The sequence below is a fragment of the Micromonospora sp. NPDC053740 genome (assembly GCF_040677775.1).
In the GTDB taxonomy this organism is placed as follows: Bacteria; Actinomycetota; Actinomycetes; order Mycobacteriales; family Micromonosporaceae; genus Micromonospora; species Micromonospora alfalfae.
Genome location: NZ_JBFASO010000003.1, coordinates 192,135 through 249,805, shown reverse-complemented (window position 1 = coordinate 249,805; position 57,671 = coordinate 192,135). Strand labels below are relative to the sequence as shown.

The 57,671-nt window shown below is 70.4% G+C and carries 47 protein-coding genes and 1 pseudogene (2 of these 48 cut by a window edge); 21 read left to right on the top strand and 27 right to left on the bottom strand.

The window, feature by feature from the left end:
• Nucleotides 1-173, top strand: the 3' portion of a protein-coding gene (locus AB0K35_RS09985; protein WP_363884761.1) for a GNAT family N-acetyltransferase. Its footprint begins 493 nt before the window's first position; only the last 173 of its 666 coding nucleotides appear in the window; the start codon falls outside the window, past its left edge; its stop codon occupies nucleotides 171-173.
• A 14-nt stretch (nucleotides 174-187) separates the two neighbouring features.
• On the opposite strand, the gene AB0K35_RS09980 is transcribed toward AB0K35_RS09985, so the two are convergent.
• From AB0K35_RS09980 to murJ, 7 genes are all read right to left on the bottom strand, one after another.
• A complete protein-coding gene (locus tag AB0K35_RS09980) occupies nucleotides 188-1,351 on the bottom strand; it encodes an N-acetylmuramoyl-L-alanine amidase (RefSeq protein WP_238669626.1) in 1,164 nt (387 codons plus the stop codon).
• Nucleotides 1,352-1,522: 171 nt separating this feature from the next.
• The gene (gene trxA / locus AB0K35_RS09975) at nucleotides 1,523-1,846 is read right to left on the bottom strand and encodes a thioredoxin (protein ID WP_030331849.1); all 324 of its coding nucleotides are present in this window, start codon (nucleotides 1,844-1,846) and stop codon (nucleotides 1,523-1,525) included.
• Between the two features lie 31 nt (nucleotides 1,847-1,877).
• Nucleotides 1,878-2,828: a thioredoxin-disulfide reductase gene (trxB, locus tag AB0K35_RS09970; protein ID WP_091396582.1), complete on the bottom strand. Its 951-nt coding sequence runs from the start codon at nucleotides 2,826-2,828 to the stop codon at nucleotides 1,878-1,880.
• Between the two features lie 183 nt (nucleotides 2,829-3,011).
• On the bottom strand, nucleotides 3,012-4,034 hold the full coding sequence (locus AB0K35_RS09965; protein WP_238669625.1) for a hypothetical protein: 1,023 nt from the start codon (nucleotides 4,032-4,034) through the stop codon (nucleotides 3,012-3,014).
• Nucleotides 4,031-4,747, bottom strand: a complete 717-nt coding sequence (sigM, locus tag AB0K35_RS09960) for an RNA polymerase sigma factor SigM (RefSeq protein WP_363884759.1) — start codon at nucleotides 4,745-4,747, stop codon at nucleotides 4,031-4,033. Before sigM ends, AB0K35_RS09965 begins: the two co-directional genes overlap by 4 nt.
• 43 nt (nucleotides 4,748-4,790) lie before the next feature.
• Nucleotides 4,791-6,398 (bottom strand): protein kinase family protein, encoded by a 1,608-nt coding sequence (locus tag AB0K35_RS09955; RefSeq protein ID WP_238669623.1) that lies wholly within the window; start codon nucleotides 6,396-6,398, stop codon nucleotides 4,791-4,793.
• A gap of 446 nt (nucleotides 6,399-6,844) precedes the next feature.
• Nucleotides 6,845-8,596, bottom strand: a complete 1,752-nt coding sequence (gene murJ / locus AB0K35_RS09950) for a murein biosynthesis integral membrane protein MurJ (RefSeq protein ID WP_363884756.1) — start codon at nucleotides 8,594-8,596, stop codon at nucleotides 6,845-6,847.
• A gap of 126 nt (nucleotides 8,597-8,722) precedes the next feature.
• On the opposite strand from murJ, the gene AB0K35_RS09945 reads away from it, so the two are divergent.
• Both AB0K35_RS09945 and AB0K35_RS09940 read left to right on the top strand, forming a co-directional pair.
• Nucleotides 8,723-10,183 carry a CCA tRNA nucleotidyltransferase gene (locus AB0K35_RS09945; RefSeq protein WP_112700307.1) on the top strand — a complete coding sequence of 487 codons (1,461 nt, stop codon included), beginning with the start codon at nucleotides 8,723-8,725 and terminating at the stop codon, nucleotides 10,181-10,183.
• 302 nt (nucleotides 10,184-10,485) lie between these two features.
• Entirely contained in the window at nucleotides 10,486-12,564 is a 2,079-nt protein-coding gene (locus AB0K35_RS09940) for a S8 family serine peptidase (protein ID WP_238669620.1), read from the top strand.
• Between the two features lie 129 nt (nucleotides 12,565-12,693).
• Here AB0K35_RS09940 and AB0K35_RS09935 read toward each other — a convergent pair whose 3' ends face one another.
• On the bottom strand, nucleotides 12,694-14,217 hold the full coding sequence (locus AB0K35_RS09935) for an SPFH domain-containing protein (protein ID WP_238669619.1): 1,524 nt from the start codon (nucleotides 14,215-14,217) through the stop codon (nucleotides 12,694-12,696).
• Nucleotides 14,218-14,245: 28 nt separating this feature from the next.
• The gene (locus AB0K35_RS09930; RefSeq protein WP_238669618.1) at nucleotides 14,246-14,785 is read right to left on the bottom strand and encodes a hypothetical protein; all 540 of its coding nucleotides are present in this window, start codon (nucleotides 14,783-14,785) and stop codon (nucleotides 14,246-14,248) included.
• 117 nt (nucleotides 14,786-14,902) lie between these two features.
• Here AB0K35_RS09930 and AB0K35_RS09925 point away from each other — a divergent pair, with 117 nt between their 5' ends.
• Nucleotides 14,903-15,382, top strand: coding sequence for a methylated-DNA--[protein]-cysteine S-methyltransferase (locus AB0K35_RS09925; RefSeq protein WP_363884754.1), 480 nt, complete (start codon nucleotides 14,903-14,905; stop codon nucleotides 15,380-15,382).
• Between the two features lie 34 nt (nucleotides 15,383-15,416).
• Here AB0K35_RS09925 and AB0K35_RS09920 read toward each other — a convergent pair whose 3' ends face one another.
• From AB0K35_RS09920 to AB0K35_RS09910, 3 genes are all read right to left on the bottom strand, one after another.
• Nucleotides 15,417-16,052: a hypothetical protein gene (locus tag AB0K35_RS09920; RefSeq protein WP_363884752.1), complete on the bottom strand. Its 636-nt coding sequence runs from the start codon at nucleotides 16,050-16,052 to the stop codon at nucleotides 15,417-15,419.
• Nucleotides 16,053-16,203: 151 nt separating this feature from the next.
• Nucleotides 16,204-17,283 (bottom strand): inositol-3-phosphate synthase, encoded by a 1,080-nt coding sequence (locus AB0K35_RS09915; protein WP_238669615.1) that lies wholly within the window; start codon nucleotides 17,281-17,283, stop codon nucleotides 16,204-16,206.
• 23 nt (nucleotides 17,284-17,306) lie between these two features.
• Nucleotides 17,307-17,948 (bottom strand): PadR family transcriptional regulator, encoded by a 642-nt coding sequence (locus AB0K35_RS09910; RefSeq protein ID WP_238669614.1) that lies wholly within the window; start codon nucleotides 17,946-17,948, stop codon nucleotides 17,307-17,309.
• A 175-nt stretch (nucleotides 17,949-18,123) separates the two neighbouring features.
• On the opposite strand from AB0K35_RS09910, the gene AB0K35_RS09905 reads away from it, so the two are divergent.
• The 3 genes from AB0K35_RS09905 to AB0K35_RS09895 all read left to right on the top strand — a co-directional run bounded on the left by AB0K35_RS09905 (nucleotide 18,124) and on the right by AB0K35_RS09895 (nucleotide 23,334).
• Nucleotides 18,124-18,573 carry a DUF5318 domain-containing protein gene (locus AB0K35_RS09905; RefSeq protein ID WP_238669613.1) on the top strand — a complete coding sequence of 150 codons (450 nt, stop codon included), beginning with the start codon at nucleotides 18,124-18,126 and terminating at the stop codon, nucleotides 18,571-18,573.
• A 197-nt stretch (nucleotides 18,574-18,770) separates the two neighbouring features.
• Entirely contained in the window at nucleotides 18,771-21,698 is a 2,928-nt protein-coding gene (locus AB0K35_RS09900; protein WP_363884750.1) for a transglycosylase domain-containing protein, read from the top strand.
• Nucleotides 21,699-21,825: 127 nt separating this feature from the next.
• The gene (locus tag AB0K35_RS09895; protein WP_238669609.1) at nucleotides 21,826-23,334 is read left to right on the top strand and encodes a glycosyltransferase 87 family protein; all 1,509 of its coding nucleotides are present in this window, start codon (nucleotides 21,826-21,828) and stop codon (nucleotides 23,332-23,334) included.
• A 138-nt stretch (nucleotides 23,335-23,472) separates the two neighbouring features.
• Here AB0K35_RS09895 and AB0K35_RS09890 read toward each other — a convergent pair whose 3' ends face one another.
• The gene (locus tag AB0K35_RS09890; RefSeq protein ID WP_363884748.1) at nucleotides 23,473-25,863 is read right to left on the bottom strand and encodes a hypothetical protein; all 2,391 of its coding nucleotides are present in this window, start codon (nucleotides 25,861-25,863) and stop codon (nucleotides 23,473-23,475) included.
• A complete protein-coding gene (locus AB0K35_RS09885) occupies nucleotides 25,860-26,651 on the bottom strand; it encodes a deoxyribonuclease IV (protein WP_363884746.1) in 792 nt (263 codons plus the stop codon). The genes AB0K35_RS09890 and AB0K35_RS09885 overlap by 4 nt, the downstream gene beginning before the upstream one ends.
• A gap of 628 nt (nucleotides 26,652-27,279) precedes the next feature.
• On the opposite strand from AB0K35_RS09885, the gene rpsF reads away from it, so the two are divergent.
• The 4 genes from rpsF (at nucleotide 27,280) to rplI (ending at nucleotide 28,929) form a co-directional block, all read left to right on the top strand.
• On the top strand, nucleotides 27,280-27,570 hold the full coding sequence (gene rpsF, locus AB0K35_RS09880) for a 30S ribosomal protein S6 (protein ID WP_036391391.1): 291 nt from the start codon (nucleotides 27,280-27,282) through the stop codon (nucleotides 27,568-27,570).
• A gap of 80 nt (nucleotides 27,571-27,650) precedes the next feature.
• A complete protein-coding gene (locus AB0K35_RS09875) occupies nucleotides 27,651-28,187 on the top strand; it encodes a single-stranded DNA-binding protein (RefSeq protein ID WP_181518404.1) in 537 nt (178 codons plus the stop codon).
• Nucleotides 28,187-28,468, top strand: coding sequence for a 30S ribosomal protein S18 (gene rpsR / locus AB0K35_RS09870; protein ID WP_051723758.1), 282 nt, complete (start codon nucleotides 28,187-28,189; stop codon nucleotides 28,466-28,468). Before AB0K35_RS09875 ends, rpsR begins: the two co-directional genes overlap by 1 nt.
• Before the next feature lie 14 nt (nucleotides 28,469-28,482).
• Nucleotides 28,483-28,929, top strand: coding sequence for a 50S ribosomal protein L9 (rplI, locus tag AB0K35_RS09865; protein ID WP_030487689.1), 447 nt, complete (start codon nucleotides 28,483-28,485; stop codon nucleotides 28,927-28,929).
• Nucleotides 28,930-29,081: 152 nt separating this feature from the next.
• Here the strand turns inward: rplI and AB0K35_RS09860 are convergent, their stop codons facing one another.
• On the bottom strand, nucleotides 29,082-30,635 hold the full coding sequence (locus tag AB0K35_RS09860) for a hypothetical protein (protein ID WP_238670052.1): 1,554 nt from the start codon (nucleotides 30,633-30,635) through the stop codon (nucleotides 29,082-29,084).
• Between the two features lie 381 nt (nucleotides 30,636-31,016).
• Between AB0K35_RS09860 and dnaB the strand changes: the two genes are divergently transcribed.
• Entirely contained in the window at nucleotides 31,017-33,854 is a 2,838-nt protein-coding gene (dnaB, locus tag AB0K35_RS09855) for a replicative DNA helicase (protein ID WP_363884743.1), read from the top strand.
• 23 nt (nucleotides 33,855-33,877) lie between these two features.
• On the opposite strand, the gene AB0K35_RS09850 is transcribed toward dnaB, so the two are convergent.
• From AB0K35_RS09850 to AB0K35_RS09830, 5 genes are all read right to left on the bottom strand, one after another.
• Nucleotides 33,878-34,555 carry a maleylpyruvate isomerase N-terminal domain-containing protein gene (locus AB0K35_RS09850; protein WP_363884741.1) on the bottom strand — a complete coding sequence of 226 codons (678 nt, stop codon included), beginning with the start codon at nucleotides 34,553-34,555 and terminating at the stop codon, nucleotides 33,878-33,880.
• 103 nt (nucleotides 34,556-34,658) lie between these two features.
• The gene (locus tag AB0K35_RS09845) at nucleotides 34,659-35,039 is read right to left on the bottom strand and encodes a zf-TFIIB domain-containing protein (protein WP_238670049.1); all 381 of its coding nucleotides are present in this window, start codon (nucleotides 35,037-35,039) and stop codon (nucleotides 34,659-34,661) included.
• A gap of 22 nt (nucleotides 35,040-35,061) precedes the next feature.
• The gene (locus tag AB0K35_RS09840; RefSeq protein ID WP_363884739.1) at nucleotides 35,062-35,694 is read right to left on the bottom strand and encodes a phosphoribosyltransferase; all 633 of its coding nucleotides are present in this window, start codon (nucleotides 35,692-35,694) and stop codon (nucleotides 35,062-35,064) included.
• A gap of 41 nt (nucleotides 35,695-35,735) precedes the next feature.
• Nucleotides 35,736-37,085 carry a glycosyltransferase family 87 protein gene (locus AB0K35_RS09835; protein WP_363884737.1) on the bottom strand — a complete coding sequence of 450 codons (1,350 nt, stop codon included), beginning with the start codon at nucleotides 37,083-37,085 and terminating at the stop codon, nucleotides 35,736-35,738.
• Between the two features lie 50 nt (nucleotides 37,086-37,135).
• Nucleotides 37,136-39,658, bottom strand: a complete 2,523-nt coding sequence (locus tag AB0K35_RS09830) for a bifunctional diguanylate cyclase/phosphodiesterase (protein ID WP_238670046.1) — start codon at nucleotides 39,656-39,658, stop codon at nucleotides 37,136-37,138.
• Between the two features lie 647 nt (nucleotides 39,659-40,305).
• Here AB0K35_RS09830 and AB0K35_RS09825 point away from each other — a divergent pair.
• From AB0K35_RS09825 to AB0K35_RS09800, 6 genes are all read left to right on the top strand, one after another.
• Nucleotides 40,306-42,483, top strand: coding sequence for a transcriptional regulator (locus AB0K35_RS09825; protein WP_363884735.1), 2,178 nt, complete (start codon nucleotides 40,306-40,308; stop codon nucleotides 42,481-42,483).
• 143 nt (nucleotides 42,484-42,626) lie between these two features.
• Nucleotides 42,627-43,409: a tetratricopeptide repeat protein gene (locus tag AB0K35_RS09820; RefSeq protein WP_363884733.1), complete on the top strand. Its 783-nt coding sequence runs from the start codon at nucleotides 42,627-42,629 to the stop codon at nucleotides 43,407-43,409.
• Nucleotides 43,410-43,671: 262 nt separating this feature from the next.
• On the top strand, nucleotides 43,672-44,163 hold the full coding sequence (gene moaC, locus AB0K35_RS09815) for a cyclic pyranopterin monophosphate synthase MoaC (RefSeq protein WP_238670044.1): 492 nt from the start codon (nucleotides 43,672-43,674) through the stop codon (nucleotides 44,161-44,163).
• The gene (locus AB0K35_RS09810; protein ID WP_238670043.1) at nucleotides 44,160-44,630 is read left to right on the top strand and encodes a MogA/MoaB family molybdenum cofactor biosynthesis protein; all 471 of its coding nucleotides are present in this window, start codon (nucleotides 44,160-44,162) and stop codon (nucleotides 44,628-44,630) included. Before moaC ends, AB0K35_RS09810 begins: the two co-directional genes overlap by 4 nt.
• 77 nt (nucleotides 44,631-44,707) lie before the next feature.
• Nucleotides 44,708-45,964: a molybdopterin molybdotransferase MoeA gene (locus AB0K35_RS09805; protein ID WP_238670042.1), complete on the top strand. Its 1,257-nt coding sequence runs from the start codon at nucleotides 44,708-44,710 to the stop codon at nucleotides 45,962-45,964.
• Nucleotides 45,961-46,389 (top strand): molybdenum cofactor biosynthesis protein MoaE, encoded by a 429-nt coding sequence (locus AB0K35_RS09800; protein ID WP_091396665.1) that lies wholly within the window; start codon nucleotides 45,961-45,963, stop codon nucleotides 46,387-46,389. The genes AB0K35_RS09805 and AB0K35_RS09800 overlap by 4 nt, the downstream gene beginning before the upstream one ends.
• Nucleotides 46,390-46,393: 4 nt before the next feature.
• Here AB0K35_RS09800 and AB0K35_RS09795 read toward each other — a convergent pair whose 3' ends face one another.
• On the bottom strand, nucleotides 46,394-47,860 hold the full coding sequence (locus AB0K35_RS09795) for a glycosyltransferase 87 family protein (RefSeq protein ID WP_238670041.1): 1,467 nt from the start codon (nucleotides 47,858-47,860) through the stop codon (nucleotides 46,394-46,396).
• A 215-nt stretch (nucleotides 47,861-48,075) separates the two neighbouring features.
• Nucleotides 48,076-48,621, bottom strand: coding sequence for a DoxX family protein (locus AB0K35_RS09790; protein ID WP_112583895.1), 546 nt, complete (start codon nucleotides 48,619-48,621; stop codon nucleotides 48,076-48,078).
• A gap of 133 nt (nucleotides 48,622-48,754) precedes the next feature.
• On the opposite strand from AB0K35_RS09790, the gene AB0K35_RS09785 reads away from it, so the two are divergent.
• A complete protein-coding gene (locus AB0K35_RS09785; RefSeq protein ID WP_091396674.1) occupies nucleotides 48,755-49,303 on the top strand; it encodes an N-acetyltransferase in 549 nt (182 codons plus the stop codon).
• A gap of 23 nt (nucleotides 49,304-49,326) precedes the next feature.
• Here AB0K35_RS09785 and AB0K35_RS09780 read toward each other — a convergent pair whose 3' ends face one another.
• From AB0K35_RS09780 to AB0K35_RS09770, 3 genes and pseudogenes are all read right to left on the bottom strand, one after another.
• Nucleotides 49,327-50,565, bottom strand: a complete 1,239-nt coding sequence (locus tag AB0K35_RS09780; RefSeq protein WP_238670040.1) for an ATP-binding protein — start codon at nucleotides 50,563-50,565, stop codon at nucleotides 49,327-49,329.
• Nucleotides 50,566-50,721: 156 nt separating this feature from the next.
• Nucleotides 50,722-51,171, bottom strand: coding sequence for a hypothetical protein (locus AB0K35_RS09775; protein WP_308193519.1), 450 nt, complete (start codon nucleotides 51,169-51,171; stop codon nucleotides 50,722-50,724).
• Between the two features lie 422 nt (nucleotides 51,172-51,593).
• Nucleotides 51,594-52,061 (bottom strand): annotated as a pseudogene (locus AB0K35_RS09770) (hypothetical protein); the annotation flags it as partial.
• 408 nt (nucleotides 52,062-52,469) lie between these two features.
• Here AB0K35_RS09770 and AB0K35_RS09765 point away from each other — a divergent pair.
• On the top strand, nucleotides 52,470-53,474 hold the full coding sequence (locus AB0K35_RS09765; RefSeq protein WP_363884729.1) for an EamA family transporter: 1,005 nt from the start codon (nucleotides 52,470-52,472) through the stop codon (nucleotides 53,472-53,474).
• A gap of 10 nt (nucleotides 53,475-53,484) precedes the next feature.
• Entirely contained in the window at nucleotides 53,485-54,138 is a 654-nt protein-coding gene (locus tag AB0K35_RS09760; protein WP_363884727.1) for a prepilin peptidase, read from the top strand.
• Nucleotides 54,139-54,269: 131 nt separating this feature from the next.
• Here AB0K35_RS09760 and AB0K35_RS09755 read toward each other — a convergent pair whose 3' ends face one another.
• Complete coding sequence (locus AB0K35_RS09755; protein WP_363884725.1) at nucleotides 54,270-57,449, bottom strand: UvrD-helicase domain-containing protein; 3,180 nt, start codon at nucleotides 57,447-57,449, stop codon at nucleotides 54,270-54,272.
• A 61-nt stretch (nucleotides 57,450-57,510) separates the two neighbouring features.
• Nucleotides 57,511-57,671: the 3' end of a metallophosphoesterase gene (locus AB0K35_RS09750; protein WP_238670035.1), read on the bottom strand. The gene runs 1,087 nt beyond the window's last position; 161 of the gene's 1,248 nt are visible here — the last part of the coding sequence; its start codon lies beyond the right edge, outside the window — the gene reads right to left on this strand; it ends in the stop codon at nucleotides 57,511-57,513.

The following is a 57,671-nucleotide window of genomic DNA, read 5'->3' as shown; positions in this document are numbered from 1 at the left end:
AGACGGTACGTCCGCATCCGCGCTTCCCTCGGTTGCGTCTTGAGCTGCGCACGGCGCTGAGCTGGAAGTCCGACGTCGAGTACGCGCTGGAGAAGCTGCTCGGGTCGATGAGCCCGGAAACCCTGCTCCGGCCGGTCCGTCCGGCCCCGGCCACCCGCTCCACCAACGGCTGACGCCCGGCGGTGAATCAGTCCACCACAGTGCCGGCGGTCACCACGGCACGCAGTTCGCTGACGTCGAGCGATCCGGTCGGGACGTCTCGTTCGATCGGGTAGTACATCCGCTGCACCGCGGCCACGATCGCCTCCACCACCCGGTCCCGGAACCGGGGGTCGACAAGGTGGGCGCGGTCCGTCGGCGAGGTGAGGTAGCCGACCTCGACCCGGACGGCGGGCATACGCGTCAGTCGCAGCAACTCCCACGTCTTGGCGTGGGTACGGCAGTCCCGCAGCCCGGTGCGGGCGACGATTTCCCGCTGCACCAGCCCGGCCAGGCGTTCACCGGTCGCCGAGGTGACCCCGTTGTCGGTGCCGTAGTGGTAGGTCGCGACGCCCTCCGCATCCGGGTTGGCGTGGCCGTCAAGGTGCAGCGAGATGAAAACGTCGGCGCCGAGCGAGTTGGCGAGCAGGGCCCGGTCGGAGTCCGGCAGGCAACTGTCGGGCGACGGGCCCCGGGTGAGCTGCACCCGCACCCCGGAGGCGGCGAGCCGCCCCTCCAGTCGGCTGGCCAGGTCGTGCACCAGGTCCGCCTCGGTCCAGCGCAGCGAGCCGTCGGGCACCACCATTCCGGGGTCGGTGCCGCCGTGCCCCGGGTCGATGACGACGGTCTTGCCGACCAACGCCGGCCCGGACTGCCGGATCGCGTCGGATTCGCGGAGCCACTGCGGGCGGCCACCGACCACCTTGCGGCCGATGCGGCGGAGCGCGTTCATCGTGTGTGGGCCGCAGGAGCCGTCCGGGGTGAGCCCGACCTCACGTTGGAACTGGGCCACCGCCCGCGACGTCCGGACACCGTAGATCGCGTCCGCGCGGCCCACGTCGTACCCCATCTCCAGCAGTCGCTCCTGTAGCGACCGGACGTCCTCGCCGGTGAGCGGCTCGGGGACCGCGTGGTAGAGGGTGCGGGCGCCGAGCCGCCAACGGGCGGCATCCAGGGCGCGCCAGGTCTCCGCGCCGACCCGGCCGTCCACACTGAGCCCCCGCGACTGCTGGAAGGCGCGGACGGCCCGCTCGGTGTCGAGGTCGAACTCGTCGGTGTGCGGGCCAGCGGCGGCCAGCAGTTCGAGGCCGGTCAGAATGGTACGGATCTCCGTGACCGCGGGTCCCCGGTCACCGGGTCGGATCGGACGCACGCACGACCCCCTCTGCACGACACTGGCTGGCCGGGCGGCCCAGGCTTGAGGCTATGCGTTCCGGGGCGGCGAGGTGGCTGGGGCCGAGAAATCCGTCGACGGTACGGCCGAGAAGACACCGAACCCCGCACCCGGCGAGCGGGTACGGGGTTCGGTTGATGTTTCTGCTGGTCAGAGGGCCGATTCGATGAGCCGGACCAGCTCGCCCTTCGGCTTGGCACCGGCGATCGACTGGACCGGCTGGCCGTTCTTGAAGACGGTGAGCGTCGGCACCGACATCACCCGGTAGGCCCGAGCGGTCTCCGGGTTCTCGTCGATGTTGAGCTTGACGATGGTGACCTGGTCACCCATCTCCCGGGCGATCTCCTCGAGCAGCGGCGACACCTTGCGGCACGGCCCGCACCACTCCGCCCAGAAGTCCACCAGCACCGGCTTGTCGGCCTGCAGCACGTCAGCGACGAAGCTCTTGTCGGTGACCGCCTTGGTTGTTCCCACTATGCCCCTCCTCCGGGATGTGTTCCTTGTTTCAGCTGAGCGTCGCGATGAACCGCTCGGCGTCGAGCGCGGCGGCACAACCGGTGCCGGCCGCGGTGATCGCCTGACGGTAGGTGTGGTCGACCACGTCGCCAGCGGCGAAGACACCGGGCACGTTGGTGCGGGTGCTCGGGGCGTGGACCTTCACGTAGCCCTCGTCGTCCAGCTCGACCTGGCCCTGGAACAGCTCGCTGCGGGGGTCGTGACCGATGGCGACGAAGACGCCGGTCACGTCCATCACCTTGGTCTCGCCGGTGTGCACGTTGCGGACGCGAACGCCGGTGACCTTGCCGTCCTCGCCGAGGATCTCCTCGACGGTGCTGTTCCACTCGACCTTGATCTTCTCGTTGCTCAGCGCCCGGTCGGCCATGATCTTGCTGGCCCGGAACGAATCGCGGCGGTGGATGATGGTCACCGACTCCGCGAAGCGGGTGAGGAAGGTGGCCTCCTCCATCGCCGAGTCGCCGCCACCGACGACCACGATCTGCTGGTTGCGGAAGAAGAACCCGTCACAGGTGGCACACGCGGAGACGCCGTGACCCAGGAATTCCTGCTCACCGGGCACGCCCAGCGGACGCCAGGCCGAACCGGTGGAGAGAATGATGGATCGCGCCCGGTAGGCGGTCTCGCCAACCCAGACGGTGCTCACCGCGCCGGAGCCGGCGTCGCCGGTGTCCACCAGCTCGACCCGGGTCACGTCGTCGGTGAGGAACTCGGCGCCGAACCGCTCGGCCTGCTTGCGCATGTTGTCCATCAGCTCGGGGCCGAGGATGCCGTCGGCGAAGCCGGGGAAGTTTTCCACCTCGGTCGTGGTCATCAGCGCGCCACCGGACTGCACGCCCTCAATGATCAGCGGCTTCAGGTTGGCACGTGCGGCGTAGACCGCCGCTGTGTAGCCGGCCGGCCCGGAGCCGATGATGATCAGGTTGCGGACCTCGTCCACTGCCGTCTCCCGAGTTGTGTGTGTTCGGCGTCGGCGCGAGCACCGATGCTGATCCGAGTCGCCGACGCCTGGGTGGGGCCGGCAGCTGACTTCCAGAACGTCATCGTACGAACCGGGGATTCCCGAGCCGGGCATCCGGTGGGTCAGGTCACGTGGGGGGTCATCGTGCCATTGACCGTGGATTCACCCTACCCGCGCCGAATACCGGCTGTCCGAGCCGGACCCAGGCACTCCGCACTCGGGGCCACTCACCCAGGCCCACCGGGCGCCGGTCGCGTCGGTGAAGTGGATGACCAGCGCCTGATCGCCCTGGAACCGCGCGTAATCGATCACCTCGACCACCAGTGGGGCCGATCCGTGCTCCGTCGCCACACTGGTCAGACAGCTGGTCAGCGCGGCCTCGTCGGTCAGCCGGGCCAGCTGGTCCGACCCGTAGGGAGAGGGACGGCGACCGCCCTCGGCATCCACCTTCGGCTGCTCGCCCGGGGTGTTGCCGGTCGCCCGGCTGGCGGCCGGTGTGCGTGGCGCGTCAGTGTCGTAGGCGTTGCCGAGGGTCTGCGGGGTGTAGTTCGTACCACTGCGCAGTGCCGGCCCGGTGGTGCGGGCCGTCCCGGCCCCCGCGACGCCCTCCGGCGCGCTGGCCGGCTGGTTCATGGCGTTTGTGCGGCCGGAGTCGTCCGACGCCCGCATCGAGAGCTGGTTGAGGCCCAGCGCGACGGCGATGACGGCGATCGCGGCGGCGGCCACTGGTGCGCCGCGGCGGGCCCAGCCGCGCTGGCGGCGGCCCGGACCGGTGGACGCCCAGCGCCCCGACCCGGCGGGCGGGGGGACGGGAGGCCGGCGACCAGCCCCGCCCTGCGTCGGTACGACCAACGGCGTCGCCGCGTCGCCGGCCCGATCGACGCTGGGCGCGCCGACTGGTGCCTCCTCGGTCGAGGTGTCGGTAGTCGGCTCCGCGGAGGCCAACGCGGCCAGGAGGCGGTCGGTGATCGCCGCCGGCATCTCCGGTGACGGCTCGGCCCAGTGGGTCAGGTCCGTCCGGACCTCGGTCACGGCGGGGGCCAGCAGCGCGTACGCCTCGGCCCAGGACGGGTCCGCGGAGACCAGTTGGGCGACCTCGTCCTGCTGCGGGGTGCCGTCCAACGCCCCGCCGAGGTAGTCAGCGAGGAGGTCGATGTCGACCTCCCGGAACCCCTCGGTCGTCACGTGTCCTCCTGGTTGGCGTCCCGCCGGTATCGACCTGACCTCGATCCGACGCCCTCCACCGGGCCGGGGTTCCCGGGCGTGACGCCGGGCACGCCCGTGATCGGGGCGGTGGGGTCCGGTCGGGCCGAAGGCGTCGCGACGGTGGCGGGGCGGAGATGCCCGAGCAGCACGGCCAGCCGCGCCCGGCCCCGGGCACACCGGCTCTTCACCGTGCCCTCGGCGACGCCGAGGATGCGGGCGACCTCGGCGACCGGATAGCCCTGTACGTCGACAAGCACCAGCGCGGCGCGTTGCTCAAGGGGCAGCGCGGCGAGCGCCTCGCGGACCACCAGCACGGTGTCGTGGTCCGTTACCGGTGCCGCCGGCTCCAGCCCGCCGGTGCCCGATCCGTCGTCGGCCCGGTTGCCGTCCGGCAGCGGCACTGTGGGGTGCGCCTGCCGTCGTCGGATCCGGTCCAGGCAGGCGTTGACCACGATGCGGTGCAGCCACGTGGTGACGGCGGAGTCGCCGCGGAAGCGGGCCGCCGCCCGATGCGCCGACAGCAGGGCGTCCTGGAGCGCGTCGGCCGCCTCCTCGCGGTCGCCGAGCGTCCGCAGGGCCACCGCCCACAACCGGTCCCGGTGGCGGTGGAACAGTTCGGTGAAGGCGTCCCGGTCTCCGGCGACGTGCGCGCGCAGCAGCTCCAGGTCGCTTGCGGCGGCGCGCCCGTCCATCACCGCGTCCAGTGCGTGCGAGGCCCGGATCGTGGGGCCCGGCTCACGACCCCTGGACCGTAATCTCCTGCACCCCCAGCTTGAACCCACCCTCGGACGGAGGCAGCTCGGTGATCCAGAACAGCAGGTACTGGTATTTCTTGTCGGCGTCGAAGCCGTTGAACGTCATGGTGGTGCCGTCGTGGTCCTCGAACGGCTGGCCGATGCCGGTCTTGTAGCTTGCGACCAACTGCTTGTCACCGCTGGAGCTGGACTCCGGTTTGATCGTGCCGGCGAGCAGTTGAGCGGACGCGCCGGTAGCCGACAGCACCGCCTGCACCGACCTGACGGTGTGCGGCTCGCCGAGGTCGATCCAGACGCCCATGCCCTTCTTCAGGTTGCCGAAGTTGGGCTTGTTCACGTAGGTCTCGGTCTCCCAGCCCTTGTCCTCGTCACCGTCGATGACCTTCTCGGCGTCACGGACCTCACTGCGGTCCTTGCTGTCCGGGTCGATGATCCGGACGCCCTTCACCGTCAGCTTGCGGGCGGTCGCGGCGGCCGGGGTGGCGTCGCCGGCCGGGGCACTGGAGGTCGGTGCGGCGACCGGGTTGGACTGCGGGTCCTCGTCGTCGCCACCCAAGGCGATGATCCCGATCAGCAGACCGACCAGGGCAACGGCCAGCAGACCGGCGATGCCGACGGCGACCTTGCGGCCTCCGGCCGCGGCCAGCGGTGACGGCTCTTCCCCGGTTTCGCCGGCGAACCGCAGCGGCCCGCTGTTGTCGAGGTAGTGCTCGTCCTCGGCCGGCACGTCCAGTCGCGCCAGTTCCGCGGCGAGCACGTCGGAGGACGGCGGCGCGATCTCGGCGTCGAGCAGGTCCATGGTCAGGTCGTCCAGGTACGCCGGAACGCCCGCCCGAACCTGGCGCGGTGCCGCGATGGCACCCCCGGCGTCCCGAACAGCGTCCGGGATGGCGGCGCGGCCGTGGCCGGCGGTGGCGCCGTGAAGTGGTGCCTCGGCGTGTGGCCAGGAGCCGGTCAGCGCGAAGTAGAGAACCCCGCCGACCGCCCGGATGTCGTTCTCCTGGCTGTCGGCACCGTCGGTGCGGGCGTCGGCCAGGACCACCCGGCCCTCATCGCTGATCATGACGGTGCCAGGGTGGACGTTGCCGTGCACCATGCCGGTGGCGTGCACCGCGGCGAGCGCGCTCGCGACGGCGTTGCCGATCGCGGTGGCCCGGGCCGGGTCCAGGGGGCCGTCGGTCGCCAGGTCCCGCAGGGACTGCCCGTCGACCCACTCGCGCACCACGTACGCCCGGTCGGCCTCGTCGATCGCGTCGTAGACGCCGACCAGGTTGGGGTGGATGACCCGGCTGGCCGCGACGGCGGCCTGAAGCATCTCGGTGGCGGAGTCGCCACCCGGGTAACGCAGCACCACGGCAACGGGACGGCGCAGGATGACATCGACCCCGCGCCAGACCAGCCGACCCGCGCTGTCGTTGTTGATGTGCTCAACCAGTTCGTACCGCTCGGCGAGGACTTCACCGGCCGTGGGAGCACCGAAGGTCATGACCGGAGGAGCGCTTTCGTCTGCCTCCTGACCCTCGCCGACCTGGGTCACCCGTCCTCCCTCGGTGATCGTGTCGATCGATGAACCCGAACTGCTGGGCATGTGGCTTCCCGCTCTGCCGTTGAAGGAACCGGCCGACCGGTGTCGACGCCCAGCGTCGGCCCCTGCCGTACCCGTCGAGAGCGACCTTACCCGGGTTGCCCGTCTCTCCGACATGTCATCTTCCCGCCGTACCTGGCGGGGTTTCCGGCTGTCGAAGAGCTCGTCCGGTTACGACCGTTGTCAGCCACGTTGCTGGCACATGTACTAGCTAATCTACGGCTTCACCGCAAGTGACCGACGCCGGGGCTGGGCTGGCGTGGCGCTCGCGCTGCCTCGTACGTTCCCACCGATCGGGTCGCCACCCTCAGCCGTACGGTTGGTTATCCACAGGCCGAAGCGGTGGTTGACCGGCGAATCGCGGAGTTATCCACAGGTGCATCCCCAGCCTGGTGATCCGTAGTCACGGTCCGTATGAGTGCCAACTTGTTGTAATCGGGTGTGGACGTTCAGCGACCGAGGCGGCGGCGAACCATCCCGACCACCTCGGTGATCTCCCCGATCCGCAGCAGCATGGCCAGACCCAGGTAGCTCCCGCCGATCACCACGCCACCGATCACCAACTGGACGATCGCCTCCAGGCGGCTGGGGGTGTCGTCACCGGGCAGCAGCTTCACCACCAGGAGGCCGACCACTGCCGAACCCAACGCCGCCACCGCGACCCTGCCGCCGGTCCGCATGATCTCGCCGAGCCCGATTCGACCGACGCGCGGCCGAAGCAGCCAGGCCGAGCCGATCGCGGCAGCCAGATAGGAGACCGTGTTGCCGATCATCATTCCCGCACCGGCGAAGCTCGCCGAGAAGGCGACGTACAGCACGATCTGCACCCCGATTCGCAGCGCCACCACCGGGATGTTGATGAGAGCCGGCGTGCGGGTGTCGGGCAGCGCGTAGAACGCGAAGGTGAAGAGCTGACTGACCGCGAACGGGACGAGCGCGAGCGCGGCGGCGAGCAACACGACGGACGTGGCGGTGGCGTTGTCCTCGTTGAACGCGCCGAACCGGAACAGCGTGAACGCGATCGGGGTGGCGAGGACGGCGTAGCAGACCGCGATCGGGGCGAGCACCGCCGTGACCGTGCGGGTACCCCGGGAGAGGTCGGCGGCGAGGTCGGCGTACCGGCCGTCGGCGGCGGCCGCGCTCATCCGGGGCATCAGCGCCGTGATGATCGAGACGGCGATGATGCCGTGCGCGGTCATCAGCAGCAGGAACACGTTGTTGTAGATCAGCGGGCCGGCGGCGTTCTCCTTGCCGGCCCGGTTCAGCAGGTTGAACAGCACGATCAGGCCGACCTGGCTCACCGCGACGTAGCAGATCATCCAGGCTCCGAGCCGGCCCAGCTCGCGTAGGCCCAGCTCGCGGAAGTCGAAGCGAAGCTTCCAGCGGAAGCCGACCTTGCGCAGTGCCGGCAGCAGGCCCATCGCCTGGACGGCGACGCCGAGCAGGGTGCCACCGCCAATCAGCAGGACCCGCCCGGTGGTCATGTCGTCCGGCTTGACGATCTCCGCACCGAAGATCGCGATGTAGAGGCCGGCGGTGCCGATCACCACCAGGTTGTTCAGGATCGGTGCCCACATCGGGGCGGCGAAGTGCCCCCGGGTGTTGAGCACCGCACTGATCAGCGCGCTCAACCCGGAGAAGAAGATCATCGGCAGCATCAGGCGGGCGAGCCCGGTGACCAGCCCTGAGTAGCCGTCAGCCGACTCCTCTCCGCCGTAGAGCCAGGTCAGCGGCGCTGCCAGCAGGAGAGCGAGCAGGGCCGCCGCGCCGAGTGCGAGCACCGCCAAGGTCAGCAGCCGCTGTGCGTACGCCTGACCGCCATCAGTGTCGATCTTGCGTCGCCGCACCAGCACCGGGATCAGCACGCTGGTGAGGACACCGCCGAGCAGGAACTCGTAGACCATGCCGGGCAGGATCTGCGCGGTGGTGTACGCGTCACCGACCAGCGCGCCGCCGAGCGCCGCGCCGATCACCAGGTTGCGCAGGAAGCCGGTGCCCCGGCTGACCAGGCTGCCGATCGCCATCACCGCGCTGTTGGCAGCCGCGCTCGCCTCGGCCACCTGTTCCTGCGGTGGTGCGGTCGACTCCATGGCCGGCTGGTTCAGCGGCTCGGCGGAGATGAAGGTGGCGCCATCCCCGGGTCGGGCGTTGGCACCGCCATCGTTCGCGGCGTTGGCGCTGCGGTAGAGCCCGCCGCTCATCTCCAGCCTCCCAGGGGTACGTCGAGTCGGACACCGACCCGCACGCCACAGACCATAGTCAACCCCCACCCGTTACCCGCGCCCGGCGGATCGGATCACACCCCGGCCCGATAAGCTGGTGATCCCATGTCCGAAGCCTCCGCTCCTCACGCCGCCGACCGCCGCGAACTCACCGCCGCGCAGCGCAACGCCGTCGCCGAACTGCTCCGGGTGTCCCCGGTCGCCGACGAGTTGGGCCGCCGCTTCGTCCGCGCCGGTCACGAGTTGCACCTGGTGGGCGGTTCGGTGCGGGATGCCCTGCTCGGTCGACTCGGGGATGACCTCGACTTCTGCACCGACGCGCACCCCGACGAGACCCTGCGGATCATCAAGGGCTGGGCCGAGTCGATCTGGGAGACCGGTCGGGAGTTCGGCACCATCGGCGCTCAGCGCGACGGCCTCCGACTGGAGATCACCACCTTCCGTGCGGAGTCGTACGACCAGGTCAGCCGCAACCCGGTGGTGGTGTACGGCACCAGCCTCGACGAGGACCTGAAGCGGCGCGACTTCACGATCAACGCGATGGCTGTGAGCCTGCCGGACCACCGGTTCACCGACCCGCACGGTGGGCTGGACGATCTCTCGGCCAAGGTGATCCGTACCCCGAGCACGCCTGGTGAGTCGTTCGGCGATGACCCGCTGCGGATGCTGCGGGCCGCCCGGTTCGCCGCCCAGCTGCGTTTCGCCGTGCACCCGGACGTGCACCTGGCGATGACCGAGATGGCCGCCGACCTGGACCGGATCACCGCCGAGCGGATCCGCGACGAGTTCACCAAGCTGCTCTGCGGCGCGGACCCGATCACCGGGCTGCGGCTGCTGGTCGACACCGGGCTGGCCGAGCGGTTCCTGCCGGAGCTGACCGGGCTGAAGCTGGAGATCGACGAGCACGCCCAGCACAAGGACGTCTACGAGCACACGTTGACTGTCGTCGAGAACGCGGTCTCCTACGAGGAGGAGGGCTGCGACTTCATCCTGCGGATGGCCGCCCTCCTGCACGACGTGGGCAAGCCGGCGACGAAGGCGGTCGGGTCCGACGGCCGGGTCAGCTTCCACCACCACGAGGTGGTCGGCGCCCGGCTGACCAAGGCCCGGATGAAGGCGATGCGCTACCCCAAGGACGTCACAGCGCAGGTGACCGCGCTGGTCGCGCTGCACCTGCGTTTCTACGGGTACGGGCGGGGCGAGTGGACCGACTCGGCGGTGCGCCGCTACGTCGCCGACGCCGGTGACCTGCTGCCCCGCTTGCACAAGCTGACCCGCTCCGACTGCACGACCCGCAACCGGCGCAAGGCCGCCCAGCTCGCGGCCGACTACGACGCGCTGGAGGATCGGATCGCCCGGATCGCGGCCGAGGAAGACCTGGCGCGGGTTCGACCCGACCTGGACGGTAACGCGATCATGGAGCTGCTCGGCGTACCGCCGGGGCCGGTGGTCGGGCGGGCCTGGAAGCACCTCAAGGAGCAACGCCTTGAGCACGGCCCGCTGGACCGCGACGCCGCCGAGGCGGAGCTGCTGCGCTGGGCTCGCGCCGAGGGCATCCTCGGCTGACGCGCGCAACGTCAGTGTTGGTCAGGTAGCGCCGTCTGCAGCGAGGTGGCGGGAGCCGTCGCTTCAGGGCGTGGCTGCGACGCTGCACGGCTGTCCGGTCGACGACGAAACGCCAGCGGATCGACCGAATGGCTGAGGTGTATCGCTTTCATCGTCGTCCATGATGGCTGGGCGTCCGTCGGCTACCGGTGCACTGACACCGCCGCCGACCCCACCGCCCGTCCGGTCGTCCGGATTGGACGGGCGACGACCAACGGGGAGATCACCTAGTGAAACGCCGTGGCGTGATACGCCGCTCGGCGGTGGCGAGCCTTGCTCTCGCCTCCGCAACCATCATCGTCAGCGCCGCGACCGGCGGGGCCGCAATGGCCGAACCGACCGCTCCGTTGGCACCGAAGCCCGCAAGTAAGTTGACCGCTCCCAAGCCGGACGGCCGGTTGGACAAGGCCAAGCCCGCCGAGGTCGTGCCGGGTCGCTACATCGTGGTGCTCAAGAACAAGAAGACCACCCCCGCCAAGATCAAGGCTGCCGCCTCGGCTCTGGCCAAGGAGAACGGTGGCAGCGTCGGCCGGCTGTACAGCAGCGCCGTCAACGGCTACTCCGCCGCGATGACCGCGAAGCAGGCCGGCCGGCTGGCCGCCGACCCGGATGTCGCCTCCGTGGAGCCGGTGGTCCGCTTCCACAAGAGTGGAACGCAGAGCGCGCCTCCCTCCTGGGGCCTGGACCGGATCGATCAGGTCTCGCCCAAGCTGAATGGCAGCTACACCTACCCCACCACCGGTGCCGGGGTGAGGGCGTACATCGTCGACACTGGCATCGACATCAATCACAGTGACTTCGGTGGCCGTGCCTCGTACGGCTACGACGCGATCGATCGGGACAATGTGGCGCAGGACTGCCACGGTCACGGCACGCACGTGGCGGGCACCGTCGGCGGCACGAAGTACGGCGTGGCCAAGGGCGTCAACCTGGTCGCCGTCCGGGTCCTCGACTGCGAGGGTTCCGGCACCACCGAGGAGGTCCTGGCCGGGATCGACTGGGTGACCGCCAACGCGCAGAAGCCTGCCGTGGTCAACATGAGCCTCGGCGGGCCGGAGGACCCGGACTCCCCGGCGCTCTCCAACGCGGTCAGCAACTCCATCGCCACCGGTCTCACCTACGCGGTGGCCGCCGGCAACGAAGCGGACGATGCCTGCTACTACACCCCGGCCAGGGTGTCGGCGGCGATCACCGTCGGAGCCACCGACAGGTTCGATCGTCGGGTCTCGACCGAGAAGTGGGATTCGAACTACGGTCCGTGTGTCGACGTCTGGGCTCCGGGCGTTGACATCGTCTCGGCGGCTAGTGGGACCACCGACGGGTCGGTGGCCTTCAGCGGGACCTCGATGGCGGCGCCGCACGTGGCGGGAGCCGCTGCGCTGCTGCTTCAGTCGAACCCGACGTGGTCCCCGACGCAGGTGCGCAACACGATAGTGACCCGAGGGCTCGCCGGCGCTGTCTTGAACCCGCAGGGCGGGGTGGACCGTCTGCTCAACGTCGCGGCGGCCCTCTCTCCCGCGCGCTCCGCGCACGGTCTGCTGGCGCGTTCCAACGGCTATTTCGTCTCGGCTGACGGTGCGGGCAGCAAGCCGCTGGCCTCCGTCGGCCCGGTGCTGGGCGGCTGGGAGAAGCTCGACATCGTCGACGCCGGCAGCGGCCTGGTCGCACTGCGGGCGAACGTCAACGGCAAGTACGTCAGCGCCAACGGTGCCGGCAGCAAGCCGCTGATCGCCGCCGCCGCGACGGTGAGCACCTGGGAGAAGTTCCAGCTGGTTCACAACATCGACGGCACCGTGAGCCTGAAGGCCACTGTCAACAACAAGTACGTCAGTGCGCCCAGCAACGGTGGCCCGCTGATTGCCAGCGCGGCGAACGCCAGCACCTGGGAGAAGTTCGACCTCGAGACGAACCTGATCGTCAGCTTCAAGTCGTCCGCGAGCGGCAAGTACGTCTCCGCTGACGGTGCCGGGAGCAAGCCGCTGATCCCGGTGGCCGCGACGGTCAGCACCTGGGAGAAGTTCGAGCTGTTCGATCTGGACTTCTACGGCTACTTCGGCCTGCGGTCGTTGGCCAACGGCAAGTGGGTCTCGGCGACCGGTGCCGGATCGCAGCCGATGGTCGCCTCGGCCACCGGTATCGACGCCTGGGAGGCCTTCACCTTCTGGCACCGGGGTTTCGGGGACACGGACGGGTCGGGCTGGATCTATGCGAACGTCGACGGGCAGGCGGTCAGTGCCGGCAGCGCCGGCACCAGCCAGCTGATCCCGAACAAGAACTTCGACTTCTCTGCTCCGGACTTCGGTCTCTCGGCGGGCGAGCGCTTCGTCATGAACCTCGCCTGAACCAACAACTGAATTACCACCGGCGCCCGCCGGCACCCCTCCTTCGGGAGGCAGTGCCGGCGGGCGCCGGCCGTTCGTGGGTCATCCGGTGCCGGCCAGATCCCTGACTTGTCGGCCGGTTTGTCTGGCTCAGCGCGAAACGGTACTGCCGTCCACAGTGTCGACCCCGGTGGTCGGCGCGGTGGCGTCGGTGCGTCCAGCACCGAGCCGTGCCAGCAGGCCGGGCAGGTCGATCCCGGTGAGGTCGCTGCCGAGCTGGAGGCCCTGGGCCACGTTGCCGGCCACCGACTTCGTGAGCGACGACGCGCCGTCGGTGGAGATGACCGTCATCTTGTCGATCGCCCCGATCGGCGCGCTGGCCGCCTCGACGACCTGCGGCAGCACCTTGACCAGCAGGTCCAGTACGGCCGCCTCTCCGTACGCGGCGAACGCCTCGGCCTTGCGCGCCATCGCGTCGGCCTCGGCCTCACCCTTGGCGAGGATGGCCGCGGCCTCGGCCTGACCTTCCCGCTCCACCGCCTCGGCGATGGCGGAACGCCGCCGCTGCTCGGCCTCACCCTCCTTGGCGCCTTCGATGGCGTTGGCCTCGGCGAGCGCGGCACGTCGGGCCCGCTCACCCTCACCGGTGAGGCGGGCCTGCTCGGCGGAGGCCTGCGCGGCGGCGATGACCGACTGGCGCTGCGCGTCGGCGTGCAGCACCGCCGCGTTGCGGGACGCCTCGGCCTCCTGCTCCACCTTGTACCGGGCCGCGTCGGCCGGCTTGCGAACCTCGGTGTCGAGCTGGCGCTGCTTGAGTTCGGCGTTCCGCTCGGCCACCTTCTGCTGTTCGGAGAGGATCGCCTGGTCCCGCTCGGCCTGGGCGAGCGGTCCGGCCGCTGCGGACTTCGCCTTCGCCGCGTCGATCTCGGCCTGGATGCCGGCCTGCTTGAGGGCCAGGTTGCGGTTCGCCTCGGCGATGGCCTCCTCGGCCAGCAGTCGCTCCTGCTCGGCCTGCTGCCGGGCCCGGGCCTCGGCGATCGCCGCGTCCTTGAGCACCCGGGCGGCCTCGGGTCGGCCCAGGTCCTGGAGGTAGGAGCCTTCGGCGAGGATGTCCTGGAGTTGGAAGGTGTCCAACACCAGACCCTGGTTGGTCATCGAGTGCTCGGCTTCCTCGGCGACCGCGCTGGCGAACGCCGCCCGGTCCCGGATGACCTCCTCGACGGTGAGCCGGCCGACGATCGAGCGCAGCGCGCCGGCCAGCACCTCCCGGGTGAAGTTGTCGATCTCGTCCTGCTGGTGCAGGAACCGTTGGGCGGCGGCCCGGATCGCGTCCTCGGTGCCGCCGACCTTGACGATCGCCACCCCGTGCAGGTCGGCGCGGATGCCCTGCTTGCTCACGGCGCCTCGGATGCCGACGTCGATCCGCCGGCTGGACAGGTCGAGCGACTGGAGCTTCTGCACCACCGGCAACACGAACACCGAGGCGCCCAGCACGACCTTCTGACCGGAGTTGTCGGTGGACCGCCCGCCGTCGGCGGTCTGGGTGGTGCGGCCCTTGCGACCGGTGACGATGAACGCCTCGTTCGGGCCGGCCACCTTGATCCGGGAGAGCACGAAGAGCACCAGGATGAGCGCGAGGAGGACCGCGCCACCGATGGCGATGAGTAGGGCCATATGAGGAGTCCCGTCTATGAGGGGGAGGTCAGTAGGTCTCTACGTGCACGCTGGTCTCACTGAGCGCCTGCACGACGAAGACCTGTGCGCCGATCGGGATCGGCTGGTCCGCGCGGGCGCTGAGCTTGACCGGTTGGCCGGCGAGGCGGATGCGAACCTCGCCGTACCCGTTGGCCGGCACCGGGGTGACGACCAGGCCGAGCGCGCCGACCAGGTCGTCGCGGGTGGGGGTGGGGTCGGTGCGCATGTTCCGCGCCGCCCGGCTCAGCCGGGACGCCAACCAGCCGGTGGGCACGGCTGCGAGCACGCCGCCGGCCGCCGCCCCGACGACCATGCCGGGGGTACGCGCACCGAGCAGCTCGTTGACGATGGCCGCGCCGAACCCGAAAGCCCCGGCGAAGCCGGCGACCGTCTCGACCGAGATCGGCCCGTCCACGTCGGCGTGCCCGAACTGGAGCAGCTCGGTGCCGAGCAGGGCGAGCGCGAGCACACCGATGCCCGCCCCGCCGATGATCAGAAAGATGAGCGTCCCGGTTGCCACGACCTTGACGGTATCGACGCCGCGCAACGCTGAACGGCCTGGCAGGGCCCCAAGATGATCTATCGACGCCGGGTCGGGAGTGGCGCTCAGCCCGACGTTGGCGGCCGGGCCGGCGAGAGAGCCCGCGTCGGGGAGAATAGGTGGATGCGCTGGACTGTGCTCGACTCACCGATCGGTGAGTTCTCCGTCGCCACCGACGGCACGAGCGTCCGCGGTGCCCATTTCGGCCGGTTCGAGGCTGCCACCATCGACCCCGACGACGCGCTGTCCCGGCAGGCCGTCGACGAGCTGCGGGCGTACTTCGCCGGTGAGCTGACCGCGTTCACCGTCCCGGTGTCGGTGCCGCGCGGCTCCGACTTCGAGCGCGCCGTGTGGCGGGAGATGACGCGGATCCCGTACGGGGAGACGCTGACGTATGGCGAGGTGGCGCGCCTGGTCGGCGATCCCGGAGCGGCACGGGCGGTGGGCGTGGCCTGCAACCGCAACCCGGTCCCGGTGCTCGTGCCCTGTCACCGGATCGTCGGCGCGGGCGGCAAGCTGGTCGGCTTCGGTGGGGGCCTGCCGCGCAAGGTCACGTTGTTGGAGTTGGAGGCCGGGGTCGCGCTGCGACACGCCTGGTCCTGAGCCGTTCCCCTGCGGACGTCCGCTTTGATGGGCCCTATGACCCGGCCCTGGGCGACCCTTCCGGTCCGGCGGCCGGTGAGGTCCGAACGGGCCACGACGGATCGACCGGGGTCTGCGGCCGGAAGAACTCGTTGGCGGGTGGCAGGGCAAGCAGGACCAGCGCGACGAGTATCGCCACCGGAGCGCCCAGGCCCAGGGTGAGCAGCAGCGGCTCCAGCCACTCCGGCATGCCGTCCCGTGCCATCGCGGTGATCCGGTCCATGTTCTCGGCCGAGTAGATGGAATAGAGCGGCCGCGGCGACCGGGCGGCCCCGACGGTGGCGCAGCAGGCGAGGACGGGCGCCGAGGCCCAGGCGGCGATCCGTGCGCCGTTCACGCCCACGACGTTGGCTGCGGCCAGCGTGAGGAGCCCGATCGCCAGCACCGCGGTCAACAGGTCAGCCGCCAGATCGGCGGTGCTGCCCAGAGCGGCGAAGGCCACGCCGTCCGTTGGCTCGAAGGACCTGGCGGCAGTGTGGAAGAAGTCCTGGTGCCAGTAGTTCAGTGGCAGTGCGGCCAGTTGCGCGACGGCGGCCAGGGCCAGCAGCAGGCAGGCCAGCGTGACGATGCGCGGCCGAGGACGTCGGACCGGGTGCGGGAGTGTCACTGTGGTGCCGGTACGGGAGGCCATGTCTCGATTATCGATAGCCTCACTGTCACCTGTGGTCCCGGAAACGGTGGCGCTGATCACGGGCAGCTCTCGTACCCGCAGAAGCCGACCCACGGGCAAGGGCCGGGTCCATGCGGACCCGGCCCTTGTACGTGCTTGGCGATTCAGCGCGTCAGCGCGTGACCTCACCGGCGATGAACTCCTCGACGGCCTGGTGGGCGTCGTGGTCGGCGTACTGCACCGGCGGGGACTTCATGAAGTACGACGAGGCCGACAGGATCGGGCCGCCGATCTTCCGGTCCAGGGCGATCTTCGCGGCCCGGACCGCGTCGATGATGACGCCTGCCGAGTTCGGAGAGTCCCACACCTCGAGCTTGAGCTCGGCGTTGAGGGGGGTGTCACCGAACGAGCGGCCCTCCAGGCGGATGTACGCCCACTTGCGGTCGTCCAGCCACGGCACGTGGTCCGACGGGCCGATGTGCACGTCGCTCTTGCTCATCTCGTGCGGGATCTGCGAGGTGACCGACTGGGTCTTCGAGATCTTCTTCGAGACCAGCCGCTTGCGCTCCAGCATGTTCATGAAGTCCATGTTGCCGCCGAAGTTGAGCTGGTACGTGCGCAGCAGCTCGACGCCGCGGTCCTCGAAGAGCTTCGCGAGGGCACGGTGCACGATGGTGGCGCCGACCTGGCTCTTGATGTCGTCACCGACGATCGGCAGGCCCGCGTCGGTGAACTTCTGGGCCCACTCCGGGTCGGAGGCGATGAAGACCGGCAGGGCGTTGACGAACGCGCAGCCGGCGTCGATCGCGGCCTGGGCGTAGAACTTGGCGGCCTGCTCGGAGCCGACCGGCAGGTAGCAGACGACGACGTCGACCTGCGCGTCGCGCAGCGCCTGCGCCACGTCGACCGGGGTGGCGTCCGACTCCTCGACGATCTCGCGGTAGTACTGGCCCAGACCGTCGAAGGTCGGACCGCGCTGCACGCTGACGCCGGTCGGCGGCACGTCGCAGAGCTTGATGGTGTTGTTCTCGCTGGCGACGATCGCCTCCGCGAGGTCCATGCCCACCTTCTTGGCGTCCACGTCGAATGCCGCGACGAACTCCACGGCGTTGACGTGGTAGTCGCCGAAGGCGACGTGCATGAGACCCGGGACGCGGTCGTTCGGGTTGGCGTTCCGGTAGTACTCGACGCCCTGAACCAGGGACGAGGCGCAGTTACCCACACCGACGATGGCGACGCGGACGGAGCCCATAGCGTCTGCCTCCTTCTTTTCTGTCACGGCCGCTCATTCCTGGTCTCTCCAGGCGGAGGCGGGCTGTTGTCTTCTCGTCGGCCGCCGGCTGTCCCGATGTTGTTCGGGACCGTCGGGGCTCGGCCGGAGCGCTCGTTGGCGATGAGCTCCTCCAGCCAGCGGACCTCGCGCTCACAGGCATCAAGGCCGTGGCGCTGCAGTTCCAGGGTGTAAGCGTCGAGGCGCTCGGCCGCCCGGCCCAGCACGTCACGAAGCCCTTCGCGACGCTCCTCGATCTTGCGGCGGCGACCCTCCAGAATGCGCAGTCGGGTCGCCTGGTCGGTCCGGGCGAAGAACGCGAAGTGCACCCCGAAGCCCGTGTCGTCGTACGTCTCGGGCCCGGCCTGTGCGATCAGCTGGGCGAAGCGTTCCTTGCCTTCCGCGGTGATTTTGTAGACCACCCGACCTCGTCGGCTGGTCAGCGCGGGAACCTCCTCGGCAGTGGCGGGTGTCTCAGCAGCTTCGGTGATCCATCCCGCCGCCTGAAGCCTGCGTAGCGTGGGATAGAGCGAGCCGTAGCTGATCGCCGCCCGGATCGCGCCGAGTTTGGCGGTCAGCTCCTTGCGCAGCTCATAGCCGTGCATCGGAGACTCCTGCAGGAGGCCGAGGATGGCGAACTCAAGCACTGGCCACCCTCTCTTTACCCTCCGGCGTGGAGCGGTAACCGCCGCGATGTATCGGACCGATACATCGCACGTTAGCGGGTCGTGCCGGCCAGGGCAAACCCCCGTTCCGAGATGCCCTCGTCACGGATTGTGAGCGTGGTCGCCTGGTCGGGCCGGACCGCGTACCCTTCTCCGCATGCGTACGCAGCGCCAGGTCGTCGACTACTCGCTTCAGAAGCGAGCAGTGCTGCGTGAGCTCCTGGCCGGCCGAGTCGGCACGTACGACGTCTGCGACGCGTCGCCGTACCTGAAGAACGCCGCTCGGTTCCATGGCGAGCCGACCGACCGGCGCTGCCCGATCTGCCGCAGCGAAAACCTGACCCTCGTCCACTACATTTACGGTGACGAACTCAAGCAGTCCGCCGGGCAGGCCCGGACACTGGCCGAACTGCCGGTGCTGGCGATGACGCTGCGTGAGTTCCAGGTCTTCGTGGTGGAGGTGTGCCTCGGTTGTGACTGGAACCATCTCGTCGAGCAGTACCTGCTCGGCCGGGACGGGCTGACCGGCGACAGCGACGGCACCAACGAGCAGGACGCGGCGGGCGCCGAAGGTGCCGGCCGGCGGAGGCGAGAGGCGCAACGGTGATCTCAGCTGGTTGTACCGGCCCCGGGGCCGTAGGCGAAACCCGGGACGGTCGACCGCTTGTTGGTCCGATTAGCCCGATTGATACGGCAATGACCCTGGTCGGCTGGCACCCCCGTGCCGGCGTCCCGGGTGAAGCAACTCACGGCAACCCGGTGGCGGCGCAGCCGCGCCCCACCGCGACCGGCAGGGTGTGAGGAATGAACTCGTACGGCGATCCCAGTTCTGCGCGCGGACGGACCCAGCACTCGGGTCCAGACGGTGACCCTGGGCCGGGCGCGGACGACGCGTACCGCCGACCCGGCGGTGATTCCGGCGGAAGCGGTTGGTCAGCCTCGGACCGAGGCACGGCAACCCCAGGGCGGGCCTCGGTGACGCCGCGGGCTGCCGGTGGTCGCGCCAGTGTCGGCGGTTCCGCCTCGGTGCCGCCGCGTGGCAGCGCGGCCGCCGGATCCGCCTCGGTGGGTTCGGCAGCGAGCGGCCGGGCCGGTCGAGCCTCGGTGCCGGTGTCCCCGGCACCGGGTGTGGCCGCTGGCCGCGCTGGCGCCGGTCGGGCCTCGGTGCCCGTCTCTCCGGCGCCGGGCGCGCCGGCAGGTCGGGCCGCGGTCGGTGCCGCCGCCGTCGGTGCGGCCTCGGTCGGCACCGCGTCGGCGGGTCGGGCCAGCGTCGGTTCCGCATCGGTCGGTGGTCGTGCGGCGGTCGCCCGGGCGAGCGTCTCACCCGTCTCCGGTGGGCCGGGCGGCCCGGGGGGTCCCGGTGGGCCGGGCGGTCCGGGTGGTCCCGGTCGGGGCGGCCGTGGTCCGGGTGACTCGGGCGCCGCGGCGCGTGCGAAGAAGCGCAAGCGGATGAACCTGCTGATCGCCGGGTTCGCCGTCTTCATCATGCTCGCCGGCATCGGCGTGGTCGGGTTCACCTACTACTCGACGAACGTGGTGCTTCCGGACGAGATCACTCCGCCGCAGGCGACGACCCTGTACGCCTTCGACAACAAGACGATCATCGCCAAGGTGGGCGATCAGAACCGGACCCTGGTCACCATCGACCAGATTCCGGAGTACGTGCAGAACGCGGTGGCCGCGGCCGAGGACCGGAACTTCTACCGGCACTCCGGTGTGGACTACAAGGGCATCGCCCGCGCCGGCTGGAACAACCTCTCCGGCGGTGACAAGCAGGGTGCCTCCACCATCACCCAGCAGTACGCGCGCAACGCCTACGACAACCTGAAGGACGACACGTACGCCCGGAAGGTGAAGGAGGCGATCCTCGCCTCCAAGCTGAACGACGAGTACACGAAGCCAGAGATCATGCAGCACTACCTCAACGTGATCTACTTCGGCCGGGGCGCCTACGGCATCGAAGCGGCGGCGCAGACCTACTTCGGCAAGTCGGTGACCAAGCTCAATCCGGCCGAGGGTGCCGTCCTCGCGGCTCTGATCAAGCAGCCCGAACCCAGCTCCACCCACCAGGGATACGACCCGGCGATCAACCCGACCGCGGCCCAGGAGCGCTGGACCTACGTGATCGATGGCATGGTCAAGGAGGGCTGGCTCGGTGTGCCCGGCAAGGAGCCGCGGCCTGCTGAGTACCCGCTGAAGAGCATCAAGTCCCCGAAGAAGGGCGGCATCGGCGTCGACTTCGGCGTCGACACGCCATACGGCAACGTCATCAACTACGTCCGTGAGGAGATGCGGGACAAGGGCATCTGCGTCGACCAGAAGGAGCAGGTGACTGACGCCAAGCCGCTGTGTTCCCAGGCGCTGATGGCCGGCGGTTACCGGATCCGCACCACCATCGACACCAGGATGCAGGCGGCGGCGGTCGAGACGGCCCAGCGCAAGTCCAAGGGCTCCGAGTTGTCCGGCCAAAAGGCGAACCTGATGGCTGCGGTGGTCGCGATCGACCCCAAGACCGGCCGGGTCGTCGCCTACTACGGCGGTGACAACGGCACCGGCACCGACTATGCCGGCAAGAACACCGACTCCACCGGGGCGATCAGCGGCGGCCACTCACCCGGCTCAAGCTTCAAGATCTACACCCTCGCGGCCGCGCTCAAGGAGAAGAAGTCGCTCGAGTCTCGGTGGAAGGGCAAGGCCTTCAAGCCGACAGGCACCTTCAAGGTCAGCAATGCCGGCACCGACAACCCCTCCTGTGGCAACTCCTGCACGCTGCGGGTGTCCACGCTCAAGTCCCTGAACGTGCCGTTCTACTACGTCACCGAGGAGATCGGCGCGGCCAAGGTCCTCGACATGGCCAAGCAGGCCGGTGTCACCACCATGTGGCGCACGGACACCGTCCCGGCGAAGGCCTACGACCTGACCAAGACCGACACCAAGGACATCACCCCGGAGCCGTTCTTCAACGTGGTCGGCTACGGCCAGTACCCGATCACGGTGCTGGACCACGCCAACGGCGTCGCCACCTTCGCCAACGGGGGTGTCTACAACAAGGCGCACTTCCTCTACTCGGTCGAGAAGCAGAACCCGAACACCGGCAAGTGGGACAAGGTTTCCAGCGAGAAGCTCGACTCGAAGCGGAGAATCGACAAGAACGTCGTCGACGACGTGACGTCGGTGCTGAAGGACTACCCGGCGGCTGTCAACCACCGGCTCGACGACGGCCGCAAGGCCGCCTCCAAGACCGGCACCTGGGAACTCAAGGGCGACAGCGAGGACAACGGCGACGCCTGGATGATCGGCTACACGCCGCAGTTGGCGACTGCGGTCTGGGTGGGCAACGTGGGGGCACGGAAGCCACTCATCCTCAAGGACGGCCGCACCAAGGTCAGCGGTGGCAACCTCCCGGGTGACATCTGGGAGAGGTTCATGAACGAGGCGCTGAAGGGCAAGGAAAAGGTCGATTTCCCGCCAGCGGCGAACATCGGTGATCCGGATTCCGGAAACGGTGAAGCCCCGCCACCGCCATCGCCACCGCCCAACCCGGGGGGTCAGCCCGGCCAGGGCGCTCCCTGTAACCCGCTGATCGATCTGTTCTGCAACCCCGGGGGCAACAACCCCGGCGGCAACCCTGGGGGCAATCCCGGCGGTAATCCTGGGGGCAATCCTGGCGGCGGCGGAACAGGTGGCGGCGGTGGCGGGCTGCTACCCAGCCTGCCACCGAACCGGGACTGACCCGCACCAACGCACGACGCCGCCGCCGGCCGGACGAGTTGTCCCGGCCGGCGGCGGCGTTTTCGTGCCCGGGAACTCCGCGCCGGGACGGGACGGGCACCCCTGTCGTACGGCAGGATGCCTCTTCATGAGCACCCAGTCGACGCCCGGCATCGACGACGCCGGAACCACTGATCACCCGTCCCGCTCCGACGGGTTCGTCCGCGGCATCTCCAGCGTCATCGGCGGCCCGCTGGGCGACCACGCGACAGCGCTGGACCGGCCGGCCGGTCGGGAGCGTCGCTTCTGGACTGCCGTGCGGATCGTGCTGGCGTTGGCGTGCCTCACGCTCGCCCTGCACTGGGTGCAGAAATCGCCCTGCCAGGACGGCGCCTGGCAGAACAACGTCCAGTACACCCGGTTCTGCTACACCGACGTCCTTGCCCTCTACTACGCCGAAGGGCTCAACGAGGGCAAGGTGCCCTACCGTGACCACCCGGTCGAGTACCCGGTGTTGACCGGGTACTTCATGGGGGCGCTGGGCCTGCCGGTGCACGCCATCGGCGACGGCGACCCGAGCATCAACCAGGGTCAGTGGTTCTACAACCTCAACGCGCTGGTGCTGGGCGCGCTCGCGGTGGCCACTGTGGCGGTGATCCTGGCGTTGCGCCGCCGACGACCCTGGGACGCGGCGATGTTCGCACTCGCCCCGGCGTTGGTGCTCACCGCCACCGTCAACTGGGACCTGCTCGCCATCGGGCTGGCCGCCTTCGGCCTGCTGGCCTGGGCCCGAAAACGACCGGCGGTGGCCGGCGTACTGCTCGGGTTGGCCGGCGCGGCGAAGCTCTGGCCGCTCTTCCTGCTCGGGCCGATCCTCATCCTGGCGCTACGGGCCGACCGGGTTCGTGCCGCGCTCATCGCCATCGGGACGGCTATCGCGGCAGTGGTGCTGGTGAACCTGCCGGCCGCCCGCGCGTACCCGGAGAACTGGGACCGTTTCTTCGAGCTGAACACCACCCGGCCGATCGACTGGGGCACGCTCTGGTACATCGGGCGCTACCTGGACGGCAAGGTCGGCAACGACCCCGCCAAGCTCGGCCCGTTCGAGTGGCTCAACGCCAACATCCCGACCCTCAACACCGTCTCGTACGCACTGTTCGGGCTGGCCTGCCTCGGTATCGCCGTGCTGGCGCTGCGGGCGCCGCGCCGACCGCGGCTGGGTCAGCTCGCCTTCCTGGTGGTGGCGGCGTTCCTCATCTTCAGCAAGGTCTGGTCGCAGCAGTTCGTGCTCTGGCTGCTTCCGCTGGTCGTGCTGGCCCGGCCGAAGTGGGGCGCGTTCCTGGCCTGGCAGATCGCCGAGGTCTGCTACTTCGTCGCCTTCTACGGGGAACTGCTCGGCGCGGCAACCAGCAAGCCGGTCTTCCCGGAGGGGGTGTTCGTGCTGGCCTCGACGCTGCGACTGGCCACTGTGGTGGTGCTCTGCGTGTTCGTCGTCAAGGAGATCCTGCACCCCGAGCAGGACGCGGTGCGGGCCACCTACCCGGACGACCCGGACGGTGGCGTCCTCGACGGCGCCCCGGACGCCCCCTGGATAGACCGCTGGCGCCGCAGAGAGACAACCAGCGAATCCCAACCCGAGCCCGTCGCAACCACCTGACCCAAGGCCGACCGCGGCCTGGACCAGCAGGGTTTTCGGGGGAGCCCGCCCGGCGCAGGGATCAAGCCTGACCGCCGGAGCCGGGTGGGCTCCCCCGAAACCCGCCTCAGCGAGCAGTCGCGACGAGCCGCCAGAGCTTCAGAGGCGGAACACCACGGCGTCTCCGACCTCCTGCCGGCTGATGCCGAGCGACTCGACCGGCGCGTCGATGGTGATCTCCCAGGGCGTGCCGGTCACCTGGCCGCGCAGCAGCACCACGGTGCGGACGCCGAGCGTGCGCAGGTAGTCGATGCTGGTCTGGTCCGGGAACGACTGGCTCACCCGACGGACGTCGTCGAGCTGGCGCGGCGTGAAGCCGCTACCGCCGTTGACGACGTCGGGGAACCCGCTGGTCGACCAGAGCATCACGTGCTGGTCCAGGCTCTGACTGCTGGGCAGCACCAGCATCGGCCCCTCCGCCGAACGCATCGCCGCCGGCTGGGTCGGCACCACCGGATGTGGCGTGGTGTTCAGGCCCTCGACGGTGACCAGCAGCAACGGCAGCAGGGTGGCCGTCCGCAGCCACGGCCCCGGCCACGACGGGATTCGTTGCGCCGTCAGCTCGCGGACCCGGTCGGTGAGGGCGGTGACCGCGCCCGCCGCGAGCAGGCCGAGCAACAACGTGGTCCAGAGCATCAACCGTCCGGGGGTACGCAGCGCACTCCAGCCCGGCAGATGCTCGAAGAGGGGCACGTAGGTGAAGGTCCCGTCGAAGAAGCGGGTGCCCATCGCGAAGGCCATGGTCACCAGCACCCCGGCGAGCAGCAGCAGTCGGTGCCGCAGCCGCCACACCGAGAAGAGCAACCCGCCCGCGGCGAGCGCGTAGAGCACGAAGCCCGGCAGCAGGGTCATCTCCGGGTGCCACGGCAGCGCTTCCCGGGCACCCTCGTGCAGCCCACCCCAGATCCGCGACTCCCCGGGCGCCGTCACGAAGCCCGACGCCGGCGGCGAGAAGAGGCTGATGTCGCCGATGGTGCGCTCGGCGTACGGGTGCAGCTCGGTCACCTTGAAGAACGGGAACGCCATCAGCAGACCGACACCGGCGAACAACACCCCGCCGAGCACGTCGGCGGCGAACAACCGGCGACCGAACGGCACGGCCTGCCCGGTGCGCAGCCGCCGTGCGAAGAACAGGACGGCAGTGACCAGCACCGCGCCGGCCAGGAAGTACGCGAATGGCAGCCCGATGCCGAAGCCGAGGCTGAGTTGCCAGGCCGCCACCAGCCAACCCGCGTAGACCCATCCGTCATGCCGGCGCTCCGGCCGGTAGCCGTGACGCAGCGACCACCCGTGCCCGCGCGCCAACATCGCCAGCGCCAGCGGAATGCCCCCGTTGGAGAGCACGTGCAGGTGCCCGGCCTGGGCCAGCAGCCACGGCGCGTAGGTGTAGCTCACGCCCGCGACCGCCGCACCGATCCGGCCGGCCCCGAGCTGTCGGGCCAGCGCGTACGCCCCGAGCGTGGCGAGCGCGTGCGCCAGCACGAACATGATGTTGTAGCGCAGCACGGCGTCCTCGGGACCGCTGCCGAGCATCCCGGCCGGGGCGTACCCGAGCAGCGTGTCGGAGAACGCGAAGCTCCACAGCTCGGGGAAGAACGTGTTCGACTGCCACAGCCGCGCCGGCTCCGCCAGCAGGATGTGCCCGGACCAGGCCATCTGCCAGGCTTGCAGGCTCGGGTCCCAGTAGTCCTGCGGAAGGGTGTAGCGCGGATAGCGCAGCGTCGGCCAGGTCATCAACACGGCCAGTGCCAACGCGCCGAGGGCGGCCAGGGTCCACTCGTGGATCAGGAACCGCCCGACCGCCCGGCCCGCCCGACTGAAGATGGAGGGCCGTGGCTCCGGGGCGGAGGCGAACGCCTCCCAACGCTCCGGGCCGGCCGGCTTCGCCTCGCTGTCAGCCTTGTCCGTACCGTCGGCGCCGTCCGCCTTCGCGCCCTTGGCCGGGTCGCTGTCGTCGGCCGCTTTGCTGTCCTTGGCCGTTTTGCTGTCCTTGGTCGCGCCGCTGTCCTTGGTCGCGCCGCTGTCCTTGGTCGCGCCGCTGTCCTTGGTCGCGCCATCCACAGTGCCGCTGTCCTTGGCCAGGTCGCTGTCCTTGGATGCGCCGGTGCCCTCGGCAGTGCTGGCGCTGACCGCGGTGCCGCCCTCGGCGGCAACCTGCTCGGCCGTGGCGTTCCGCTTGGTCGTGGCGTTCCGCTTGGTCGTGGTGCTCTGCATGGCCGCGGCGTCCTGCCTGTCGCCGGGGCGCGTCGCGTCCCTGGCGGGACCGCTCGTCGTGGGGTCGGCCTTGGGATCGCCGTCCGGGGTGGTTCCGGTCGCTGCGCCGTCGCCAGTTGGCGGCTGGGTAGCCGTGGTCCCGGCGGGGGCCTTGTCGGAGGTCCGAGCCGGTTGGGTGGGGGTGCCGGCTGCGGCCGTGGTGGCGGGTTGACTCTCGGCGGCCGCGCCGGTGGAGGTGGGCCGGGCGTTGCCGGTCCCGGGCTGTCCGCTCGTCATGCCGCCGAGCTCTCCGCTCCGAGCTGTTCACGCAGAAAGTCGATGTCGGCGGCCTGGCCGGTCACACCGCCCGGTGTCTCGACGACCACCGGCGCGCCGGCCGCCCGGATCACCGCCACCACCAGTTCCGGGTCGATCGTCCCGCCGTCCAGGTTGTCGTGACGGTCCTGGCCGGAGTTGAAGGCGCCCTTGGAGTTGTTGGCGTGCACCAGGTCGATCCGCCCGGTGATCGCCTTGACCCGGTCGACCACGCCGAGCAGTTCCTCGCCGCCCGCGTGTGCGTGGCAGGTGTCCAGGCAGAAGCCGACCTCGTAGTCACCGATGGCGTCCCAGAGTCGGGCGAGCGCGTCCAGCCGTCGGGCACAGGCGTTGTCGCCGCCAGCGGTGTTCTCGATCAGGACCGGTACGCCGAAGCCGCCGGAGTCCGCCGCGTACGCGAAGGTCTTGCGCCAGTTGTCGAAGCCGACGGCCAGGTCGTCGCCGGCGTTGACGTGCCCACCGTGGACGATCAGGCCCTTGGCGCCGATGGCGGCGGCGGCGTTGGCGTGCCCGAGCAGGAGCTTGCGGCTCGGGATCCGGATGCGGTTGTTGAGCGTGGCCACGTTGATGACGTAGGGCGCGTGCACGTAGAGGTCGACCTCGGCCTCGCGCAGCCGCTGGGCATCTTCGCGAGGCTTGGGCGCCTTCCAACCCTGTGGGTCGGCGAGGAAGAACTGCACGGTCTCGGCGGACCGGGCGGCCGCCTCCGCCAGCGGGTCGGTCGAGTCGACGTGGGCTCCGATACGCATGCGAGCGAGCCTACGTCGAGCCCCCGACCGGCGGAGCGACGGCCGGGGCGGTGTCGCGTCACCGGAGGGACCGACGGTCGTTGATGGGTGTGAACCGGCGATCAGCATCCCGGTGCCGCCAGCGGCGCGAGCGTCGCACACGGCGACCGGCGGTCGACGGCCGACAGCGAGGTCACCCCCGCGGCGCGGCCCGGCGCAGCGGGGGCGACCCCATCGCACACGGATACCGAGCGACCACGAATCTCGGAAAATTGTGCTTTTCCCCCCGACAAGGTACGAGTGCTGTTGTATCGTCAGATAACAACACGATAAAGCTCCGCGGGGCGTCTTCGGTCCAACCTCATCGGTGTGGTCGTTCCTCCCCAGGTCCCACCCAAGGAATGCGGACCGGACGCCCCGCGGCCTCGTAGACGGGGGCCCACCACCGACCAGTTGACGGTCGGACGGTGGGCCCCCGTCGGCACGTCCGGGCGCGGACCCGACCACCCCGGGCATGATCGTTGGGACCGGGTATCCTGGTCAGGTTGTCCGCGTCCGGCCGGGTTCCCTCGGCGCGTGCGGGCAGCGACACAAGACCTCCTGCCACGGAAGGACCGTGGCCGCTTAGCCCACAGGAGGTGAGCACGTCTTGCGTCACTACGAACTAATGGTCATCCTCGACTCCAGCCTCGAGGAGCGCACCGTCGCACCGTCGCTCGACACGTACCTGAACGTGATTCGGACCGCGGGTGGCTCGGTTGAGAAGACCGACGTGTGGGGCCGCAGGCGCCTCGCGTACGAGATCAACAAAAAGGCCGAAGGCATCTACGCCGTCATCGACCTGCAGGCTACGCCTGCTGCGGTGGCCGAGCTGGACCGTCAGCTCCGGCTCAACGAGTCCGTGCTGCGCACCAAGGTCATCCGACCGGAAATGCGCTAGAGCATCCAACCCCGGTTCGTCCGGATCAGCCTCCGCGACTCTGTCGTACGGCTCTGCGAGCCTGTACGACGAGACGCTGAGTGCGCGAGGAGATGGTCATGGCAGGAGACACCACCATCACGGTCATCGGCAATCTGACCGATGACCCCGAGTTGCGGTTCACCCCCTCCGGGGCTGCGGTCGCCAAGTTCCGAGTCGCTTCGACGCCGCGTTTCATGGACAAGGCGTCGAACGAATGGAAGGACGGCGAGCCGCTGTTCCTCGCATGCACCGTGTGGCGGCAGGCCGCCGAGCACGTCGCCGAGTCGCTGCAGCGTGGCGCCCGGGTGATCGTGTCGGGCCGGCTGCGTCAGCGGTCGTACGAGACCCGCGAGGGTGAGAAGCGCACTGTCATCGAGCTTGAGGTCGACGAGATCGGCCCGTCGCTGCGCTACGCCACGGCGAAGGTGCAGAAGATGTCCCGCTCCGGCGGCGGTGGCGGCGGCTTCGGTGGCGGCGGTGGCGGTGGCAACCAGGGTGGCGGCGGAGGAAACTTCGACGACCCCTGGGCTTCAGCTGCACCCTCTCCCGCGCGTGCCGGTTCGGGCGCCAATTTTGACGAGGAGCCACCGTTCTAATGGCGCCTAGCGCTCGCGATCGCAAACCAGGAGCACGTGCAACGGCCAAGGCTGCGGCACTGCGCAAGCCGAAGAAGAAGGTGAACCCGCTCGACAAGGACGGGATCGCCTACATCGATTACAAGGACACCGCGCTGCTGCGCAAGTTCATCTCCGATCGCGGCAAGATCCGCGCTCGTCGGGTGACCGGCGTGACCTCGCAGCAGCAGCGGCAGATCGCCCGTGCGGTCAAGAACGCCCGTGAGATGGCGCTCCTGCCGTACACGGCCACCACCCGCTGAGAGGAGGCACCGATATGAAGATCATCCTGACTCAGGAAGTGTCCGGCCTCGGTGCCCCGGGCGACATCGTCGAGGTCAAGAACGGCTACGGCCGTAACTACCTGCTGCCGCAGGGCTTCGCGATCGTCTGGACCAAGGGCGCGGAAAAGCAGGTCACGGTCATCAAGCGGGCCCGTGGGGCCCGCGAGATCCGCGACCTCGACCACGCCAACGAGGTCAAGGCTCAGCTCGAGGGTCTCAAGGTCAACCTGAAGGTCCGCGCCGGCGACGGCGGACGGCTCTTCGGCTCGGTCACTCCGGCCGAGATCGTCGACGCCGTCAAGGCCGCCAGCGGCCCGGTCCTCGATCGTCGCCGGCTGGAGGTGCCCGGTCACATCAAGTCGATCGGCGCCTACCCGGTGAAGATCAAGCTGCACCCCGAGGTGACAGCGTCGTTCAACCTGAACGTCGTTCAGGGCTGACGTCCGCAACACCACCACGAGGGCCCGCACCGAGCGATCGGTGCGGGCCCTCGTGCGTACGTGGTCCGACCCGGCACCGCCCGGGCCCGCCGACGGGTACGCGTCGTCCACACCCTCGGTGAAGCTGCCCCCCGACCGCGACAAAACCGCGGTCACCCGATGGGCTGGCCCGTCACCGCGCTGATCAGCACAGTGGAGAGGCCACCGCCCACCACCGCGGCGGCAACAGCGATGGTCGCCGAGCGCCACGTCGTACCCACCCGCCGCAGTAGCGCCGCCACCACCAAACTGCTCACCAGAGCCAAACCGAAGCGCGGCGAACCGGCCACCAGTGACTCCAGCGCGCGCGACCGGGCGGACTCACACCCGCCACCGCTGATGTCGGTCACACAACCAGCCGGCGCCTGGCTGTCCAACGTCAACAGCCAAACGAAGATCAGCATCGCCGGCACCAGGTAACAGGCCGCCGTGTACAGCAGAGGCCGGACGGACCCACCCGGATCCGGATCCAGCAGGTCGTCCTCCAGACGCCTCGCCCAGGCACCCGTGGCCGCCGACTCGACCCGCCGACGTACCGACGCCGTTCCCACCGCCGGCCCCTCCGCCCGACGCCGCGGCGTACCCGCACGCGGCGCGCCAGTACGCGGCGCAGGAGCGCTGCGCGGCCGTGGGGCGGTGTATCCCACCACCGGAGACCGCGGCGCCGACGTCGTCGGATCCATCCAACGCGGGTCGTCATCAGCCAACCGAGTGCCGGACCAGAACCCGTCTTCCCGACTCGGCCATCCCTCGGCCGCCACCGAGCGATCGGAGCGCGGCGCCAGCGTACGGTCCCACTGGTCGTCCTCGATCGCGGACCGCTCCCACTGGCCGGTGCGGTCCGACCGTTCCCAGCCACCGACGCTCTCCACCGCCGACCACTGCCCGCTCAGATCCCCGCCGTCCGCGCCGGCCGTCGGCGGCCACGCGTGCACGCCAGAGGCGTCCCACGGGTCCACAGCAGGCGGGTACGACGGTTCGGGCTCCACCGCCTGGTCCGATCCGCGGGCCCACGGGTCGGCCGCCGGACGGGACCAGGACTCCTCCGCCGCACGGCGGCTACGCCGGCTGGGACGGCTCGGCTCCTGCTCCGGCACCTGCTCGCCAGGAGTTGACTCGGGCTCGCCGCCCGACCAGATCACCTGCGGACGGCCAACGGGCGCGCGGCGGGGCCGCCGGTCCGAAACAGAGCCAGAGACCGGCTCGTCCTCCCCGGCGTCGGCGCGTCGACGGCCGGCGTACCCCTGGTCCTGCGGCCGGTCGAGCGTCCACTCGCGGGTGTGGTCCGAGTCTGGCGCCGGGCCGATCGCTGCCTGCTCCCGTCGGCGCGGCTCGCTGCCGCGCCGCCGACCACTCGACGACTCGGCAGACCGTCGGCCTGCCCCCGAGACCGGCCGCTCGGGCTCGTCCTCGTCGTCGTCCGGTGCCGCGTGCCGGCCACCGCCGTCCGCGTGCCGGACCCCTGACTCCAGCGCCCACCGGGGCAGGTAGGCGTCGACAGGCTCGTCCTGGCCGCGGTCCAGGGCACGCCGCCGGCTCGAGGTGCGGTAGCGCCCGTCCTCGTCGTAGGGATCAACCGGAACAGACGCCGCGCGGTCACCCCACGAGGCGGTTGGCTGGCGCTCGCGCGGGCTGCCATCGCCGCGTCCCCAGTCCCGGTAATTCACGGCCGGAGTGTGACCCTTCTGAACCGAAAGCGGAATCCGCTGTCCAGGTGTAGCCGTTCGCTGGAGATAGTACGGGACGATCGTGTCACAGGCCCGACCGAAATATTCTCCTCCACAGGCTGGGGAGCATGTCTTCGCAGGTCAACGACTTATGGCCGAGAATTCCCCAATGGTTATCCACAGGCTGTGCACACGCTGCGCACATGCTGTCCACCGGGATCCACAGGTTGTCCCGAGGCTCGTCCACCGGCGTTGTTGAGTGTCTGACCTCGGGGTCCGTATGGTTGGCCCTCGACCGCCGGCGATGGCCCCCGATCGACCGGCCCGGTCGGAGGAGAAGTGTCGTACCCCAGCGATAGAGCTGGGGTTGGAACCGGTGCAGTGGAGGGGGGACCCGTGTCGGTCACCGACGACATGCGGGCAGAGCCACGCTCCGGCGGAGGCCAGCCACCCGCGCAGCGCGACGGCCAGTTCGACAAGACCCCGCCCCAGGACGTCGCGGCCGAGCAGTGCGTCCTCGGCGGCATGCTGCTCTCCAAGGACGCCATCGCCGACGTCGTCGAGATCCTCAAGACCAACGACTTCTACCGGCCGGTGCACGCCACCATCTTCGACATCATCCTCGACATCTACGGCCGGGGTGAGCCGGCCGACTCGATCACTGTCGCGGCGGCGCTCGCCGACTCCGGGGACCTGGTACGCATCGGTGGCGCGCCGTACCTGCACACGCTCATCGCCAGCGTGCCCACCGCCGCCAACGCGGCGTACTACGCCCGCATCGTCAGCGAGCGGGCCGTGCTGCGCCGACTGGTCGAGGCCGGCACGAAGATCGTGCAGCTGGGCTACGGCACCGCCAGCGGCGGCAGCCGCGACGTGGACGACGTCGTCGACCTCGCCCAGCAGGCCGTGTACGACGTCACCGAGCGGCGGGTCAGCGAGGACTTCGCGATCCTGGCCGACATGTTGCAGCCGACCCTGGACGAGATCGAGGCGGTGGGGGCCACCGGCGGCATGATGACCGGCGTGCCGACCGGCTTCAGCGACCTGGACCGACTGCTCAACGGCCTGCACGCCGGGCAGTTGATCATCGTGGCCGGCAGGCCGGGTTTGGGCAAGGCGCTCGCGCTCGACACCCCACTGCCGACCCCGGATGGCTGGACCACGATGGGCGAGGTCAAGGCGGGCGATCGGCTACTGGCCGCGGACGGCTCTCCGACCCTTGTCACACACGCCTTCGACGTGATGCGCGACCGCCCCTGCTACGAGGTCGAGTTCTCGGACGGCACCGTCATCGTGGCGGACGCGGAGCACCTGTGGAAGACGACCACGCGGGCGGCCCGGCGGCAGGAACCGGCGCGGCAGAGGCGGCACTGGCCCGAATCGTCGCTGGCCAACGTGCGTGCGGCACATCAGCGGCTGAGCTCGCTGGGGAACCAGCCGATCACGCTCTTCGACACGATTGAGCAGGTTGGGCCGGAGTTCCGGCATGTCCTGCACACCGTCGCCCGTGAGGTCGGGTCGGTTGGCCGGATCAGCCGTCCCATTGTCCGCAACGGCAAGCCACAGAACTGGACTGCACCGGGCTACCCCGCCGGTCCGCTTCTGGGCACGCTTCTTCAACGAGCCGAGCGGGAGGTCAATGCCGGCAGCCGGGCCGACCACGACGGCGTTGTCACCACCGCCCAGATCGCGGCCACGCTACGTACTGGCACCGCCCAGCGACGGCTCAACCATGCCGTACGGAATTGCGCTCCCATCCAACTCCCGGACCGTGAGCTGCTGGTTCCGCCCTACACCTTGGGAACATGGCTCGGTGACGGGCACAGCGGCGCCAGCCGCTTCACCACGGCAGATCCGGAGATGGTCGCGCACGTCGAGGCGGACGGCTTCGTCGTGCGGCCCAGCGGGCCGATGGTCTACACCATTCTTCCGCAGCCCACTTCCGCCGCTCCGGGGAACGGTGTCTGCGTGGACTGTGGCGGTTCCACCAGGGCATTGCGTGAGAATCCAGCGACGAGGAAGTGTGCCGACTGCCGTCACCGGAATGGTTCCTTCCTTGGGTTGCTGCGTCAGATCGGGGTAGCGGGGAACAAGCACATCCCGGGCGTCTATCTGCGCGCCTCGGAGGCTCAGCGCAGGGCGTTGCTCGCTGGGCTGATGGACACCGATGGGACCGTCGCCCCCTCCGGCAACCTGCAGTACACGTCGACTTCGAAGCGGCTGGCTGATGACGTACGCGAACTCGTCGTCAGCCTCGGCTACCGCTGCACGGTCAACGCGAAGCCGGTGCGGGGCCGCACCCCCGAGTCGTCGATCGCGTACACGCTGAACTTCTCCACCCCGGATGTCATCTTCCGGCTCAGGCGGAAACAGGATGCGCACGCCGAACGCCGCCGCACCACCTCCGACGTTCGAACCACCTCGCGGTTCATCGTCGATGTTCGGCCGGTCCCCAGCGTTCCTGTGCGGTGCGTGACAGTCGACAACGACGAACACCTGTACCTGGCCAGTCGGGCGATGATCCCTACCCACAACAGCACGGCTAGCATGGACTTTGCCAGAAATGCCGCTATTCGTGCCAATCAGGCGGCAGCCATCTTCTCGCTGGAAATGAGCAAGGTCGAGATCGTCATGCGGCTGCTCTCCGCCGAGGCGCGGGTGCCACTGCACGTGCTGCGCAGCGGTCAGCTCTCCGACGACGACTGGACCAAGCTGGCCCGGTGCATGGGTGAGATCAGCGAGGCGCCGCTCTTCGTCGACGACACGCCGAGCATGAACCTGATGGAGATCCGGGCCAAGGCTCGGCGGCTCAAGCAGCGGCACGACCTCAAGATGATCGTGGTCGACTATCTCCAGCTGATGACCTCACCGAAGCGCACCGAGAGTCGTCAGCAGGAGGTCGCGGACCTGTCCCGTGGCCTCAAGCTGTTGGCCAAGGAGGTCGAGTGCCCGGTGATCGCGGTCAGCCAGCTGAACCGTGGCCCCGAGCAGCGCACCGACAAGAGACCTCAGCTGTCCGATCTGCGTGAATCAGGCTCAATTGAGCAAGATGCCGACGTTGTCATCCTTCTGCATCGCGACGACTACTACGACAAGGAGTCGCCGCGGGCCGGGGAGGCGGATTTTATTGTTGCCAAGCATCGAAATGGACCCACCGACACCGTGACCGTCGCGGCCCAGCTGCACCTGTCCCGCTTCGTCGACATGGCCATCGGCTGACCGACGCGGCAACCCGTCGCCGGTCAGCCGAGCAGTGGGAACCAGCCCGCCGACTCACCCAGTTCCAGCCGGTCCCGGTCGGTCAGCGGTACGCGCCCGGTGGCCTTCAGCAGGAAGTCGTTGTCGTCCCAGGCGCTGGGTCGAACGGTGTCGTCGCTGAGCAGGCCGTCCATTGTCGCCACCGCGACGCGTACCGCCAGTGGGCCGGGCGGCGGCGCGTCGGGCAGTTCCAGCGTCAGGTCCAGGTGGTGGACCGCGGCCTCGGTGGTCAGGGTGGCGAGGAAGTCCGGCACGCGTAGCACGTGTCCCTGGGTGGTCACGTACCCCTCGGGGTTGGCTGACGCGGCGGCGCGGACCGCCGCCGGGGCGGTGTCCAGCCAGAGCGCGACGATCCCGGTCGGGCGGTCGAAGGCGGCAGCCGATCGGCGGACCCACCAGGCGTGCCGGGCGGCCTTGTCGTCGCTGCCGGGAAAGTCACGCCAGTAGCTCACGTCGTCGACGTCGGCGGGACCGTCGACGGGGCTGGCCAGTGCGACGAGTGCCCGCTGGGCGTCGCCGAGCACGTGCAGGAGCAGGTCGGCGATGAGCCAGCCCCGGCAGCGGGTGGCTCGTTGCAGGCCGGCATCGTCCAGGCGACCGACCACCGCGGTGATGCCGTCGTACGCCTGGGCCAGCGCCTCGTCCGGTTGGATCGCGGTCATGCGATTCAGCCTCGCATGAAGCATCGCGCCCGCCAACGATCAATGGCCCGGATGGTGTGCCCGGGCCGACGCGTGATCGACCCGGGCGGGAGGTCGGCCTGGATCAGCCGAACATCTCGTCGAGGAAGCCCTTGCGCTTCTTCTGCCGGTAGTGACCGTGGTAGCCGTGGTGCTGCTGCTGGTGGCCGTAGGCCGGCTGCGGCGGGTAGCCGTGGGCGGGCGGGGGCGGCGGCGGGACGGCGCCGTAACCGGGCTGGTGTGGCGGGGGCGGCGGGGGCGGGTAGCCGGCCGGCTGCTGCGCGGGCTGCCCTGGCGCGCCGCCGGTCTGTTGGCGGCTCCAGTTGGCCTCCGCCTCGAACAGCTTCTCCAGCTCGCCGCGGTCCAGGAAGATGCCTCGGCACTCCCCGCACTGGTCGATGACGACGCCGCTGCGCTCGTACTGGCGCATTTCTCCGTGACACTTGGGACAGGTGAGGCTACTCATCGCCCGACGGTACCTGGTGGACCTATGCAGTTGCTGTGAGCGCCTCGGTGACTTCTTCGTCGGACACCTCGTGGAAATCGTCGTAGTAGACGCTGACCGCGCCGAAGTCCGCCGGGCGTTGCGCGCAGATGACCTGGTCGGCCTCGGCGGCGAGCAGTTCGTACGCCTCCTGCGCCCCGACCGGGACCGCCACCACGACGCGGTGTGCGCCGAGTTGACGGACGACCTCGACGGCGACGCGGGCGGTTGCGCCGGTGGCGAGGCCGTCGTCGACGATCACGGCTGTCCGCCCGGTGAGGTCCAGCTGTGGGCGGTCGCCCCGGTAGAGCCGTTCCCGGCGCTCCAGTTCGGCCTGCTCCCGATGGCGGACCTCGGCGATGTCGTCGCTGCTGAGTCTGCTGGCCACCGCGTCGTTGAGCACCTGGACACCGCCCGGCCCGAGTGCGCCGAAGGCGACCTCCCGGGCCCACGGCATGCCGAGCTTGCGGACGACCAGTACGTCCAGTGGTGCGCCGAGGCGTTCGGCGACGATCCGGGCGACCGGCACGCCGCCACGGACGAGGCCCAGGACGACGACGCCCGGTTCGCCGATGAGCGCGGTGAGCCGTTCGGAGAGCACCCGGCCGGCGTCGGCCCGGTCGCGGTACGTGGTCATGTGTTCAGGTTTACGCCCTGACGCGCTGTTCCGCTCGGAAGTTACGCCGAAGTGGTCCGACCGGACCTCTTATCGGCAATCGCGGCGGTCGGTGTGTCGCCCGGGCGGTGCAGGGCGGGAGCCCAGGTCAGCAGGGCCAGCGGGTACAGCAGGTAGCCGAAGCGGGTCGAGGGCATCAGGGCGATGGCGGCCAGCAGCCCGTACCCGCAGATCAGCGCGGTGGCGACGGCGGTGCGGGGCGGGCGGCGGGCGAGCCGGACGGCGATGGCCACTCCAGCGGCGACCAGCAGCCCGGCGGCGATCAGCCGGCCGGCGGGTAGCGCGTTGGCGATCAGGTAGCCGGGGAACGGGGACTGCGCGGGGCTGGTGACCAGCCCGTGGCCGAGGGGGAAGCGCAGCACGTTCTCGGTGAGGGCGTCGCGGTCAACCAGCAGCGCCGGCACTAGTGCGGCGATGGGCAGTCCGATCGCGCCGACGGCGACTCGGGTTCCGGAGCGTCGGGTCAGGCCCCAGACGATCAGGACGAGGGCGACCGGCCAGGCGAACAGCTTCAGCGCGCCGGCGAGTCCGACCGCGAGGCCGGCCCGGCCGGGTCGCTCGGCGGCGGCGAACGCAAGGGCCAGCAGGCAGAGCGCGAGTACGGGTAGGTCGTCGCCGCCGGTGGCGAGGGTGAGGGCGCAGATCGGCAGTACGGTGGCGGCCTGCACGCCGCGCAGCACTGCGGCGTCCCGGCGGCGGGTCGTGGCAATGGTGGCCTGGCCGGTGGTGGCCGGTGTTCTGCGCAGGGCGGCCACTGCCACTGCGAGCGCCAGCGCGGTGCCCACCGCGAACCAGACCCGGGAGTCGGTCCACCAGGTGTCGAGCAGTGCTCTGGGCAGGCCGAACATCGCCATGCCGGGCTGGTACGGGGTGTAGCCCATCAGTTGCTCGCCGGGTGGGAGGGCGGCGATGGCGTCGGGTCCGAGGTAGGGCGTGCCGTGTTCCAGGAGGCGGGTGCCGGCCTGCTCCACGACCAGCACCTCCTCCTGGGCCCGGTCGGTGCGCCCGCCGGCCCGGTCGATGCTCTGCCAGGCCAGGGGCAGCAGTGTGGTGGTGGCCCAGGCGAGACCGGTGACCGTCCAGCGGGCCGGCAGGCCGGTCAGCCGGGAGGTTGGAGAGCGTCGACGCAGCAGAAGTTGGGCGATCACCGTCAGCGTTGCGAGCAGGTAGCCGACGGCGGCGACCGCGCCCCAGGCGCGGTGCGGCAGCAGGGTGGACGTGACGGCGGTGATCGCGGCGAAGGTGGCCGACACGGCGTAGAGGCCCAGGTCGAGGGCGAGTCCGTCGGCGGCGTTGTCGAGCGTGCGCCAGTGCCAGCGACTGCGGTGGGCGGTCGGGTCGTCGACGATCACGCGCGACAGTCTGGCAGACCGGGCTGCCCGCCCAGCGGGCTGATGCCTGCTCAGGCGGGCAGGTGTGGCAGGCGGTCGGGCTTGGAGCGGCCGGCCTGGCGGCGGTTCTGGCTCAGCCGGATCACCGCCCCGGTGTCGTGCAGCGGCGCGGCTAGGGTGCCCGGTCGGCCGCCCGAGCCGCGCTGCATCGCCGCGAGCAGGGTGCCGGACGGCATCGGTCGGGCGAACAGGTGCCCCTGGCCGGCGACGCAGCCCAACTCCCAGAGGGCCCGCCGCTGCGGCTCGCTCTCCACGCCCTCGGCCACCACGTCCAGGTCGAGGCTGCGGCCCAGGTCGAGGGTGGAACGGATGACGGCGGCGGCCTCCGCCGAACTCTCCATCGTCGTCACGAAACTCCGGTCGATCTTCAGCTCGTGTACCGGGATCCGGGAGAGCAGCGAGAGCGAGGAGTAGCCGGTGCCGAAGTCGTCCAACGCCAACCGGACGCCCTCGTCGCGTAGCCGGCTGAGCACCCGGTCGACCACGTCGAGTTGGCTGAGGGTCAGCGTCTCGGTCAGCTCCAGGACCAGCCGGTCCGGTGGGAGGTCGTGGGCTCTGAGGCGGGCCAGCACCGAGCCGGGGAACCGCGCGTCGAGCAGGCTGCGTGGGGACACGTTGACAGCGACCGGTACGTCGAAGCCGGCGTCGCGCCAACTCACCGCCGCGAGCAGCGCCTGGTCGAGGATCGCCTCGGCGAAGGCCGGTAGCAGGCCCGAGCGTTCCACCGCCTCCAGGAACCGCAGCGGGTCGATCATGCCGTGGGTCGGGTGGTGCCAGCGGGCCAGCGCCTCCGCGCTGGTCACCTCGCCGGTGCCCAGGTCGACTATCGGTTGGAAGTTGACGACGAACTCGTGGTCGGCGACCGCGCGGGGCAGGTCACCGCCGAGGGTGAGGCGGCCCAGGTCGGCGGTGTCCCGGGTCGGGGCGTACGTGGCGATCCGCTGCCCGGCCCGCTTCGCCTGGTACATGGCCACGTCGGCGCGGCGTAGCAGCTCGGCCATGCCGCCGTTGGACGGGGCGCCGGAGATGCCGCCGCTGGCCTCGACGCTGATTCGCATGCCGTCCAGGTCGAACGGCTCGTGCAGCGCGGCGAGCAGCGTCTCGGCCCGGTGCGCCGCCACCGCCGGGGCCGGCAGGCCGCGCAGGAGTACGGCGAACTCGTCGCCCCCGAGGCGGGCCACCAGGTCGGTCGCCTGAGCCGCGCCCCGCAACCGGTCTGCCACCTGCACCAGCACCTGGTCACCGGCGGCGTGCCCGAGCGTGTCGTTGACCTCCTTGAAGTGGTTGAGGTCGATCAGCACCAGCGCCGTCACCCCGTCGGCGCGGCGGGTGCTCAGCTGCTCGGTGCCCTCGTCGAGGAGGTGCCGGCGGTTGGCCAGGCCGGTCAGCGCGTCGTGCGAGGCCGCGTACGCGTGCTCGTCGGCGACCCGGGCCAGTTCGGCGTACGCCTGGGCGTTGCGCACGGCCGTGCAGAGCGCGGAGGCGAAGGTGCGCAGGGTGTACTGCTCCCGCTCGGAGAGCCGCACCGGGCCGCGGAAGCGCAGTCGGAGCATGCCGACGTCGACTGTCCGGTCGTGGCCTTCCAGCGGCGCGGGGACGACAGTGCCTGCCACGTCGGTGGGCGTGCCGGTCGGGCCGTCGAAGGTGATGCCGCCGGTGCCGCCGCGTACGGTGCGGCCGCCCTCGCGCAGCTCGATCTCGACCTCGTCGGCGGAGAACAACTCGGCGGCCTGGGTAACTGCGGTGGTGAGGACGTTGTCCAGGTCGACCACGTTGAGCGCGTCGGTGGTGCGGGCCAGCCGCTGCCACGCCTGCTGTTCGGTGCGGCCTCGGATGCGTGCGGAGTAGGCCAGGTGCAGGCTCAGGACCAGGGGTGGGACGGCGAGCAGTAGCCGGGGGTCCATCTGGAGGGTGAGCAGGGTCAGGGCCGCCACCACGAAACGGACCGCGTAGCCAGCCAGGCGAAGATCCAGGTTGCTGCGGAACTGAGTCGAGATTCTGGTGCCGGAGGCGAGCGCGATCACGGGGATCGCCAGCACCTCGTCAAGGAAGGCGGCGAGGAGGTACGCCACCGACAGGATCCCCACCAACTGCGGGGCATGCATGGCCGGCCAGGTCCAACCGAGCAGTGCGAAGGCAATGCCTGCTCCGGCCGCGACGAGGATGTTCTTGCCGACGCCGAAGGTCAGCTTGATCGGTGGTAGGCGAACCGAGGCGATGGTGATCCCGATGCAGGTGCAGAGCACCACCCATGGAAGGGGAGCAATGGCAGCCGCAATGACGATCGCGGCCTCGCTCCAACTGATCAGGTGCACCGTGGATCGGACACGTACGCGCGTCTTGACGAACGCGCCCAAGGCGATCATCGCGGTCAGCGTTACCAGGGTTGCTCCGTCGGGTGTCGGAGCCTCGGCCGCAGGGAAGGTCAGTCTCAGGGAGGCGAGCGCAACGATCGTGGCAGCAACGACGAGGAGACCGACGATCAGCCGTAGCCGTCGATCGGTCCCGTCATCGCGTCGTTGTGAAGAGGCCACGCAACTCCTGGATTACCTCGCCTGTCGTGCTCGCAACCATATCGCCGGGCGATGCAGAAGTCCTGCACCGATGTCAGCCCCACTCGTTTCCGCGCATTTCACCCCACCCCCTCCTTCGTGCGGTTGTCGGGCTCTGTTGGAGCCGACTCTCTACGAATGGAGCTTAAATGGGGTTGGCCCTAGTTAGGGATGATAAATGTCGTTATCCTCAACATTAGTTAATCCTGTGGGCATAAGTGACATTCTGTTTGCGTTCCGGTGCGGAGAGCGCTGGGATGCTCGCCTGTTGCATCCGGTCCGTCGCGGAATGTCGCGAGCGGTGGTGACTGATTAGACCGCGCCCTCAGTGTGGGTGCTTTGGTGCCGCAACTCATCCGCCGATTCGGTCGACCGCCGGCCAGCTTCCGGTAGGAGTCCCCTTCATCGACTGCGGCTTTCGCTCCTTCTTTCCGTGATGCGGCAGGAGTTGAGAACGTTGAGGCAACATATGGTTCTTGCAATGTTCGCATTGCACTCGTCGAGCCTGTTGCACCGGGCGGCCGCAAGAGCGTTCGCGTCGGCGGCTTGATTGGCGTCGGGCGTTACATCCGGTGCCCGTAAGCTTCGGGGTGTGATCGGCTGAATACCCCGCTGGGGCAGGGGGACGGGTGGACATTCAACTTCTGGGCGGCCTCTCAGTGCACCTGCTCGGTCGCAAGCTGCACCTGGGTACGCCTAAACAGCAGGCCGTCTTCGCGATGCTCGCGGTCCAACCCGGGCAACTGGTGACAGTCAACGACCTGGTCGACGAGCTGTGGCCAGACAGCCCGCCGCGCTCCGCGGTGCCGAACGTACGGACCTACGCCGCCAACCTGCGCCGAACCTTCGAGACCTTCGAGTCTGGTCGGGGCGTCATCGTCAGACAGCAAAGCGGCTACCAGTTCACCCTGGAGCCCGAAGCTATCGACGTGTTCCGTTTCGAGATGGAGTTCGCTGCGGGCCGGGAAGCCCTGATGGTCGGCCATATGGACCGGGCCCTGGCACGGTTGAGGTCGGCCGTGGCGCGCTGGCGGGGACCGATGCTCGCCGGCATGTCGCTCGGGCCCGTGCTCGGCGCACGCGTGGTAACCGCCGAGGAGGAACATCTGCTGGCCGTGGAACTCCTTGCTGACGCGCAGCTCAGAGTGGGGCGGAGCGACCTCGCGATCCCCCTGTTGCGGGAGGCCATCGCCCGTCATCCCCTCCGGGAACCGGCGTACGCCCTTCTCGCTCGGGCGCTGCACGAGCGAGGCGACCACGCGGGCGCGCTCGTCACGTACGACGAGGCTCGGACGAAGCTGATGGCCGAGCTCGGCGTCCTCCCGGGTTCCGACCTTCAGGCTTTCTACCGCACTATCGTCTCGGCGGTGCCATCCCAGCGACCAGGGAAGCGCGCCGTACCTCGTCCAGCTGGCCAGAGCGCCCGCCGTGTTTCGAAGGCAGCCTCGCCAGGCAGTGTCCTGATCCCCGAAGGAGCCCCTCGGCCTGAACCGGTCGATCACCTCCCCCGAGCGGTCACCGACTTCGTCGGCAGAGAGGACGTGGTGTCGCGGCTGCTGGCGGAGACCTGGCGGGTCGAGGAACGGGTGCCGGCCGTGCACATCATCGATGGCATGGCGGGTAGCGGCAAGACGACCCTCGCCGTGCACCTGGCCCGCCGGCTGTCCGATCGGTACCCGGACGGCGCGCTCTTCATCGACCTGTGCGGGCACGGGGAGAAGCACCTGGTCGAGCCAGCGAGTGCTCTGGTCACCCTGCTTCGGCAGATGGGCGTTCCTGCTGGTCGTGTACCGGTGGAGTTCGACGACAGGGTGGAGTTGTGGCGACAGGAACTGGCCCGCCGGAGGTCGGTGGTGGTGCTGGACAACGCGGCGAGCAGCGAGCAGATCATGCCCCTGCTGCCGGCCGAGCCGACCACCGTCGTGCTGGTTACCTCGCGGCGGCGTCTGTCCCACCTGGACGTCGGGCCCTCGCAGACGCTGCCGCTCCTGAACCCACAGGAGAGCGTGGATCTCCTCAGCCTGAGCATCGGTCGGGAAAGGGTTGAGGCCGAACCGGAGGCAGCCGCCGAGGTGGTGCGTCGGTGCGGGTACCTCCCACTGGGGATCCGGCTGGCCGGTGCGCGGCTGGCGCACCGGCGCGGCTGGCGGTTGGCGGACCTTGCCGAGCAGATGGCTGGCGATGCTCCAGCGCTGCACCATCTGGCTCAGGAGGAGAGCACCGTCACCGGTGCCTTCGCCGCTTCCTATGAGCCGCTTACCAGTTCGACCAAGCGTGTCTTCCGGTTTCTGGGTCTGTATCCCGGTAGCCGCTTCAGCGCGCCGGCGGTCGCCGCGCTGACCGGGCTGCCGATCGCGGAGGCTCGTGCGGCGCTCGACGACCTTGTCGACCGGAATCTGGTGGAGGACCTGGACTCGACGCGATATCGACTGCACGACCTCATGCGGCAGTACTCCATCGAGCTGTGTTCGCGTACCGACTCCGCGAGCGACCGAAAGGCAGGGCTGGCTCACCTGCTCGACTTCACTCTGGAGGTAGCACTGAGGGTCGCTAAGACGCTGGAGCTCAACGACCTGGAATCTCGCGTCACACATCTCCCGTTCGGGCGACCCGAGTTGGTCGACGCGATCGGGGAGCCCACCGCTGACTGGTTGGAAGCGGAGCGGACGGACCTGGTAACGATGGTGAGGGCAGCGCTCGATGAGGGCTTCCACGAGCATTGTGGCGGCTGGCCCGTGCCCTCTGGCGATTCTGTTACATCCGCGGATACTTCGAGGACATCATCACGACCCACCGGCACGCGCTGACGGCAGCGGACGCATCCGGGGACGTCGATGCAGCGGCATTGGTGAACAACTACCTCGCTTCCGGATATATCCGGACTGGCGACAACCGGGAAGCGCTGCACCATCTGACCCGCGCTGTCGCCCTCTCCAAAGACTCGCGGGACGTGCTCAGAACCGCGCGGTACCGCGCCAACCTCGCTGCTGTCTACTACTGGAGCGGCAACCTGACTGGAGCGGTGAGGGTCGGTTTTGAGCGCTTGCGTGACTACAAGGGATACGGCAAAGCCAAGGTGCCGATGGCGCTGCCGAACCTCGGCATGGCACTCACCTCACTGGGTCGCTACGAGGAGGCGCTCCGGATACACCGCCTGCACCTGGCGTGGGCCCGGACGAACTCCGACGTCTTCCACACACTCAACGCCCTCAGCCATATCGGCGCCGTGCGGGTCCGGATGGGCGACCTTCCGCAGGCGATCCGCATTCTGCTGGCCTCGTTGGCGCTACGCGACCGCACCGGCCACCGGTATGCCGAGGCCGAGGTGCGCAACGACCTCGGGATCGCCTATCGCGGTCTCGGTCGGCTGGTGGAGGCCCAGCAGGAGCATGAGTTGGCCCAGAAGTTGGCGATCGGTTCGGGAGAGCGACACGTCGAGGCGGCCGCGCTGAACGAACTCGGGCGGACCCTGCTGGCGCAGGGCCGGGCTGACGAGGCGTTCGAGGTGCACCAGGAGGCGTTGCGGTTGGCTACTCGGATCGCGCACCCGCACGAGCAGGGCCGAGCCCTGGCCGGGCTGGCCGAACACTTCGTCCGCACGGACCCCGTCGAGGCCCGGCGGCACTGGGAGCGGGCGTTGGCGATCTTCCGACGGATGGGCGTGCCGGAGCGTTTCGAGGCCGAACGCCGCCTCGCCGAGTTGCCTGACGCAACCCCGGTCGCAGAGCGCTGACCAGCCTGAACGGCGCTTATCGATTTCTTATCGTCCAGCCCGATAGCCTCCCTGTCGTATCGGCGAACGGGGGAGGTTCTGCCCGTGGGCAGAACCGGGTCGTCGACACGCGCCCGCTGCCGGGTCCCCCCAGCGACCTCGGCGGCGGGTCGGCAAGGAAGGAGCGGCGTCGGGGCCGTCACGCCGTCAGCACCCGGTGCGATCGTCAGCGTGACGCCGCTCCTTCCGACCGCCGTCGTACCGCACCGATAGGCTCACGACCGTGACCGAACCCGCGCAGCTCAGCCACGTCGATCGCGCCGGCGCGGCCCGCATGGTCGACGTCTCCGCCAAGGCGGTGACGGGTCGGTTGGCCGTCGCGGCCGGCCGTTTGCGGACCACGCCCGAGGTCATCGACCTGTTGCATCGCGACGGGCTGCCCAAGGGCGACGCGTTGGCCGTCGGCCGACTCGCCGGGATCATGGGGGCCAAGCGCACTCCTGACCTGATCCCGCTCTGCCACCCGATCGCCCTGCACGGTGTCACAGTCGACCTGCGGCTGACCGCCGACACCGTGGAGATCACGGCCACCGCCCGCACCGCGGACCGGACGGGGGTGGAGATGGAGGCGTTGACCGCTGTTGCTGTCGCCGGTCTCGCCCTGATCGACATGGTCAAGGCGGTCGACCCGGCGGCCTCGGTGGAGGCGGTCCGGGTGCTCCGCAAGGAGGGCGGCAAGACCGGCGAGTGGGTCCGTCCGGAGGACCGGCAGTGATCCGGGCTCGTGTGATCGTCGCTTCCAACCGGGCCGCTGCCGGTGTCTACGCCGACACCAGCGGCCCGCTGCTCGTGGCCGGCCTGCGCGAGCTGGGCTGCCAGGTCGACGACCCGGTGGTGGTGCCCGATGGTGAGCCGGTCGGCGATGCTTTGCGGGCCGCCCGCGCCGACGGTGTCGACGTGGTGCTGACCAGCGGTGGCACCGGAGTGACCCCGACGGATCGCACCCCGGACGTGACCCGCGGCCTGCTGGACTACGAGGTCCCGGGCATCGCCGAGGCGATCCGCGCGCACAGTCGTGACCGGGTGCCGACCTCTGTGCTGTCCCGGGGCCTGGCCGGGGTCGCCGGTCGGATGCTGGTGGTCAATCTGCCCGGCTCGACCGGCGGTGCCCGGGATGGCCTGGCCGTTCTCGGGCCGATCCTCGGGCACACCGTCGACCAGCTCCGCGGCGGGGACCACTGACCGCTTCCCCGCGGCGACCAGTGACCGGTGCGCGCCAGGCCCGGGCGGGTGTCGGTCCGTGCCGGTAGGCTCGGTCGGTGAGCACGGAAACCGCACCCACAGCGGATCGGGTCACCGCACCCCCGCCGGCCGGGTGGGAGGAAGCACGTTCGCGGGTCTACGCGGTCGGTCTGGCCGCCGCGCTACCCGCCGCCGCCCGACCACTTGTCGACATCGACGGGTCGACCCTGGCCGAGCCGTTGACCACCCGCACCGACCTGCCGGCGTTCCCGACCTCCAGCGTGGATGGCTGGGCGGTGCGGGGCAGCGGGCCCTGGCGCGTCGTCGGCCGGGTCCTTGCCGGCAGCACCCCCGAGCCGCTCACCGAGGACGACACCACAGTCGAGATCGCGACCGGCGCGATGGTGCCCGAGGGCGCCACCGCCGTGCTGCGGGTGGAAGAGTCGACGAGCGCTGACGGCCTGGTCACCGGCGTTCCCCGGGAGACGCCCGAGTGGCGGAAACCCGGCGAGGAGGCGTACGCCGATGAGGAGCTGCTGCCGGTCGGCACGCCGGTCGACCCGGCGGTGATCGGCCTGGCCGCCGCCTGCGGGCACGACACGCTGCGGGTCCGGCGGGCGCCGCGCGCCGCGCTGCTGGTCTTCGGCGACGAGTTGCTGACGGCGGGCCCGCCCGCGGCCGGTCGCATCCGCGACGCGCTGGGCCCCGCGGTGCCGGCCTGGCTGCGGCGCTACGGCTGCCAGGTCCGCCCATCCGACGTGGTCGGCCCGGTGGCCGACACGCTGCCCGCGCACGTGGCGGCCCTACGCTCGGCGCTGGGCCACGCCGATCTGGTCTGCACCACCGGCGGCACCATGAACGGTCCGGTCGACCACCTGCACCCGACCCTGGAGGCGCTCGGCGCCGACTACGTGGTCAACACGGTGGCGGTCCGCCCGGGCTTCCCGATGCTGCTGGCCCGGTTGACCGGCCCCGACGGGCGGGCCCGGTTCGTGGCCGGGCTGCCGGGCAACCCGCAGTCCGCCATCGTGGCGCTGGTGTCGCTTGTCGCCCCGCTGCTCGCCGGCCTCCAGGGCCGGTCGATGCCGGTGCTGCCGCAGGTCACGTTGGCCGAGGCGGTGCCCGGTCGCGGTGACCACACCCACCTGGCGTTGGTCCGACTGGACCGCTCCGCCGGCGTCGCGTTCCCGGTCCGGCACGTCGGCTCGGCGATGCTGCGGGGCCTGGCCGGCGCGGACGGGTTCGCTGTCATCCGACCCGGCACCCGCGGTGAGCCGGGCGACCGGGTTCCGATCGTCCCACTGCCGTTGTTTCCCGGGGAGCGTGCGTCGTGACCGCACCAGCGATCACCTTCGGCGAGGTCACCGACCAGCCGCTCGACCTCGCCACGCACGAGGCGGCGGTCGCCGACCGCCGGGCCGGCGCCGTGGTGTCGTTCCAGGGCGTGGTCCGCGACCACGACCACGGTCGACAGGTCACCAGCCTGGAGTACGAGGGGCACCCGAGCGCCGCACAGGTGCTGCGCGAGGTGGCCGCCGAGATCGCCGCGGAGCCCGACGTCTACGCCGTGGCGGTCTCGCACCGGGTCGGCCCCCTGGTGATCGGTGACGTGGCGCTCGTCGCCGCGGTGAGCACCGCGCACCGGGCGGCTGCCTTCGCGGCCTGCGCCCGACTGGTCGACGAGGTCAAGGCGCGACTGCCGATCTGGAAGCGGCAGGTCTTCACCGACGGCACCGAGGAATGGGTCAACTGCCCCTGACCGCTCAGCGGCGGCCGTTGACCCCCACGGCCCGGGCGAGCCGGTCGCCGTAGAACGCCGGCTCCGCGCCTGGGCGCCAGGGCAGCGCGGCGACCAGCACGATCAGCGCGAGCGCGAGCGAGTTCTCCATCAGCGCCCCGAACAGGCCGTCCTGGTAGTGCGACATCTCCGGCAGTTGATGCTCGTACGGCCAGATCGGAGAGATCAGGAAGAGCAGGTAGAGCCCGATCGCGGCGAAGCCGTGGCGGAGCCCGGTCAGCGTCGGGTACCAGATCGGCGGGCGGAGCCCGTTGACCCCGGGTAGACCGCCGAAGACCGGCCCCTGGCCGGTGCGCTGCGGCATCCCCCGGCTCGCCTCGCGGCGACGAACTGCGGCGTCGGCCAGCACGATGATCGCCGGGATCACCCAGACCAGGTGGTGCGTCCAGGAGATCGGGCTGATCACGTTCGCGGTGAGACCGACCAACGTGAAGGCGGTCAACTCGTCACCGTCGGCGCGGGAACTGGCCGCCCGGGACAGGCCCAGCGCCAGGACCAGCACCGAGAAGGCGAGCCACAACAGCCCCGGGGTCTCGATCGAGTCGTACAGCCGGGCGAGCAGGCCGGCGAGGGACTGGTTGGGCGTCATGTCCGCCGCGCCGACCCGTTCGGTCTGCCACAGCACGCTGCCGAAGTAGGTCCGCGACTCGTCACCGACGATCGCGAAGGTCCCCACCGTCACGCCGATCGTCGTGCCGATGGCAGTGGCGGCCACCCGCCACTGACGGGTGATCAGCAGGTAGGCGATGAACAGCGCCGGGGTGAGCTTGACCGCTGTGGCGAGGCCGATACCGGCCCCCGCCCAGGCCCCGCCGTAGATGAAGCGCAGCAGCGGGCCGTCGGTGGCGGCGTAGTGGGTGCCCCGGCGGGACCGCCAGCGAAGGCCGATCAGGTCCGCCATGATCAAGGCGAACAGCAGGATGTTGACCTGGCCGTAGCCGAGGGTCTCCCGGGCTGGCTCGATGGCGACCGCGAGCGGCACCGCCAGGGCCACCGTGAACCACAGTGGCCACCCCAGTCGGTCCACGATGGGTCGGAGCAGCCCGGCCAGCACCAGCGCCAACGCGGCGATGCTGGCGGCGGCGTTGACCAGGCCGGCCACGCCGATCGGCAGCTGCGCCATCGGCAGCATGACCAGCCCGGCGAAGGGCGGATAGGTGAACCCGAGTGTTGTTTCGGGCGCGATGAACTCGTAGAGCTCGTGACCGCTCGCCCACCACACCACGGCACCGTGGTAGATCTTCATGTCGAAGAAGTTGTACGGCCGCCCGAAGGTGCCGATGGCAAGCCATGCGGCATAGGCGACGGCGGCCACTATGGCGCCCCGTACGACGTTCCTGCGATCGATCCCGCGCGTCACACGGTCGATCCCGCGTGTCACACGTTGGATTGGGGCGAGGCGGTCCGCCCGTCTACCGACAGCCGTCGGCATGGCGTGGCCACCCCCGTACCAAGGTCGTCCTACCCGTCCAGGTCCTGCACGGAGCCTAGAACGGCGCCTCACGTCAGTGCCTCCCGCGTTATGCGACCGTGTCCGATCCCACACATGTTTTTGACATTTCCACCGCGTTAACGCCTACCGGGTGGTTCAGGTAATTCGTGGCCTTAGCGAGGGGTGGGGGTGAGACGGAGACGGATCGACGCAGGTCAGCCGGGGAGTCGACGTGCGGTGGACGCGGAGCGGACGGCGATTCGGGCCTCGCGGCGGGCGGTCCGGACGGCGCGCTGCATGGAACGTCGAGAGTGGCCGATGCGATGGCCCGTCCGCCACCGCAGACCCGGCTTGCCGCCGGTGTCAGCCGCGGCGAGCAGCAGACCGCCGAGGAGCCCGAGGTTCTTCAGGACGTGAATCTGGTTGTTGTTCTTGGCGATCGGGTCGTCGTTGTTCCAGAAGGGATGCCCGGCGATGGTCACCGGCACCAGCGTGCCGGCCAGAACCAGCGCCGCGGGTCGGCTGAACCGGCCGGTGGCCAGCATCAGACCGGCGCTGACCTGCACTGCCGCGTTGAGCCGGATCAACGTCTCGGTCTCGGTGGGGAAGCTCGGGTGCGCCTTCTTCAATACCGGCGCGACCTTGTCGGTCACCGGTTTGGCGGCCACCGCGAGCCGGCCGGGGTCGCGTAGGTTGCGATACCCGCTGACCACAAAGATGCCGCTCAGCATGGCGCGGGCGAGGGAGCGTACGGGCGTCATGGATCAGTCATACCCCGTCGCGGCGTTTGCTACCCCGTCAACCGCAGGATCGGATTGGTGTTCGTACACGTACGCCACGCCGAATCGAGCGACAGTCACGGATGGACGGGCGCTGACGGGTAACGTCGCGCGGGTGACCACGCTGCGGCTACGCCCCGAGGACCCGGCCGACGCCGGCCCGGTCCGCCGCGTACTGGCCGCCGCCTTCGCCCGCCCGGACGTGGCGACGCCGCCCGAGGTCAGCCTGGTCGACGAGCTACGCGACACCACCGCCTGGTTGCCGGAGTTGGCCATGGTCGCCGAGTACGGCGGTGAGGTGGTCGGCTACGCGCTGCTCACCCGGGTGCGGCTGCGGCCGGAGCGAGGCTCGGACGTGCCCGTCCTGGCCCTCGGCCCGGTGGCTGTCGCGCCGCACCGGCAGCGTGTCGGGCACGGCACGGCTGTCGTGCAGGCCGCCCTGGACGCCTCCACCGAGCTGGGCGAGCGGCTCGTCGTCGTCCTCGGTGCCCCGGTCTTCTACCGCCGGTTCGGGTTCGGCCCGGCGAGTGAACTGGGCCTGACCGGCCCGTGGGCCGGCCTCGGCGAACCCTGGCAGGCGCTGGTGCTGCCGCCGTCCACCAGCGAGGAGGGCCCTCCGCCTCGCGGTGAGGTGCTCTTTCCGGCGCCCTGGTCGAAGGTCTGACCGGTCGACGCGACTGTTGGGGGTCAGGCCGGCTGTGTCCGCAGGTACCTGCCGAAGTGCGGGACGGTGAAGGCGACGGTGCCCCGCTCGCCGGAGTAGATCAGCCCCTTCTTGATCAACGCGTCCCGGGCCGGGGACAGACTGGCCGGCTTGCGGCCGAGGGCACGGGCGATCTCCGCGGTGGGCACCGCCGCGTCCATGTCGTCGCGGACCACCACGCCGGGTTCGCCCTCGACCGCGGACATCATGGCCATCGCCCGCATGTACTCGCGTTCGGCGGGAGTGGCCCGTTCGAACCGGGAACCGAAGAACCCGACAGCCAGTTCGGCCTCCGCCTCGGGCGCGGCGACCCGCACATCGGCGGCCGTGATCGGCGAGCGTGGCGCGTGGTCCCAGGTGGCCTTGCCGTACGCCTGGACGAAGTACGGATAGCCGCCGGACTTCTCGTAGAGCAGGTCGAGTGCCTTCTGCTCGTACTCGACCTCCTCGCGCTCGGCGGGCGCGCAGAGCGCCCGGTCGGCGGCGATCCGGTCGAGCCGGTCGATGCGTTGATAGCGGAACAACCGTTCGGAGTACGACTTGGCGGCGCTGAGCACGGCCGGCAGGTGCGGAAGGCCGGCGCCGACGACGATCAGCGGCGCGCCGAGCTGGGACAGCTCGTGGCAGGCGGCGCAGAGCGCTGACACGTCCTCCGGGCCGAGATCCTGCATCTCGTCGATGAAGATGGCGATGCCGGTGCCGACGTCGCTGGCCACGGCTGCGGCGTCACTGAACAGCTCGACCAGGTCGATCTCGATGTCGCCGGAGTCGGCCCGGCCGCTGGCGGCCGGCACGTCGATGCCGGGCTGCCACCGGTCGCGCAGCTTGGCGGCACCGGCCCGGCCGGTCGGATTGGACCGTTGGGCGAACGCCTTGAGGACGCCGAGGAACGCGTCGATCCGGTCCGGTGCGCGGTGGCGGGGGGCGAGCTCTCGGACCGCCATGTGCAGTGCGGCGGCGACCGGCCTGCGCAACGACTGGTCGGGTCGAGCCTCGATCTTGCCGCTGCCCCAGAGTCGGTTGATGGCCTGCGACCGGAGCGTGTTGAGCAGGACCGTCTTGCCGACGCCGCGCAGCCCGGTGAGCATCAGGCTGCGCTCGGGTCGGCCCCGGGCGATGCGCTCGAGCACGATGTCGAAGACGTCCAGTTCCCGCCCCCGCCCGGCAAGTTCGGGCGGGCGCTGACCGGCGCCCGGCGCGTACGGGTTGCGGACCGGATCCACGCATCGCAGATTATCGGGCCATCTAGCTGCGAGGCTAGACATGGATAGATGGGGCTACCGGCGTGTCGAGACCGTCGACCACAAACTAGGGCTGTCTAGCATGGACGCTAGACAGCCCTAGTTTTGGCAATCGGGCCAGCGATCGGCCAGCTCGGGCTAACGCTTCTTCAGACAGAGCACGTAGTCGAACAGGTCGACCGAGTTGTCGTGCACATAGTTCGCTGTCGCCTGCGGCGCGAGCGTCTCGCACCGGTCTCCGTCAGTGGTAGCCGGAATTCGCAGCAGCACCTGATAGGTGTTCGGGCCGCAGGGCACCTTACGGAGTTCCGCCTCGCTCTCACTGCCGTCGTTCACCACGCAGTCACCCCTGGCGAACTCCGCGCCCGGGGTCGGGGCGGCCGACGTCGGGGCGTCGCTGGGCAGCGCGGGCGGAACGCCCGGGGCACTCGTCGACGGGGCACGCGCCGCGTCACTGCCGGCGTCGGCCACCTTCCAGATCGCCCAGCCGGCCAGGCCGAGGCACGGACAGAGCACGAGCAGCACCACCACAGCGATGATGAGAGCGACGTTGCGGCCGGTCTTCTTCGTCGGCGCGGCCGGCTGCATCCCGTAGCCGCCGGGAGGCTGCTGACCCCACGGCCCGGCCGGTTGACCCGGCATCGGACCCGCCGGCTGACCGGGCATCGGGCCCGCCGGTGGGTACGGCCCGGCCGGTGGGAACGGCCCGGGCGGTGGGTAACCCGGGCCCGACGTGGGCGGCGGCGGCCACATCGGCGTGGTCGGCGGCTCCGGGTTGGTGGGCGGCGGCGCCCACATGGGTGCCGTCGGTGGCTCCGCGCCGGTCGACGGCGGACCCCACTGCTGCCGGGTCGGGTCGTCCGCGGGCGGCGGGGTGCTCCACTGGGGCACTGTCGGGTCGACGGGTGGCGAGCTGTCAGGCCCACCGGGCGGGCGCTGGTACGGATCGTCCGGCTGATCGGAACCCGCAGGTCCGTAGGTCGTCATGTCATCCCCTGGGGTGGAGGGTCTCAGCGTTGCTTGAGGCAGAGGACGAAGTCGAGAGTGTCCAGCTCACTGTCGAAGAAATACCAGTTGGTGTAGCCCTCGACCTTGCCGCACTTGGCCTCGGCGTCCCGCTCGCCGCTGGTCGGGCCGTCGATCCGGCTCAGCACCTCGTACGACTTCGCGGTACAGCCGCTGATCAGCAGCTTCGGCTTGCCGCCCGCGGTGCCGTCGTTGCGGACGCACTGGCCGACCTTCGCGAACCGGGGATCGGCCGACGACTCCGGCGCGGCCGCGCTCGGCGCGGGCTCGACCACGTCCGCGCTCGGCTCACCGGCAACTGCCGAGTTGCTCGGCGCGGCTGCCGGTGCCGGGTCGCTCTGCCCACGGCGGAACCAGAACGCCCCGGCGACGGCCACCACCAGCAGTACGACGACCAGTACCGCGATCAGTGGCCCCCGTCCGCGCCGGCTCGGTGCCGGATCCTCGCCGTACGGGTCGTCGGGCCGGTACGGCTGCCCGCCGTACGGCTGGGTCGGCTGGTACGAGCCGCCGTAGGGCGTGCGGGGATCGTGGCCGTAGGGCGTATCCGTCTCGCCGCCGTAGGGCCCGCCGGGCGTCGCACCGTACTGCGGGGTGGGTGGGCCGCCGTACGGTCCGGGTCGTCCCTGCGGCGCGGGCGGGTACGACGGGACCGCCGGAGGGTAGGACTCCGGCGCGGGCGGGTAGGGCTGCTGCGCCGGTCGACCGGGCGTCTCGTCGGGTCTCTGCCCACGCCACGGCCCCGGGTGGCCGCTCCCCGGTTGTCCGTAGTTCGTCATGCCGCCCTCCTGCACGAGTGGTGAGAGGCCGGCCACCAAAGCGCGACACGGACTCCGGGGTCACCGTAGCGTGGTCCACTGATGAGCTCACCTCCACCGAGCGCCACGGCCCTCGCCGGCCGTCGTGCCAGCAGCACGCCGACACTGATCTGGACCGCGTTGATCGTGGTCTACGTGCTCTGGGGGTCGACCTATCTGGCCATCCGGATCACAGTGGAGACAATGCCTCCGCTGCTGTCGGCCGCGCTCCGGTTCGCCGCGGCCGGCCTGGTCCTGGCGGTGGTGCTGCGACTGCGTCGGGGGCCCGGCGCGCTGCGGGTGGACCGACGGCAACTCGGCTCGGCCGCGTTGGTCGGGGTGCTCCTGCTCGGCGCCGGCAACGGCCTGGTGGTGCTCGCCGAATCGGGGCCGCCGGGAGTGGCGGTGCCGTCCGGGATCGCCGCGCTGCTGGTGGCCACGGTGCCACTGCTGGTGGTGCTGTTGCGCTCGGCCACCGGGGATCGGCCACCGCTCTGGACGTTCGCCGGGGTCACAGTGGGCTTCATCGGCCTCATCCTGCTGGTGCTGCCGGGTGGCGGTTCGGCAGCGGTGCCGCTGGTCGGGGCGTTGACAGTGGTGGCGGCGGCCACCTCCTGGTCGGTCGGGTCGTTCCTTTCCGGCCGGATCCGGATGCCCGGCGACCCGTTCGTGGCCACGGTGTACGAGATGATGGCCGGCGCGCTGGTGCTGGTGGCAGTCGCCGCCGGTCGGGGCGAACTGGCGGACTTCCACCCGGCGGCGGTCAGTACCCGGTCCTGGTTGGCGCTGGGCTACCTCATGGTGGCCGGCTCACTGGTGGCCTTCACCGCGTACGTCTGGCTGCTGCACAACGCGCCGATCTCGCTGGTGTCGACGTACGCCTACGTGAACCCGGCGGTCGCGGTGGCGCTCGGCGCGCTGCTGGTGGCCGAGCCGATCACCCCGCAGGTGCTGCTCGGCGGTGCTGTCATCGTCGCCGGGGTCGCCCTTGTGGTGACCACCGAACGGCCACGTCGGGCGGGCACGGGATCACGATCGGGGGTCACGTTGGGGCGCGACCGCCAGTAGCGTCCGGCCCATGTCGGCCGCCGCGCTGGTGTCGATCGCGCTGCTCGGCGCGCTGGTCGGCCTTGTCGTACCCCTGGTGTCGCGGCGCTTCGCCACGGCGGACGCCCGGCCACTGGCGTTTCCGGGGCCGCAGCCGGTCCGGCGGCCCTGGGTCGACCCGATGGTGGCGGCCAGCGTCTTTGTCGGCCTCGCCGTCGCCGTGGGTGACGACAGGGCGTTGCCGGTCTTCCTCGCGGTCGCGGCGGTCGGTCTGGTGCTGGCGCGGGTCGACCTGGCCTGCCTGCGGCTGCCCGACCCGCTGGTGCTCGTCGCCGGGTTGCTGGCCCTCGGAGGGCTGAGCACCGCGGCGCTGCTGTCCGGCACTCCCGGCCGGCTGCTCGGCGCGCTGGGAGGTGCGGCGTTCGCGGGTGCGGCGCACGTGGTGTTGGCCCTGCTACCCGGCTCACGGCTGGGTTTCGGGGACGTGAAACTCGCCGCCGTCCTCGGCCTGCCGCTCGGCTGGCTGGGGTGGGGCACCCTGCTGGCCGGGCTGCTCCTGCCGCACGTGCTGCACGGCGGTCTGGTGCTCGGCCTGCTCGCCGCCCGAAAGGTGCACCGGAACACACTGCTGCCGCTCGGTCCGGCCCTGCTGGTGGGCGCCTGGCTCGCCCCCCTCCTCACCTGACGCACCCACGCCCAACCCACGCCCCGTCGATCTTGCAGTTTCTGCGCCGACACAAGGTGCATTCCACGCACAACGACGACCGAAAGTGCAAGATCGACGAGGCGTGGGGTGGGGCGTGGGCACGCCGGGGGTCAGATCAGGCGGAGTTGGCGATCCTTGGGGCGGCGGGGCTCGGCTTCGCCGAAGCGTTCGAAGAGGCCCGGGTCGATGGTGTTGAGGAACGGCGAGGGGGCGCAGTCGCGCTCGGTACCGTGCCGGGTGCGGCGGGCGGCGTGACTGACGTACAGCCGGTCCTGGGCCCGGGTCAGGCCGACGAAGAAGAGCCGGCGCTCCTCGGCCACGGCGTCCTCGTCGGGCGTCGAGCCCGGCCAGCGCAACGGCAACAGGCCGTCCTCGACACCGACCAGGAAGACCACCGGGAACTCCAGGCCCTTCGCGGCGTGCAGGGTGAGCAGCGTGACCGCCTCGGCCCGCGGGTCGAGCGCGTCCACCTCCGCGCCGGTGGCCAACTGCGACAGGAAGGCCTCCAGGTCGTCACCGCAGCGTCGGGCCAGCGGGGTCAGCAGGTCCACGGCCGAGCGGACGTCCTCGGGACGGACAGCGCTGCCGCCGCCGTCCAGGGTGGGTACGGCGAACCGCTCCGCGACCACCTGACCGGCCAGCCGCACCCGGGCGGCAAGTGAGCCGGCCAGCCCGTCGGCGTGCCGTAGCTCGCGGGCGATGGCGGCGACCCCGGGCCGGTCCCGCAGCCGGTCGTGGGAACGCTTCTGCACGGGGATGTTCGCCCGGGTCAGGGCGTCCACGATCGGGGCGGCCTGCGCGTCGGTGCGGTACAGCACCGCGATGTCGGAGAACGACAGCGAGGTGGACCGGCCGTCGATGCGGCCCGAGTCCAGCGAACGGTGCGACAACCCGCCGACCAGGTCGTCGACGGTACGCACCACGAAGTCGGCCTCCTCGGCCACTGACGCCGCCGGGTAGCGCCCGACCAGCGGAGCTTCCGGGTCGAGTCGGGCCGGGTCCAGTCGCCGGCCCCGGACCAGCGTGGACGGCGCGATGGCCTGCGCGGCGGCGGCCAGGATCGGCGCCGAAGAGCGGTAGTTGCGGTTGAGCCGGACCAGTCGGGCGTCGGTGAAGTCCTCGGAGAAGCGCAGGAAGTAGCCGACGTCGGCACCCCGGAACGAGTAGATGGCCTGGTCCGGGTCGCCGATCGCGCAGAGGTTGCCGTCGGCGGGGCTGAGCAGCCGCAGCAGCTCGTACTGCACCTCGTCGACGTCCTGGTACTCGTCGACGAAGATCCACTGCCAGCGGTCCCGGTACCGTTCGACCAACTTCCGATCGGCCCGCAGCAGCTCCACCGGCAGGGTCACCAGTTCGTCAAGGTCGACCAGGTCCTGCTTGCGCAGCAGCGACACGTACGCGGCGCTGTCGTCGCCGGCCTCGGTGCGTGCTGCCGCCCGCTCGGCGTCGTCGGCGATCCGGAAGTCGGCCGGGAGACCCGCCGCGCCGACGTTCTCCCGCAGGATGGTCAACCCCAACGCGTGGAACGTCCCCACCGTGACGTCCTCAGCGACCGGGCCGAGCAGGCCGTCGAGGCGGTGCCGCAGCTCCTCGGCGGCCCGACGGGTGAACGTGATCGCGAGGCAGCGCTCGGGGAAGACGTTCAGCTCCGCGCAGAGGTACGCGATCCGGTGGGTGAGCGTCCTGGTCTTGCCGGTGCCCGGACCGGCCACGATGAGCAGCGGACCGCCAGGTGCGGAGGCGGCCACCCGCTGCATGGCGTCCAGTCGGTCCAGCAGGCCGGTGCCGACCTCCTCCATGCCGGAGAGCATCGGCTCGAACGGCTCGTGCGGAGACGGCGGTGACGCGATCGGCGGCGCGGGCGCCGGGACCGGCTTCCGCTTCGGCTCCGCCTTGGCCGCCGCCGGACGCTTGGCCGGGACCCGGGGAGCCGGCTCCGCGGGTCGTCGCTGCGCCGGCACCGGTACGTCGAACAGCGTCTCCTGCGCGCCCAGCTCGGCCGGGTCGAAGAGCGTGATCACGCCGTACTCGCCGTCGTAACCGGGCACCCGGCGGACGTCGCCGCGCCGCAGCCGTCCGATGCCCTCGGCGAGCAGCTCACCACCGGTCTGCGCGATGTCGCTCAGCGGGGTCGTGGTCAGGATCTCCAGCTCGGGGCCCAGTGCGGCCAGCAACTCGTTGAGGCGACCCTCGACCTTCTTCGACCGGGCACCCACCTTGTTGATCTCGCCGAGGATCTCGGCCAGCGGCACCAGGTGGGTGACGTCCCGGGCGTGCGCCGGACGGTGCCCGTCCGGGCGGTCGGCCAACTCCTCGATCCGGCTGAGGACACCCACGGTGAGTGGCTTGCCGCACTCGGGGCAGCGACCGCCCGCGGCACGGGTGCGCTCCGGAGACCAGTTGACCCCACACAGCCGGTGCCCGTCCGCGTGGTACTTGCCCTCCTCCGGGAAGAACTCGATGGTGCCGGCCAGGCCGTCACCGGTCCGCAGCGCCTCCCGAACGGCGAAGTAGTCCCGTTCGGCGGTCAACACTGTCGCCTCCCGGCCGAGCGCCGGCGGCGAGTGCGCGTCCGAGTTGGACACCAGTTGGTAGCCGTCCAGGCTGCCGACCCGCCAGTTCATGGCGGGGTCGGAGGAGAGCCCGGTCTCCACGGCGAAGATGTGCTCGGCGAGGTCGGCGTAGCAGTCGGCGATCGCGTCGAAGCCGGACTTCGAACCCAGCGCGGAGAACCAGGGAGTCCAGATGTGTGCCGGCACCAGATAGCCGTCCGGGCTGGCCTCCAGGGTGATCTCCAGCAGGTCCCGGGAGTCCAGTCCGAGGATCGGCCGGCCGTCGGAGCCGAGGTTGCCGATCCGGCCGAGCGCGGTGTTGAACCGGGCCACCGCGTCCAGATCCGGCAGGTAGATCAGGTGGTGCACCTTGCGGGTCCGGTCGTCCCGCTTGTAGATGGTGGAGATCTCCACGCTCAGCATGAAACGGACCGGGTCCGCCTCCGCGGTCTGCGCGAGTCGGGGTGGCAGCCGACGGGCGACGTCCCGTTCCGCCTCCGGGTCGAGCCGGTAGAGCCCCGGTTCGGCCGGGCGCAGCGTCTCCCGCAGGTGGTCGTACCAGGCGGGGTGGGTGAAGTCGCCGGTGCCGAGCAGGCCGATGCCCTTACGCCGGGCCCACCACGCGAGGTTCGGCAGGGTGAGGTCACGGCTGCACGCGCGCGAGTACTTCGAGTGGATGTGCAGGTCCGCGACGAATGGCGGTAGGCCACCGGGGGGTACGGCGCTGAACGGGGGCACGCCGCATCCTGTCACGCCCGCCGCGCCGGCCACCGGCCGCCACGCGCGTACGTGACCTCCGCTATGCCGAGCGCAGCTCGACCAGACTGATCTGCGGCTCCGCGCCGACCCGGACCGGCGGCCCCCAGAAACCGGCGCCGTTGGTCACGTAGACCTTGGTGCCGTCGACCTCGCCGAGCCCGCTGACCACCGGCTGCTCCAGCCCGACGGCCAGGTTGAACG

Excerpts from the sequence above, each read along its gene's own strand:
- sigM (WP_363884759.1), bottom strand. The coding sequence starts at position 4,747 with ATGGACGGGCGCGCCGCCGCAAGCGACCTGGAGCTGCTGCGCGCGCAC.
- AB0K35_RS09955 (WP_238669623.1), bottom strand. The coding sequence starts at position 6,398 with ATGCCCAGCAGTTCGGGTTCATCGATCGACACGATCACCGAGGGAGGA.
- murJ (WP_363884756.1), bottom strand. The coding sequence starts at position 8,596 with ATGAGCGGCGGGCTCTACCGCAGCGCCAACGCCGCGAACGATGGCGGT.
- AB0K35_RS09945 (WP_112700307.1), top strand. The coding sequence starts at position 8,723 with ATGTCCGAAGCCTCCGCTCCTCACGCCGCCGACCGCCGCGAACTCACC.
- AB0K35_RS09935 (WP_238669619.1), bottom strand. The coding sequence starts at position 14,217 with ATGGCCCTACTCATCGCCATCGGTGGCGCGGTCCTCCTCGCGCTCATC.
- AB0K35_RS09925 (WP_363884754.1), top strand. The coding sequence starts at position 14,903 with ATGCGCTGGACTGTGCTCGACTCACCGATCGGTGAGTTCTCCGTCGCC.
- AB0K35_RS09920 (WP_363884752.1), bottom strand. The coding sequence starts at position 16,052 with ATGGCCTCCCGTACCGGCACCACAGTGACACTCCCGCACCCGGTCCGA.
- AB0K35_RS09915 (WP_238669615.1), bottom strand. The coding sequence starts at position 17,283 with ATGGGCTCCGTCCGCGTCGCCATCGTCGGTGTGGGTAACTGCGCCTCG.
- AB0K35_RS09905 (WP_238669613.1), top strand. The coding sequence starts at position 18,124 with ATGCGTACGCAGCGCCAGGTCGTCGACTACTCGCTTCAGAAGCGAGCA.
- AB0K35_RS09900 (WP_363884750.1), top strand. The coding sequence starts at position 18,771 with ATGAACTCGTACGGCGATCCCAGTTCTGCGCGCGGACGGACCCAGCAC.
- AB0K35_RS09895 (WP_238669609.1), top strand. The coding sequence starts at position 21,826 with ATGAGCACCCAGTCGACGCCCGGCATCGACGACGCCGGAACCACTGAT.
- AB0K35_RS09890 (WP_363884748.1), bottom strand. The coding sequence starts at position 25,863 with ATGACGAGCGGACAGCCCGGGACCGGCAACGCCCGGCCCACCTCCACC.
- AB0K35_RS09885 (WP_363884746.1), bottom strand. The coding sequence starts at position 26,651 with ATGCGTATCGGAGCCCACGTCGACTCGACCGACCCGCTGGCGGAGGCG.
- rpsR (WP_051723758.1), top strand. The coding sequence starts at position 28,187 with ATGGCGCCTAGCGCTCGCGATCGCAAACCAGGAGCACGTGCAACGGCC.
- rplI (WP_030487689.1), top strand. The coding sequence starts at position 28,483 with ATGAAGATCATCCTGACTCAGGAAGTGTCCGGCCTCGGTGCCCCGGGC.
- AB0K35_RS09850 (WP_363884741.1), bottom strand. The coding sequence starts at position 34,555 with ATGACCGCGATCCAACCGGACGAGGCGCTGGCCCAGGCGTACGACGGC.
- AB0K35_RS09845 (WP_238670049.1), bottom strand. The coding sequence starts at position 35,039 with ATGAGTAGCCTCACCTGTCCCAAGTGTCACGGAGAAATGCGCCAGTAC.
- AB0K35_RS09840 (WP_363884739.1), bottom strand. The coding sequence starts at position 35,694 with ATGACCACGTACCGCGACCGGGCCGACGCCGGCCGGGTGCTCTCCGAA.
- AB0K35_RS09795 (WP_238670041.1), bottom strand. The coding sequence starts at position 47,860 with ATGCCGACGGCTGTCGGTAGACGGGCGGACCGCCTCGCCCCAATCCAA.
- AB0K35_RS09790 (WP_112583895.1), bottom strand. The coding sequence starts at position 48,621 with ATGACGCCCGTACGCTCCCTCGCCCGCGCCATGCTGAGCGGCATCTTT.
- AB0K35_RS09775 (WP_308193519.1), bottom strand. The coding sequence starts at position 51,171 with ATGCAGCCGGCCGCGCCGACGAAGAAGACCGGCCGCAACGTCGCTCTC.
- AB0K35_RS09765 (WP_363884729.1), top strand. The coding sequence starts at position 52,470 with ATGAGCTCACCTCCACCGAGCGCCACGGCCCTCGCCGGCCGTCGTGCC.
- AB0K35_RS09760 (WP_363884727.1), top strand. The coding sequence starts at position 53,485 with ATGTCGGCCGCCGCGCTGGTGTCGATCGCGCTGCTCGGCGCGCTGGTC.